Source organism: Pseudomonas sp. SZ57 (genome assembly GCF_009495975.1).
In the GTDB taxonomy this organism is placed as follows: domain Bacteria; phylum Pseudomonadota; class Gammaproteobacteria; order Pseudomonadales; family Pseudomonadaceae; genus Aquipseudomonas; species Aquipseudomonas syringae.
Window position 1 is genome coordinate 270330 of the sequence record NZ_WIBD01000003.1, and the last position, 57671, is coordinate 328000.

Sequence of the window (57671 nt, forward strand, 5' to 3'; positions counted from 1 at the left end):
CTGTTGTCCGGCTCGATCATTGCGCAGGTCATCAGCGCGCTGGCGGTGCCTTATCTGGCCACACGCGGCAAGGATCAGCGTCTGGCGATCATGCTGGTCATGTCGCTGACCCTGATCGGCCTGTTCGGCTGCCTGTACGCGCCGCTTGGCGGGCTGTGGGGCTGGGCGATCCTGCTGGGGATCGGGCAGGGTGGCACGTTCAGTCTGGCGCTGGCCTTGATCGTCCTGCGCTCGCGTGACTCACATGTCGCCGCCAACCTGTCGAGCATGGCACAAGGCGTCGGCTACACCATCGCCTCGACCGGCCCGTTTGCCGTGGGTGTGGTGCATGACCTGACCGGCAGCTGGAGCGCGATTGGCTGGATCTTCGCGGTTCTCGGGCTGGGCGCCATCATCGCGGGCATGGGCGCCGGTCGGGCGCTGCAGGTGCAGGTGAATAGCGAGAAGGTTTGAGGCCATCAACCCCTCGCCATTTTCCGCGGCGCCGCTTATCGTGCACGGATAATTCGCCAAGGAATGTGCACGCATGAACTATGAAGAACAAAGTCAGGCCAACAGCGCACTGATCACCCGCTTTTATGAGGCATTCGCGCAGCTGGATGCCGAGGCGATGAGTGCCTGCTACACCGATGACGTGCTGTTCAGCGACCCTGCCTTTGGTGAATTGCGCGGCGCTCAGGTCGGCGACATGTGGCGCATGCTGACTTCCCGGGCAAAGGATTTCTCGGTGGTCTTCGATCAGGTGCGAGCCGATGACCAGACTGGCAGTGCGCATTGGGTGGCGACGTATCTGTTCAGTCAGACCGGGCGCACGGTGGTGAACGATATTCAGGCGCGCTTCGTGTTCCGTGATGGCAAGATCTGCGAGCATCGTGATAATTTCGATATGTGGCGCTGGTCGCGTCAGGCCCTGGGTTTGAAGGGCCTGCTGCTTGGCTGGACGCCTTTGGTGCGCAACGCCGTCAGGGCTCAGGCGCTCAAGGGCCTGAAGACTTTTTCAGAGAATCGCCGTGCCTGAGGTCGCCAGCACCGCGAGTGTGCCGACTGCCGAACAGGTGGTCGGCAAACCCTGGTTTGTCTATCTGGTGCGCGCTGCCAACGGCTCGCTGTACTGTGGCATCAGTGATGATCCGCAGCGGCGGTTCGCTGCGCACCAGAGTGGCAAGGGCGCGCGCTTTTTCTCTTCGAGTCCGGCGATGGCACTGGTCTACGTCGAACAATGGCCCAGCAAGGGCGAGGCGTTGCGCCACGAGCGGCTGATCAAGAAGCTTAAAAAAAGCGCCAAAGAGGCGTTGGCTGCCAGCTACGTAAAGCCATCAATCCATGCGCGTGATGCCGTCCCATCAGTTTGAGGCTGTGTGCGGGCAGGGTGCTGCGGGTTAAGCTGTGTTTTTCCCACGTGCACAGAGGCTGAACATGTCCGAGTTGATCCTTCACCACTACCCCACGTCGCTGTTCGCCGAAAAAGCCCGTCTGATGTTGGGTTTCAAAGGCCTTGCATGGCGTTCGGTGACTATCCCTTCGATCATGCCCAAGCCTGACCTGACTGCATTGACGGGTGGCTACCGCAGGACTCCGGTATTGCAGGCCGGTGCGGACATTTACTGTGACACAGCACTGATGGCTCGGCGTCTGGAGCAGGAAAAAGCTTCGCCAGCGTTTTACCCGAAGGGGCAGGAATTTACGGTTGCCGGCCTGGCCGCCTGGGCCGATTCGGTGTTGTTCATGCATGCTGTGAGTCTGGTGTTTCAGCCAGAATCAATGGCTGTGCGCTTTGCCAAGGTGCCGCCAGACGCCGCCAAGGCGTTCGTGGCTGACCGTTCAACGCTGTTCAACGGCGGCACGGCGTCGCGCCCACCTGTAGAGCAGGTCAAACACCAATGGCCTACGCTGATGTCGCGTCTGGAACTGCAACTCTCGCACGGCGGTGACTTCCTGTTCGGCGTAGCGTCGATTGCCGATTTCTCGGTCGCCCATACGTTGTGGTTTCTCAAGCAGACGCCGGTCACCGCACCCTTTGTCGATGATTATCCGAGTGTCAGGGCCTGGCTCGATCGCGTTCTGGGTTTTGGTCATGGCACGTTCAGCGACCTGAGCTCGGCAGATGCCATCGAAATCGCCAGAAACGCCACACCTGCGCCGTTGCCCGCTGAAGCTCTCGTCGATCCAAACGGCTTCAAGGTGGGTGAAAAAGTCGCGGTTTCTGCAGTCGACTATGGCGTCGAAGCAGTTGAGGGCGAGCTGGTATTTACCGGCCGCGAAGAGCTGATCCTGCGCCGCGAGGACGAGCGTGCAGGCGTCGTGCACGTACATTTCCCGAGAATGGGCTATCGAATCGAGAAGCGCTGAGGTGCAACGATGCTCTGCGTCGCAAGGAGGACGCGGAGCATTGGCACAATAGTCTGGTGGGCTACTTCAATGCCGCCAGTATCTGATCCGGGTCAAACCCCCGGATCAGCGTGCCGTTGACGTCGATCAGCGGGATGCCTCTGCCGCCCAGCGCTTCATAGGCCTTGCGGCCTTCTTCCGACTTCTCGATGTCGAACTCCTGATACGCAATCCCCTTGCTGTCCAGAAAACGCCGGGTCTGCTTGCAGTAGCCGCACCAGTCAGTCGCGTACATCACCACTTTGGCCTGGCTGTAGCTCTGCGCGACGTCTGCCGGGGGCGGGTTGACGAAGTTTTCGATCCTGCCCCAATTCTGGTAAATCACGACCACCAGCATGATCAGGGCAAACTTCTTCAGGGTGCGCAGCAGCATGTCGGTTACCGTCGCTTCAACTGGTCGGTCAGTTGCGTCGGCAGCCCTTTGATGATCAGGGTGCCGGCGGTTTCGTCGTATTCGATCTTGTCGCCCAGCAGGTGCGCTTCAAAACTGATCGACAGGCCCTCGGCGCGGCCGGTGAAGCGGCGGAACTGGTTGAGGGTGCGCTTATCCGCCGGTATTTCCGGGGACAGGCCGTAGTCCTTGTTGCGAATGTGATCGTAGAAGGCGCGCGGACGCTCTTCGTCGATGAGTTCGGACAGCTCCTCCAGGCCCATCGGTTCGCCCATCTTGCTCTGACTGCTGGCGTAGTCGACCAGGGTCTTGGTCTTCTCGCGGGCCGATTCTTCCGGCAGGTCTTCGCTTTCAACGAAATCACTGAACGCCTTGAGCAGGGTACGGGTTTCGCCGGGGCCATCCACGCCTTCCTGGCAACCGATGAAGTCGCGGAAGTACTCGGAAACCTTCTTGCCGTTCTTGCCCTTGATGAACGAGATGTATTGCTTGGACTGCTTGTTGTTCTGCCACTCGGAAATATTGATCCGGGCGGCGAGGTGCAACTGGCCAAGGTCCAGGTGTCGGGACGGGGTCACGTCCAGCTCGGCATTCACTGCCACGCCTTCGCTGTGGTGCAGCAGGGCGATGGCCAGGTAGTCGGTCATGCCTTGCTGATAATGGGCGAACAGCACGTGGCCACCCACTGACAGATTGGATTCTTCCATGAGCTTTTGCAGGTGCTCGACTGCCACCCTCGAGAACGCCGTGAAGTCGCTGCCACCGTCGATATATTCTTTCAGCCAGCCGCTGAAAGGGTGCGCACCGGACTCGGGATGGAACAGGCCCCATGCCTTGCCCTGTTTGGCGTTGTAGCTTTCGTTGAGGTCGGCCAGCATGTTCTCGATGGCCTGGGACTCAGCGAGTTCGGAGTCGCGTGCATGGAGAACAGCGGGCGTACCGTCGGGTTTCTTCTCGATCAGGTGGACGATGCAGTGACGGATCGGCATGGGCTTCTCGGCTGAAAAAGGTGAAGAGCGTGCAGCTCGTTGCAAGACGCCCAGTGTAACGCACGCATGCGCCCGATGGCCCCGGACAGGCTGGTTTTCGCCAGCAGCGAGTGTTTGCTGGGTGTTTTTTGTGCAATTAACATTAAAACCTGACCAAAAGGATAGGTAGAGGCGGATATTTGCCCGGCTCTGTGCTAGTTTTGCCCGGTCTTGCGCACTTAGCGCGTCAAGCATGCAGTTAGCGCACACGTAGGTCGAACCATTGCCCGGTTTCAGTATCTACACTTTCGCGATTAATCGTGGCTGCTAGCGGGTGGCCAGGTTCGTTGCCTGGCCACGGGCCGACGTTGCGCTCTGCAATCCAAATGAATTTGATAGGGAAGGAACACCACCATGGCTCTTACTAAAGACCAATTGATCGCCGATATCGCTGAAGCTATCGACGCGCCAAAAACCACCGCGCGTAATGCTCTTGAGCAATTGGGCCAAATTGTTGCCGACCAATTGGAAAACGGCGTGGAAATCACTTTGCCAGGTATCGGCAAACTGAAAGTTGCAGAGCGTCCAGCTCGCACTGGCCGCAACCCTTCGACTGGCGCTGCCATCGAAATCGCTGCCAAGAAAGTTATCAAGTTCGTTCCAGCCAAAGTGCTGACCGACTCGATCAACAAGTAAGCAACCGCTTGCTGTGAAAAAGCCGTGCACCGGTTAACCGGGCACGGCTTTTTTTGTGGGCGTCTGATTAGACACCTCCCGCAAAGTCGAACGCAGAGCGTCCAGAACGGCCCTCCAGACGCCTATCGTTCCTCACGCTCCAGCGTGGGAATGCCTTGCGTGACGCTCCACGTCACAGATCTGTGCCGCACGGCATACTCAGAGAGGACGCAGAGCGTCCAGAACGGCATGCCGACGCGGAGCGTCGCACGATAATCGAGATTAAGGCCTGCCGACGTGGCGTCGCACGATAGTCGATGCGGCACGATAGCCCTATCCGTGGGGTGTGCGTTGTGCCTTGTCAAGGAAGGTCCAGGCCACAAAGCGGCTTTGTTTCTGGCCCTGGCCCATTTCCACTACCTTCACTTCAAGCACGCCGGCTTTTTTCAGGGCGCTCTGGATCGGCGGCAGGTTGGAGGCCTTGGACACCAGTGTGCTGAACCATGCCACCTGGCTCGGCAGCAAGGCGCTTTCCTGGATCAGTTGGGTCACGAAGCCGATCTCGCCGCCGTCGCACCACAACTCTTGTGACTGGCCGCCGAAATTGAGCACCGGCAGCTTGCGCTTGGGATCAGCCTTGCCCAGCGCGCGCCATTTGCGCTGGCTGCCACGCTGCGCTTCCTCCAGCGAGGCATGGAAGGGCGGGTTGCAGAGGCTGACGTGGAAGCGTTCGCTGCTGTCGAGCAGGCCCAGCAGGATCTGCTTGCGATTGCCCTGCTGGCGCACGCTGATGGCCTTGCTGAGGCCGTTGGCCTTCACAATGGTGGTGGCTGCGGCGATGGCGGTGCTGTCGATGTCCGAACCCACGAACTGCCAGCCATAGTCGCTATGCCCCAGCAACGGGTAGATGCAATTGGCGCCGGTGCCAATGTCCAGCGCCTTGATGGATGCGCCGCGGGGTATCACGCCTTCATTGTCTTCGGCCAGCAGGTCGGCAAGGAAGTGCAGGTAGTCCGCACGCCCCGGAATCGGCGGGCACAGGTAATCGGCCGGAATGTCCCAATGGGCGATGCCATAGAACGCTTTGAGCAGCGCGCGGTTGAACACCCGTACCGCCTGCGGATTGGCGAAGTCGATGCTTTCCTTGCCGTAAGGATTGAGGATCACGAACGCTGCCAGCTCTGGGCTGGATTTGATCAGCTTCGCAAAGTCGTACTGGCCCTGATGCCGATTGCGCGGGTGCAAGGTGGCCTTTTCACGCGGCGCAGCAGGTTTGGCTGGCCGCTGAGGCTTCTTGCGCGGTGGTTTGCGGGTATCGGTCATGGATTCGATTGTCAGCCGTGAGGTTGAGTTGCCTGGCTTATTCGCGAGCAAGCGCAGCGTCGCCTTTGGCGTAGTACGCGTTGCTCGCGAATAAGTCAGTACAGAAGTTCAGATAACAAAAAGCCAGCCCATGATCGGGCTGGCTTTTCTGGCCACCTTACAGGCTGGCGATGCGTGCGTGTTGCTCGGCCAGCTTGCCCAGCGCCTGTTCGGCTTCGGTCAGCTTGGCGCGTTCCTTGGCGATGACTTCAGGCGGTGCCTTGTCGACGAAGGCGGCGTTGGACAGCTTGCCGCCGACGCGTTGCACTTCGCCTTGCAGGCGCTGGATTTCCTTGTCCAGGCGCGCCAGCTCGGCCCCTTTGTCGATCAACCCGGCCATCGGCACCAGCACTTCCATGTCACCGACCAGCGCGGTGGCGGACAGCGGTGCTTCTGCGCCTTCGGTCAGTACGGTTATGGATTCGAGCTTGGCGAGCTTCTTGAGCAGGTAATCGTTTTCGCTCAAACGACGCTGATCTTCGGCGCTGACGTTCTTGAGGAACAGTTGCAGCGGCTTGCCCGGACCGATGTTCATCTCGCCACGGATGTTACGCACGGCGAGCATCAGGCCCTTGAGCCATTCGATATCGTCTTCGGCGGCCTGATCGATGCGTGCGTCATTGGCCACCGGCCAGGGTTGCAGCATGATGGTCTTGCCTTGCGCACCGGCCAGCGGCGCGAGGCGCTGCCAGATTTCTTCGGTGATGAACGGCATGAACGGGTGCGCAAGGCGCAACGCCACTTCCAGAACGCGAACCAGCGTGCGGCGTGTGCCGCGCTGACGCTCGACCGGCGCAGTTTCGTCCCACAGTACGGGTTTGGACAGCTCCAGATACCAGTCGCAATACTGGTTCCAGATGAACTCGTACAACGCCTGGGCGGCGAGGTCGAAGCGGAACTGGTCCAGCTGGCGGGTCACTTCGGCTTCGGTGCGTTGCAACTGCGAGATGATCCAGCGATCAGCCAGCGACAGTTCGACCGCTTCGCCGTTCTGACCGCAGTCTTCGCCCTTGTCCAGCACGTAGCGCGCTGCGTTCCAGATCTTGTTGCAGAAGTTGCGGTAGCCTTCGACGCGGCCCATGTCGAACTTGATGTCGCGACCGGTGGACGCCAGCGAGCAGAAGGTAAAGCGCAGGGCATCGGTGCCGTAGCTGGCGATGCCGTCGGCGAATTCCTGGCGGGTCTGCTTCTCGATCTTCTTCGCCAACTGCGGCTGCATCAGGCCACTGGTGCGTTTCTCTACCAGCGTTTCGAGGTCGATACCGTCGACGATGTCCAGCGGGTCAAGCACGTTGCCCTTGGACTTGGACATCTTCTGGCCCTGGCCATCGCGCACCAGACCATGCACATAGACAGTCTTGAACGGGACTTGCGGCGTGCCGTCCTCGTTCTTCACCAGGTGCATGGTGAGCATGATCATCCGCGCGACCCAGAAGAAAATGATGTCGAAGCCGGTGACCAGCACATCGGTGGAGTGGAAGGTTTCCAGTGCCTTGGTCTTTTCCGGCCAGCCGAGCGTGGAGAAGGTCCACAGGCCCGAGCTGAACCAGGTGTCCAGCACGTCGTTGTCCTGCTGCAGCGCGACTTCCGGCCCAAGGTTGTTCTTGGCGCGGACTTCGGCTTCGTCGCGGCCGACGTAAACCTTACCGGACTCGTCGTACCAGGCCGGAATGCGGTGGCCCCACCAGAGCTGACGGCTGATGCACCAGTCCTGGATGTCGCGCATCCACGAGAAGTACATGTTTTCGTATTGCTTGGGCACGAACGCGATGCGGCCGTCTTCGACAGCAGCAATCGCAGGCTCGGCCAGCGGCTTGGTGGAGACGTACCACTGATCGGTAAGCCACGGTTCGATGATGGTGCCGGAACGGTCGCCTTTCGGCACCTTCAGCGCGTGATCGTCAACGCTGACCAGCAACCCGGCGGCGTCGAACGCGGCAACGATCTGCTTGCGCGCTTCGAAGCGGTCCAGCCCGGCATAGGCGGCGGGCAGGCTGCCGTCGACGCTTTCGTTCAGCGTGCCGTCGAGGTTGAACACCTGAGCGGCGGGCAATACGTTGGCATTCTTGTCGAAAATGTTCAGCAGCGGCAGGTTGTGGCGTTTGCCGACTTCATAGTCGTTGAAATCGTGGGCCGGGGTGATTTTCACGCAGCCGGTGCCGAACTCGGGATCGCAGTAATCATCCGCGATGATCGGGATGCGGCGGCCTACCAAGGGCAATTCGACGAACTTGCCGATCAGCGCCTTGTAGCGCTCGTCCTGCGGGTTCACCGCAACGGCGGCATCACCGAGCATGGTTTCCGGACGGGTGGTGGCTACGATCAGGTAATCTAGACCTTCGGCGGTCTTTGCGCCGTCAGCCAGTGGATAACGCAGGTTCCACAGATGACCTTTCTCGTCGTGGTTCTCCACTTCGAGGTCGGAAATGGCGGTGTGCAGCTTGGTGTCCCAGTTGACCAGGCGCTTGCCACGGTAGATCAGGCCGTCTTCATGCAGACGCACGAAAGCTTCCTTTACCGCTTCGGACAGGCCGTCGTCCATGGTGAAGCGCTCGCGGCTCCAGTCGACGGACGAGCCCAGGCGGCGGATCTGGCGGCTGATGTTGCCGCCGGACTCGGCTTTCCATTCCCAGATCTTGTCCAGAAACTTCTCGCGGCCCAGTTCATGACGGCTTACGCCTTGCGCTTCGAGACGACGCTCGACCAGCATCTGCGTGGCGATACCCGCGTGGTCGGTGCCCGGTTGCCACAGCGTATTGCGGCCCTGCATGCGACGGAAACGGATCAGTGCATCCATGATCGCGTTATTGAAACCGTGGCCCATGTGCAGGCTGCCGGTGACGTTCGGCGGCGGGATCATGATGGTGTACGAGTCACCCACGCCTTGCGGAGCGAAGTAGTTCTCGGACTCCCAGGTCTGGTACCAGGAAGTTTCGATGGCGTGCGGCTGGTAAGTCTTGTCCATGCGCGGCGGGAACCTGTGGCATTGATTCGGAAACCGGTAAGTATAGACCTGACGGCCAGCGACAAGCCATAAGTGCCGGGCCACAACTGGCAGATCTGTCAGTAGGCGGCGAGTGTTCCGAGGGTCGGCTGGCGGCTCTGATACGCTCGCAGTTAGATACGCGCCGACAAAATATCCACTTACCCGAGGTGCAGGTCCCGAGTCAGAAAGTTCACTTCTGCTGCTGCGCCAATAACCGCTCCAGCCTTGCCTCCAGCCGGCGCTTGATCTCGTTTTCGATATGCGGGGCGAAGTCGTCGATCACGTCCTGCATGATCAATTGCGCGGCTGCGCGCAATTCGCTGTCCAGATGCAGCAGCGCATCAGGGTTGGGCAGCGCTTGCGGCTGGGCTGTCTGTTGCACCTGCGGGGCGGGCGCTGTATGGACATCAGGTGTCAGTGTCGGAATGTCGTCTTCGTCGAAGTCCTGTTGATACGCCGCGTCGGGGCGAGCGCCGACTACATCGAACAGCAGGGGAATCTGGCCTTCGGGACGAGCGGCGTCGTTCGACAGGGGGGAATGTGCGGGGTCATCGCCGAGCAGTTGGCGGATCGACTCGAGGTCGTTCAGCAAGTGCGCGGATTCAGCTTTTTTTGAAGTATCCATCGTGTCCTCAAAGGCGCTGCAGTCGGTGATCTTGCGGAGGATAGCCCTGTTCGCGGTAGGAACGGAAACTCTCGCGTGCGGCAAGACGTATGGCCGGGTCTTCGACAACGACTTCGGCCACGCGGGCGAAGCGTTTGAAGAAGGCCGGAATGCTCAGGTCGAGGTTGACCAGCAGGTCGCTGTGTTCGCCCGAGTCGTCGCCCAGGCCCAGCACCACGGCAGCATCGTGATCGCTCTCGGCGTCGCCATGGGGTAGAAACACTTCGCCTCTGAAACGCCAGAGCCGGGCATCGAGGTCCTCACGCTGCGCAGCATCGCTGCAATGCAGATAGACCTTGTGACCCAGGCGCCAGGCCTTTTCCGTGAGCTTGCAGGCAAAGTCCAGGCGGGCGGCAGGATCGGCGCTGGGCAGGATGTAGAAGTCGACTTGAGTCATGTGGGTTCCAGAACCGGAGGCGTATCGACTGTGCAGCCGATACGCCAGGGTCTCTTTTTATACGCCGGCGCGGTCGAGCAAGTATTGGGTCAGCAAAGGAACCGGACGCCCGGTGGCGCCTTTTTCCTTGCCGCCGCTCAACCATGCAGTGCCGGCGATGTCCAGGTGAGCCCAGTGGTAGGCCTTGGTGAAGCGCGACAGGAAGCAGGCCGCGGTGATGGTGCCGCCTTTCGGGCCGCCGATGTTGGCGATGTCGGCGAACGGGCTGTCGAGCTGCTCCTGGTACTCATCGAACAACGGCAGCTGCCAGGCACGGTCATCAGCCTGTTTGCCCGCGTCGAGCAACTGATTGATCAGCGCGTCGTTATTGCCCAGCAGACCGGAGGTATGGCCGCCCAGTGCAACGACGCAGGCGCCGGTCAGGGTTGCAATATCGATGACCGCCTGCGGCTTGAAACGCTCGGCGTAGGTCAGTGCATCGCACAGCACCAGACGGCCTTCGGCGTCGGTGTTGAGGATTTCGACGGTCTGGCCGCTCATGGTCGTGACGATGTCGCCCGGACGTGTCGCAGTGCCGCTCGGCATGTTTTCGGCACAGGCCAGAATGCATACCAGATTGATCGGCAGCTTCAATTCGAGGACCGCACGCAGGGTGCCGAATACGCTGGCTGCGCCGCACATGTCGAATTTCATCTCGTCCATGCCCGAGGCAGGCTTGATGCTGATGCCGCCGGTATCGAAGGTGATGCCTTTACCGACCAGCACGAACGGCTGGTCGCCTTTTTTGGCGCCCTGGTAGTTCATGACGATGAGGCGCGGCGGCTGGGCGCTGCCCTGTGCTACCGCGAGGAAAGAACCCATGCCCAGGTCGGCCAGTTTCTTCTCGTCGTGGACTTCCACTTTCAGGTTCTTGTGTGCCTTGCCCAGCGCCTTGGCTTCTTCGCCCAGGTAGGTCGGGTGGCAGATGTTCGGCGGCAGATTGCCGAGGTCGCGGGTCAGCGCCATGCCGGTGGCGATTGCCTGAGCATGAGTCGAAGCGCGTTCGACGTCGGCCGCCTTGATCTTGTCGGTCAGCAGGGTGATTTTCTTCAGGGCGCGAACGTCGGCTTTCTGGGTCTTGAAGCGGTCGAAGACGTATTCGCCGTCGGCCAGAGCTTCGACCAGCAGGCGAGCCATGCCATAGGTGTCGCGGTTTTTCACCGACAGGTCATCGAGCGCAATCGCTGCATCGGCGCCGCCCAGGCCCTTGAGGCAGGTGAGCGCTGCGCCGACGATTTTTTTCAACTGACGATCCGACAGCTCGTCTTCCTTGCCAGTGCCGACCAGCAGGACGCGCTCGGCCTTGATGTTGGGCAGATTGTGCAACAGCAGGCTCTGGCCGACCTTGCCGGCCAGATCGCCGCGCTTGAGAATCAGCGAAACGGCTCCGCCGCTGAGGATATCCACAGTCCTGGCAGCACCGGCCAATACACGGCTTTCACCGACGGTGACCACCAGCGTTGCGGTTTTCAAGGTTTCTGGGCTTACGCTTTTAACAACCAATTCCATGTGGGGTCCCCGAATAGACGATGAGAGTCGCAATATGAATGTCGTACGCGGCATGGCCTGAGTGTTTTCAGGGGCGATGCCTGCGCTAAGCCTTGCAGTTTGACCCCGCTGCACGACTGCTGACAACCCCGCAGAGCTGCCTGTCTGGCGTCTATGTGCGAACTATCCCCGGTGCGCAGTGACAGAAACACACAATCACAGGATAATGCCGCATATTTTTTGAGGCCCACGCCTTTTGTCGGCGTGAAGCTCTGGTTGCCGTGGCTCACAAATTTTCCCTGTTTGGCTGCCTGAGCCTGACAACTCTGGAGTGTCTGGTTTGATTGTCTTCCGTTATCTGTCCCGAGAAGTGCTGCTTACCTTGAGTGCGGTCAGCGCCGTACTGCTGGTCTTCATCATGAGCGGGCGCTTCATCAAGTACCTGGCGCAGGCCGCGTCCGGTGCGCTCGATCCTGGCGTGCTGTTCCTGATCATGGGCTTCCGCCTGCCGGGCTTCCTGCAGGTGATTCTGCCGCTGGGCCTGTTCCTCGGCATCCTCATGGCGTACGGACGCCTGTACCTGGAAAGCGAGATGACCGTGCTGGCCGCCACCGGCATGAGTCAGCAGCGTCTGCTGGCCATCACCATGGGGCCGGCCACGCTGGTTGGTCTGCTGGTCGCCTGGCTGAGCTTCAGCCTGGCTCCGCAGGGTGCTACGCAGTTTTCGCTGCTGATCAATCAGCAGGACGCCATGACCGAGTTCGACACGCTGGTGCCGGGCCGTTTTCAGGCGCTGCGCGACGGTACGCGTATCACCTATACCAAGGAGCTGTCGGAAGACCGCTCGCAACTGGCCGGTGTGTTCATCTCTGAAAAGCGCATGTCCAGCGACAAGAGCAAGGACAACGGCATCACCGTGCTGGTCGCAGAGAAGGGCCATCAGGAGGTACGCCCCAATGGCAGTCGCTTCCTGATCCTCGAGAACGGCTATCGCTATGACGGCAATCCGGGCGCGGCCGATTATCGCGTGATCAAGTACGACACCTATGGAGCGATGCTGCCCAAGCCGGAAATCAGTGAAGAAATCACCGACCGTGAAGCCATTCCGACCAGCGAGCTGATCGGCAACCCGGCCCCGCGTTCAGTGGCCGAGTTGCAGTGGCGTATTTCGCTGCCGCTGTCGGTGTTCATCGTGACCTTGATGGCCATTCCGCTGTCACGGGTCAATCCGCGCCAGGGCCGTTACCTGAAACTGCTGCCGGCGATCCTGCTGTATATGTCGTACCTGGCCATTCTGATTTCGGTGCGCAGTTCGCTGGAGAAAGGCAAGCTGCCACTTAGCCTGGGGATGTGGTGGGTGCATGCCATCTACCTGTCCATCGGCCTGCTGTTGTTCTATTGGGAGCCTCTGCGTCTGAAGATGGCGAGTCGTCGCAGCGTCACGGAGGTGACTCGTGGTCAAGCTTGATCGATACATTGGCAAAAGCGTCCTGCTGGCGATTCTCGCCGTTCTGGGCATCATTCTGGGGCTGGTCTCGCTGTTCGCGTTCATCGACGAGATGGGCGATATCAGCGACACCTACACACTGGCGGATGCCCTCAGCTACGTCATGCTGACGGCGCCACGTCGCGTCTACGACACCTTGCCGATGGCCGCCCTGATCGGTTGCCTGATCGGTCTGGGTACGCTGGCCAGCAGCAGCGAGCTGACCATCATGCGTGCGGCGGGCGTGTCCATCGGGCGCATCGTCTGGGCGGTCATGAAGCCCATGCTGGTGCTGATGATCGCGGGCGTGCTGGTCGGCGAGTACGTCGCTCCCTACGCCGAGAACCAGGCTCAGGCCGCGCGCTCGCTGGCTCAGGGCTCAGGTGATGCGCAGAGCGCCCGCCATGGTCTGTGGCACCGCCAGGGCGACGAGTTCATCCACATCAACACGGTTCAGCCCAATGGCCTGATGCTCGGTGTGACACGTTATCGTTTCGACGACCAGCGTCACATGCTGACCTCCAGCTTTGCCAAAGAGGCCAACTTCAAGACCGATTACTGGGAATTGAAGGACGTCGCTACCACGCACTTCAATGATGGCCGCACCGAGGTCATCAACACGCCGGTCGAGCGTTGGGATGTGGCGTTGAGCCCGCAGTTGCTGAGCACGGTAATCATGCCGCCCGAGTCGCTGTCCATCAGCGGCCTCTGGAGCTACGCGCATTACCTGGCTGATCAGGGCTTGAGCAATGGCCGCTACTGGCTGGCGTTCTGGACCAAGGTCCTGCAACCGGCGGTGACCGTCGCGTTGGTGCTGATGGCAATCTCGTTCATCTTCGGCCCGCTGCGCTCGGTTACGCTGGGGCAGCGCGTGTTCACCGGTGTAGTGGTGGGCTTTACCTTCCGCATCATTCAGGACCTGCTCGGCCCATCGAGCCTGCTGTTCGGCTTCCCGCCGTTGCTGGCAGTGCTGCTGCCTGCTGCAGCCTGTGCGCTGGCCGGGGTGCTTCTGTTGCGCCGTGCCGGGTAATGCACCAACCGGACTGAAAAAGCCGACCCATGGGTCGGCTTTTTCATGGGCGTTTGTGGACCCTGCAAACCCCGCATGCAAAAAAGCCTCTGGCATCGCTGCCAGAGGCTTTCTTGTAACTGCGTGGTGCGTCGTTCTCAGCCTTCGGCTTGAACTTCGTCAGCCTGCATGCCTTTCTGACCCTGCACTGCAACGAAGGTAACTTTCTGACCTTCTTTCAGGCTCTTGAAGCCGTTACCCTGAATGGCGCGGAAGTGTACGAACAGATCCGGCCCGCTCTCAGGAGTGATAAAACCAAAACCTTTTTCGTCGTTGAACCACTTGACGGTACCGCTCTGACGTTCAGCCATTTTCTTATTTCCTTGACGCTTGACTTGAATTGGTTACAGCCTCTTTCGCATGAAAGAGCACTGGGGCTGGTTGCAGGAAGTAAGAAACGTAGAACGGGTTGTAGCAAACCTAGAGCTACTGCCCAGGTCCAGATTCGGCGACCCATGCAAACACAGTTCGGAAACTCTACGCCAACTCTCGTTGCAAATACAACCCCCTTGCCTGGCGCCCTGTTTCCGGGGAGTTGGCCTTGCACGCGCAGTATTTGCACAGCGTGCACGGTGATTGATCCGTCATAACATTTTGCACTTTATAGGTGCATTTTTTGCATATATGACACGTTGCTTATGCGAATGAAACACTACGGGGTAACAGTGCTCCAGCAACACCGAAGTGTTGCTGTTTTTTTGACGCCGCTATTTAACCGCGGAAGTAACGTTGCGCAACGAAAGGCATTTTTGCAACGAGCATGGGGACTTTCTTGCCGCGCACCATTGCCCACACAGGTGTATCCAGCGCCGTGTAATCGTTATGCAGATAACCCATGGCCAGCGGGCCAGCCAGAGAGGGGCCAAAACCGCCGCTGCACACGGTACCGATGACTGCGCCCTGTTCATCGACGATCTCGGTACCCTCACGCACGGGTGTGCGCTCCTGGGGGAGTAGGCCGACTCGCTTTTTGCTGACGCCGTTCTGTTGCTGGGCAAAGATTCGCTCGGCGCCCGGAAAGCCGCCTGCACGCGCACCGTCGGCGCGACGCACTTTGGAAATGGCCCATAACAGGCTGGCCTCGATCGGCGAGGTCTGCGTGTCCATATCATGGCCGTACAGGCACAGACCGGCTTCCAGTCGCAGCGAATCACGTGCGCCCAGGCCGATCGGAGCCACTTCCGGCTCGTCCAGCAGGCGGCGTGCCAGCGCCTCAGCCTGTTCAGCAGGCACGGAAATTTCATAGCCGTCTTCGCCGGTATAGCCCGAGCGACTGACATAGCATTTGACGCCGAGCAGCGTGACGCTGGCGAACTGCATGAAGGTCATTTTGGCGACTTCCGGGGCCAGGCGTGCCAGTACGGTCACCGCGGCCGGCCCTTGCAGCGCCAGCAGGGCGCGTTCTTCAAACAGTGGTTCGATCTTGCAATGTCCGGCCAGGTGCTTGCACAGGTGCGCCAGATCCTGATCCTTGCAGGCCGCGTTGACCACCAGCATCAACTGGTCGTTGCCGAGATTGGCAACCATCAGGTCATCGAGAATGCCGCCGTTCTCGTCGGTGAACATCGCGTAACGCTGCATGCCGACCGGCAGGTCAATGATGTCTACCGGCACCAGGGCTTCCAGGGCCTTAGCGGCGTCTGCACCGGTGAGGCGAATCTGGCCCATGTGCGAAACATCGAACAGACCGGCCTGAGCGCGGGTGTGCAGGTGCTCTTTCATTACGCCAGCCGGGTATTGAACAGGCATGTCGTAACCGGCGAAGGGCACCATCTTCGCGCCGAGTTCGCGGTGCAGGGCGTGCAGGGGAGTGGTCAGCAGTGATTCTGTAGACATGTTCGATTCCTTGTTGAGCGGGCCGTGCCAATGGCACTGCCTGTGCGCGCAGCGCGATCAGGCAATGCCAGGCGGGGACTGTCACGCTTCCTGATAGTTCTCGATGGACGGGCAGGCGCAGACCAGGTTGCGGTCGCCGAAGACGTTGTCGACACGACCGACCGGAGGCCAGTACTTGTTCTCGATCAGCGAATCGACCGGGTACACCGCCTGTTCGCGGCTGTAAGGATGGCTCCACTGGCCGACGATTTCGGCAGCGGTATGCGGCGCGTTTTTCAGCGGGTTGTCGTCCTTGTCCAGGGTGCCGTTTTCAACCGCGCGAATTTCTTCGCGGATCTTGATCATGGCATCGCAGAAGCGGTCCAGCTCTTCTCTGGACTCGCTCTCGGTGGGCTCGATCATCAGCGTCCCGGCGACCGGGAACGACATGGTCGGGGCATGGAAGCCGAAGTCGATCAGGCGCTTGGCCACGTCGTCGACGCTGATGCCGCTGCTGTCCTTGATCGGGCGCAGGTCGAGGATGCATTCGTGGGCGACCAGGCCGTTGCTCCCGGTGTAGAGCACAGGGTAATGCTCCTCCAGACGGCGCGAGATGTAGTTGGCGTTGAGAATCGCCAGTTGCGAAGCGCGTTTGAGGCCTTCACCGCCCATCATGCGGATGTACATCCAGGTAATGGGCAGAATGCTGGCGCTGCCGAACGGTGCTGCGCAGACTGCGCCTTCCTTGCGCTCCATGCGGGCATGGCCGGGCATGAACGGGGCGAGATGGGACTTCACGCCGATCGGGCCAACGCCCGGGCCGCCACCGCCATGGGGGATGCAGAATGTCTTGTGCAGGTTGAGGTGCGACACGTCGCCGCCGAACTTGCCCGGTGCGCAGAGACCAACCATGGCGTTCATGTTTGCGCCATCGATGTACACCTGGCCACCGTTGTCATGAACGATGCCGCAGATTTCGCGAATGCCTTCTTCGAACACGCCGTGGGTCGACGGGTAAGTGATCATGATCGCCGCAAGCTGGTCACGATGCTGAACGGCCTTGGCGCGCAGGTCTTCGATGTCGACGTTGCCGCGCGCATCACACGCGGTCACCACGACGCGCATACCGGCCATGTTGGCAGTCGCCGGGTTGGTGCCGTGCGCCGAAGAAGGGATCAGGCAGATGTCGCGATGTTCGTCGCCACGGCTCTGGTGATAGGCGCGGATCGCCAGCAGCCCGGCGTATTCGCCCTGCGAACCGGCGTTCGGTTGCAGCGAGATCGCGTCGTAACCGGTGGCGGCACAGAGCATGGCCTCCAGCTCATCGGTCAGTTGCTGGTAGCCGGCGCTTTGCTCGGCCGGGGCAAAAGGGTGCAGGTTGCCGAATTCGGCCCAGGTCACCGGGATCATTTCGCTGGCAGCGTTGAGTTTCATGGTGCACGAGCCCAGCGGAATCATGGTGCGATCCAGCGCCAGGTCCTTGTCGGCCAGCTTGCGCAGGTAGCGCATCAGCTCGGTTTCCGAGTGATAGCGGTTGAACACGGGGTGGCTGAGGATTGCTGACTGACGCAGCAGCCCGGCCGGCAGGCGTGACTGTACGCTGTCTGCCAGTGCGGCGAAGTCCGGCAGGCTCTGGCCGTCGCTGGCGAAGATTGCCCACAGCGTTTCGACGGCCGACTGCGATGTGGTCTCGTCCAGGGACAGACCCAGACGCTGGTCATCGATTTCACGCAGGTTGATGTGCCTGGCGCGTGCGGCGGCATGCAGTGCAGCGGTTCTGCCGCCAGTGTGCAGGGTCAGGCTGTCGAAGAAAAATGCCTGCTCGGCCTTCAGGCCCAGCGTGTTCAGGCCTTCGGCCAGAATCGCGGTCAGGTGGTGAACGCGCTTGGCGATCTGTGTCAGGCCGCGCGGACCATGGTAGACCGCGTACATGCTGGCGATGTTGGCCAGCAGCACCTGCGCGGTGCAGATGTTGCTGGTGGCCTTCTCGCGACGAATATGCTGCTCGCGGGTCTGCATTGCCAGGCGCAGGGCTTGCTTGCCGTGACGGTCCACCGACACACCGACCAGACGGCCCGGCATGTCACGCTTGAACGCATCGCGGGTCGAGAAGTAGGCTGCATGCGGGCCACCGAAACCCAGCGGCACACCGAAGCGCTGGGCGCTACCGATCGCCACGTCGGCGCCGAATTCGCTTGGCGGGGTCAGCAGGGTTAGGGCCAGCAGGTCGGCAGCCACGGCGACCAGAGCGTTGGCCGCGTGGAAGCGCTCGATCAGTTCGCGGTAATCGAACACGTCGCCATTGCTGGCCGGGTATTGCAGCAGCGCGCCGAAGTAATCGCTGACATCGCCCAGCTCGTGCTCGTCTGCTACGACCACGGTGATGCCCAACGGCTCGGCGCGAGTGCGCAACACATCCAGGGTCTGCGGGTGGCAATGGCTGGATGCGAAAAACTGCTGGCTAGCCTTGTTTTTGCTCAAGCGTTTGCAAAAGGTCATTGCCTCGGCGGCTGCGGTGGCTTCGTCGAGCAGAGAGGCATTGGCAATCGGCAGGCCGGTAAGGTCGCTGATCAGTGTCTGGAAATTGAGCAGTGACTCCAGGCGGCCCTGGGAAATCTCTGGCTGGTAAGGGGTGTAAGCGGTGTACCAGGCCGGGTTTTCCAGCAGGTTGCGCAGGATCGGTGCTGGCGTGTGGGTGTTGTAGTAACCCTGGCCGATGTAGGTCTTGAACAGCTGATTCTTGCTGGCGATGGCCTTGATGGACGCCAGCGCATCGGCTTCGCTCTGCCCGGCAGGCAGGTTCAGAACGCTGGTGCCCTTGATGCTTTCCGGAATGACGCTTTCGCTCAGCGCATCGATGGAATCGAAACCCAGCGTTTGCAGCATGGCCTGCTCATCGGCCGCACGCGGGCCAATGTGCCGGGCAATGAATTCGTTGGCAGTGGTCAGTTCAATACGGTCAGTCATGGCGTGCTCCTCAGGCTTCGGCGTTGGCTTTGATCAGACGGTCGTAGGCGTCCTGATCCAGCAGGCCGTGAATGGCGTTGGCGTCTTGTGGGATGAAGCGAAAGAACCAGCCCGCACCGAGTGCATCTTCATTGACCAGCTCTGGCGTGGCGTCGAGGGCGGAATTGACCTCGACGACTTCACCGTCCAGCGGCATGTTGATGCTGCTGGCGGCTTTCACCGATTCCACCACCGATACTTCAGCGTGTTGAGTGTAGGCCTGTAATTCCGGGAGCTGCACGAAGACCACATCGCCCAGCGATTCCTGCGCGTAGGGCGTAATGCCGACCGTCACGCTGCCGTCGGTTTCGGCACGCAGCCATTCGTGGTCAACGGTGAATCGCAAATCGCTCATACAAACTCCTCGGAGAACAGGGCTCGCGCAGCACGCGAGCAATATGAGTTATGGCTTAGCAATTTAGCGGCCATGTTTTATTTTTATAATAAAATCAATGAGTTGAATAATTTTTGGCTGGGCCTGTCGATTTAGGGTGTAGCGAAATCGCTACAGTCTTCAGGCATTTGAAAATACCTGACTGATCAAGGCCTTGATACGCAGGGAGGGAGGTGTTTTGGAGCGAAATCGTTACAGTGGAGCGTTTTCGTTACGGCAGCGTTGAATGATTGCATCCAACCAGCATTGGCTATCACCGCTGAACACAGCGCTAGCGCGTCGGCAGTTAGCCGACGCGGCTTTCCGGTGAGCGTAAAAACGTCTCGAGCTCTTCAAGCGGTAATGGCTTGCTGATCAGATAGCCCTGAATTTGATCGCAATGGTTTTCACGAAGGAACGCCAGTTGCTCCGGGGTTTCCACACCCTCTGCAATCACCTGCAGGTCGAGGCTGTGAGCCAGCTCGATGATGGCTCTGGCGATGGCCGCGTCCTGCGGGTTGCTGGTCACTTCGCGAATGAACGCGATGTCGATTTTAAGCTTGTCGATAGGGAAGCGGCGCAGGTACGCCAGGCTTGAATAACCGGTGCCGAAATCGTCGATGGAAATACTCACGCGATTGGCCCGCAGTGCCCCCAGAGTGGCGATGGTGTGCGCGGTGTTTTCCATCAACGAACTTTCTGTCAGCTCGACCTCAAGCCACTGCGGCGCAACATTGTGTTTTTCCAGTGCCTGGCGGATGTCGGCGACCAGGCTGCTATTGGAAATCTGTTGCCCTGAAATGTTGACCGCGACCTGAAACGAGCCTAACCCGGAGCGTTGCCAGCGCGCGATCTGGGCGCAGACACTGTCGACGACCCAGTTGCCGACTTCACCGATCAGGCCGAGGCTTTCCAGTACGGGGACAAATACCGCAGGCGAAATGCCTGGATGGCCAGGGCGTGGCCAGCGCAACAGCGCCTCAAGCCCGCATATGCGGTCATTGTTCAGGTCCAGCTTGGGTTGGTAGACGATTTCGAAGGCCTGGCTGCGCACCGCTTCGCGCAGCGCGGTCTCAAGGTCCAGGCGTGCCGAAACGTCGGCGTTCATCTGCGGGGTATAGAACCGGTAGTTGTCCGGGCCGATCTTTCGGGCGCTGTTCATGGCGGTGTAGGCGTGTCTGATCAGCTCGCGCGAGTCTTCGCCGTCCTCCGGGTACAGGGCAATGCCGATGCTGGCGGTCATGACCAGGCTCTGACCTTCTATGTGGAAGGGCACTCGCAATGCATTGCGGATGCGATCGAGCGTCTTCCGGGTATCCGCCTGGCCGTCTCGCAGCATCAGAATCAGGGCGAACTGATCGCCGTCCACGCGGCCAAGGGTGTCACTGGCATTCAGGCAGCTGGACAGTCGGCGGCTGACTTCCAGCAGCACCTCATCACCCAGCACATGCCCCCAGGTTTCGTTGATGTTCTTGAAACCGTCGAGATTGACCGTCAATGCCGCCAGCTTCCAGCGGCTGATCGCCGCTTGGGTCATGCCCATTTGCAGGCTGGTAAAAAACAGATCCCGGTTGGGCAGGCCGGTCAGCGTGTCGTAGTGGGCCATGGTCAGCAGGCGCTGGTCGCTTTCCTTGCGCCGGGTGATGTCGCGCACGATACCGACGATGACCCAGTCCTCGCCGGTCCGGTAGGCCTGGCGATGGATTTCGACCTCGACATCCCGCCCGCTCTTGTCGCGAATCTGGGTTTCCAGGGGCTCACTGGGGCCTTTGCCGGCAATGATCCGGTCGTACACGACCTCAAGCTGCTCCATGGACGTTTCGCCCAGTTCGGCAGGCGTCTTGTGCGACAGTTCTTCTGCGGTGTAGCCCAGCAACTGGCAGGCCCGGCGGTTGAATTCGATCAGGCTCATGGTATTGCGGTTGATCAGAAAGATTGCGTCTTCGGAAGCGTCCATCACTGTGCGAAAACGCTCGAGATCGATGGTGCGCTGCTGCAATTGATCTTCGAGGATCAGGCTGTGGCTTTTCAGGTAGTCGCCGAACGCCTTGAGACGCAGCAGATTACGCACGCGCAGCCACAGTTCGGCGCTGTCCACAGGCTTGTTGAGGTATTCCTCGGCGCCCGCTTCCAGTCCTGAAAGACGCGAGCTTTGGTCGTCGAGTGCCGAGAGCATGATGATCGGTATATTGGCTGTGCCCTTTTTGGCCTTGAGCTGACTGGCGACCTCATAGCCGTCCATGCCCGGCATCATGATGTCCAGCAGGATCAGGTCGGGTGCCTGTCGTTTGATCATGGCCAGCGCCAGCTCGCCTGATTCCGCCGTCAGTGTCCGATAACCCTGGTTCTGCAAGAGTACCTCCAGCAGGTCCCGGACATGGACGTCGTCATCGATAATCAGGATGGTCGCGGCGCTCTGGGTCATATCGAATGCTCAGGTAATGGGCTGTTGAGGCAGATTTTTTTCCAGCAGTGTGTCGATGACCCGGTACAACTCCTTGTAGCGCAACGGCTTGATGACATAAGCGTTGCAGCCCGCCAGGCGGATCTTCTCCTTGTCTTCCTTCATGGCCATCGCGGTCAGTGCAATCACCGGGATCGCAGCTGTGCCGGCATCTTTCTTCAACAGCGATGTGGCGGTCAGGCCGTCCATCTCCGGCAGATGGATATCCATCAGGATCAGGTCGGGCTGACGCTCGCGAGCCAGTTTCAGACCGCTTTCGGCATCGACGGCCGACAGCACGGCGTGCCCGGCGCTGGTCAGCAACAGCTCTGCCAGACGCATGTTCGCCGCATTGTCTTCAATGATCAGGATCTGGGCCATCGCGCCTCCGCTGATTCAGTTGGGCGGACGGGCAGCCAGACCACGAAGCGTGCGCCGAGGTCCTTCACGCTGGCCACTGCGACGCAGCCGCCGTGCAGTTCGCTGAGCTGCTTGACCATCGCCAGACCCAGTCCGGTGCCTTCGAATTTGCGTGCCAGGCCGCTGTCGATCTGGCTGAACGCCTTGAACAGCTTGTTCATGTCGCTCTGGGCGATGCCGATTCCGGTGTCGCTGACACTCAGTTCGAGAAACTGCTCACAGTCACCGGGCGGAAGCGCAAACCCGTAGGTCGGCCAGTCACCGTCGATAAGACCTGCCTGGGACGCCGGCACCAGACGCACCGCCAGCGTTACCCAGCCACCGGGCTCGCTGAATTTCACGGCGTTGGCCAGCAGGTTGTAGACGATCTGTTTGGTCTTGCGCCGATCGAGCTCAAGCTCACCGAATTCGGCCTCTGTTTCCAGCTTCAACTGAATGTGTTGCAGGGCGGCTTGCTCGCGCACGATCAGCAGGCTGTTGCTCAGCAGTTCGTCCAGATCGACCGACTCGAGCTCCAGCGTCATCATGCCGGCCTCGACCTTGGACAGGTCGAGGATGTCATTGATCAGCGACAGCAGGTGCTGGCCGCTGTTAAAGATATCGCCTATGTAGCGTCGCTGGGCATCGGTCATGTCGCCGACCATGCCGTCCTTGAGTGCCTCGGAGAAGCCGATCACGGCGTTCAGCGGCGTGCGCAGCTCGTGGGACATGGTGGCAAGAAACTCGGACTTCATGTGGCTGGCGTGTTCCAGCTCGATATTCTTTTCTTCCAGCGTCCGCTCGAAACGCTTGCGCTCGGTTACATCGCGGGCTGCGGCGAAGACCCCCTTGAGCTTGCGGTCACGGTCATGAAAGGTCGCAGCGTTGTAGGACACCACGGTTTCAGTGCCGTCATAGGCGCGCACGGTGAGTTCGTAGTCACTGACCTTGTGCTCGCTGAGCACGCGCTTGATCGCGGCATCGGCACTCGCCGGGTCAGTGAAGAAATTCTTGCAGGGCGCACCGATCAACTCATCGCGGGTGCGTCCGGTCAGGGCCATCATCTGCTTGTTGACGTCGGAAATGATGCCTTGCGGATCAGTCATCATCAGTGCATCGATGTTCGATTCGATCAGCGAACGGGTATAGAACTGTTGGTCCCGCAAGCGCTGATCGAGCAAGGCCTGAGCCTCTTCTTCCTGCTTGCGCGCCGTGTTGTCGGTGCCGATCAGCAGATAACCGATGATGGTTTCGGCGCTGTCGCGCAGTGACGTGACCGAGACCATGGCCGACAAGCGGCTGCCGTCCTTGCGGATGTAGGTCAGTTCGTAAATGTCTTCGATGCCGCGCGAAGCCTTGAACACCAGCGCCTCGAAGCCAGGCGTGATGGGCGTGTTGAGTTCATGGCTGAGGGCTGCCGCGCGGATGATGAGTTCGGCAGGGTCAGAGATGTCCGCAGGTGTGATTTTGTCGACCACGTCCTCGGAGTGATAACCGAGCATGCGTTCGGCGCCGACATTGAATATCTGGATAACGCCGTGTTCGTCGGTTGCGATGCTTGAGAAGTAAGCGCTGTTGAAAATTGCATCCTGCAGTGCGCCGGTCTTGAGGAGGATTTTCTGACGGCGAGATTCGACGATTTTTTCAGCGCGAGACTGAGCGTCGACAAGCGGGCGGTCCACTGGCGAGGTTGGCATATGACTTCCCGGTACTACCTGACCTTTTTGCCATTACGGCCGTAATCACACTACGGACATCCATTCAAATGGATGATAAGAGGTTCATGGACGATACCAGATCGTTATCGGCAAACTAGTTATTAAATGAACCCTTTCGGAATATATTTTCGATAAACGACTTCAATCGACTAACGCTTGCCTGGAATTCCATATTTTCGCAGGCGATGAGCGATGGCGGTGTGCGAAGTATGCAGGCGATTGGCCAGTTGGCGGGTGGAAGGATAGTCCGCGTAAAGCTTTTCCAGCAGATTCCGCTCGAAGGCTTCGACGGCATGTTCGAGGCTGTCGATCGAGCTGTCGTTCTGACGCGCCACTGCGGTGCCCGCGATATCCAGGTCGCCTATATCCACTTGAGTGTGTTCGCAGATGGCGGCCGCGCGAAAAATCACGTTTTGCAATTGCCGCACATTGCCTGGCCAGCGGTTGCCGAGCAGGGCAGGGTAGGTGCCGGGTGCAAGCCTGCAGACCGGGCGCTGAATTTGTGCACACGCCTGCTCCATGAAGTATCGGGCCAGCAACAGAATGTCCTGACCGCGCTCGCGCAACGGCGGAACCTCCAGATTGAGGACATTGAGGCGGTAGAACAGGTCTTCGCGGAAGGTGCCTTCGCTGACCATCTTTTCCAGGTCGCGGTGGGTGGCGCTGAGAATGCGCACATTGACCCGTACTTCGCGATCGCCACCGACGCGGCGGAAGCTGCCATCGTTTAGGAAACGCAGCAGTTTGGCCTGCAGATAGGGTGACATTTCGCCGATTTCATCGAGGAATACGGTGCCTTGGTTGGCCAGTTCCATCAGCCCCGGTTTGCCGCCGCGTTGCGCTCCGGTAAAGGCCCCCGGGGCATAGCCGAACAGTTCGCTTTCGGCGAGGTTTTCCGGCAGTGCTGCGCAGTTCAGGGCCAGGAACGGTTCGCCGTGGCGGGCGCTGCTGGCGTGACAGGCACGGGCGACCAACTCTTTGCCAGTGCCGGTTTCGCCCTGTATCAGCAGTGGGGCGTCCAGCGCCGCCACCCGCTGCGCCCGCGCCTTGAGGGTGCGGATGGCGGCCGAGTCGCCGAGCAGGGCGTCGAAACCTTCTGCGTGATCATGGTGCAATGCCGACAGGCGTTCGCCGATTCGGCTGGGCAGGTACAGGGTAATCAGCGCGCCGGCTTCGGTGATTGGCGTGGCATCCAGCAGCAGCGCTTCACCGTTCAGGGTGATCTCGCGCAGCGGCAGGCGAAAGCCGTTTTCCAGCAATGCGACGTGCAGGCTGGGGTCGCTGAACAGCTCACCGATGGACTCGCCCGCAGGCTCCCGGCCAATCAGCGCGATGAGTGCCGGGTTGGCCAGCAGCACATGTCCGGCGCTGTCGAGTGCCAGCACCGGGTCGGTCATGGCGGCGAGCAACGCGTCCAGCTGCAGGTGGCGCCGCTGACCCGGAAGGATATCGACCACGGTGATCGCTTCTACACCGCGGACCCGAAACAGCGCGTCCTTGAGCTCTTCGAGCATTTGCGGGCTGAGGGTCGGCGCATCGATGTACACGTTGGGCGGCACCATCTCCACCGCATCCAGATTCAGATTGCGCCCACCCAGAATCGCCAGCACTTCCTGGGTGATACCGACGCGGTCGATGAAGCTGACATGGATGCGCATGAGGCGTTGACGGTTCGCGGATGAGAAGGCGGCAAGTATGCCTTGTGGCGGCAGGTTTGGTGAAATCCGCTGGTGTACGTCCGAGCCTCGTTCCTCACGCTCCTGCACACACCTTTCGTTCCTCACGCTCCAGCGTGGGAATGCTCTTTGTGACGCTCTGCGTCATGGATTTACGCCATTCCGCTCATTCTGGAGAGGACGCAGAGCGTCCAGAACGGCATACCCACGCAGAGCATGGGCACAATGGTGTTCTTGCGCGCACCTATCGTTCCTCACGCTCCAGCGTGGGAATGCCGTTCGTGACGCTCCGCGTCATGGATTCGCGCCGCCCCGCCCACTCAGGAGAGGACGCAGAGCGTCCAGAACGGCATACCCACGCAGAGCATGGGCACGATGGTGTTTTCCGATGCCTCATTCTTCCCGCTACTGCACGATAGTGTTCTTGCGCGCGCCTATCGTTCCTCACGCTCCAGCGTGGGAATGCCGTTCGTGACGCTCCGCGTCATGGATTCGCGCCGCCCCGCCCACTCAGGAGAGGACGCAGAGCGTCCAGTACGGCGTGATCACGATGGCGTTCTCCGGCCTCGACAGCGCTGGCTTACTCCAGATGCTCCTGCTTCACCGGGTCGCCTGACTTGGCTTGGAGTTTGTCGCGAATGTCCTTGAACATTAGGTCGTAGTCCTCGTGCTTGGCGATGGGCAGTGCGGCCGAGTTGGGCAAGCCGTGCCTTATTGCGATGCGACTCGCGTCGTGCGCGAAGTTGAAGGCGAGGTCACGGGGCAACTGGAATTGCTCTTCGAACGGCTTGCCATTGATTGCGCCCTGCATGGTGAAATGCATGGACGTGCCTTGCTTGGGGTCTTCCTCCACGTTGTAGCGCAAGTGGATGTCATAGCTGATATCCGACGGTTGAAGCGCCACGTGGGTGAGGTGCAGATGGCCTGGCTCGTACATGAAGTGACTCCATCAAGGGGTGAGTGTGCTCAGTCAGACACTGACCGCGACAGGACGGTTCAGCTTTGCGCAGGGTGCCGCGCGCCGCATGCCTGCGCTCAACGGTCGATCTTGTCCGGTTCCGGCCTCGACCAGATCCATAGATTGCCCAGCGCCATCCCCGTGAGTGCAAGGTACAGCCACCAGGCATGGCCGATGAGGCTCAGCATCACCACGGCACAGACAAGCATGCTGAGGGTGGCGCTGATCTTGGCCTTGCGGGCGACCAGTCGGCCGTTACGCCAGTTGTACAGTATTGGCCCGAACACGCGGTGGTTTTCCAGCCAGGCGTTCAGCCGCGGCGAACTGCGTGTTGCCGCCCAGGCGGCCAGCAGAATGAACTCGGTGGTTGGCAGGCCGGGAACGAAGATCGCAACAATGCCTATGCCCAACGCGGTATAGGCGAGGATGCCGTATAAAAGGCGTGAAAGTCTTGAGCCGGGTGGTTTGTACGTCATGGTCTCTACAGGCAGGTTCGGGGAGCCCGGCCAGCTTAACAGCACCGGGCGCTTTTTCATGCCTGTGCCAGTTCTGTGACGGGAGCATGGGCGTAGGCGTGCTGCAGCAACACGTTGAAACGCTCGAATGCGGCGATGGCGCCGCGATCGAGCTCTGCTTCCTGTTCGGCGCTCAGTGGCAGTTCATCAAGCGTCCGGACAAAGGCTTTCCAGCCGGCAGCCCGGCCCCCGGCAGGTTCACCCAAATGTCGCGCGCCGAAGCTGTCGCTCAGGTTCAAGGCTTGGGCACGTTTGATCAGGAATGCTGCACCGAGCTTGGAACCCTCGGAGACGAACAGCCAGCCGAGCGCTTCTGCGCTGCTCGGTTTTTGCACTGCACCCGCCACTGGCAGGGGAAGGTCGATGTTCAGATCGGCAAGGTCTGCCCTGACCTGTTCGGCCCGGCAGCGTGCCGGCAGGTCGCCGATGATCGCCTGAAGCGCAGGGTCGCCGTACAGGTGTTGCAGTTCTGCCTGAAACAGGTACTGGGCAACTACGAAGCGCGAATAGCTGGCCAGGGTGTCAAACGGCGCATGGGCCTTGACCGCCTTGTCGAGCTGTTCGTGCGGCGCGTGGGTAATCTGGCTCAGGCGTTGCGAACGCAGAGTCGGTCGGTTCTGATCAAGGGGCATCGTAGTCTTCCTTGTTGAAAAAGGGCTTGTTGAATAGACGAATAGCCAGGCCTGAAAGCGTAAAAAAGCCTGCCGTTCGATGATTCAACGGCGGGCTTTCAGAGGCGCTCGGGCTCAGATGTCCCACACCACGTTGACGCTGAAATTGCGTCCCGGCTGGGTCAGGCGATCGAGGTTGGCGGGTGCGGTTACGCCGGCTTCTCCCACGCCGTCGTAGCCGCGCACATCGTCCCAGCGCCAGTATTTTTTATCGGTCAGGTTGTACAGGCCTGCGTTGACGGTCACGTCATCACTGACCTTGTAGTAGCCGGTCAGGTCCAGAATGCCGAAGCCCGGTGTTCTGAACTGACTGGAGGTGCCATCCGGCGTGTGGAAGTTGCTGTCATCCACTCGGTTCTTGCGCTTGACCAGGGTCCAGCTCAACAGACCGCCATAGTGATCGCGGTCATAACCCAACCCCACGACTCCGGTCAGCGGGTTGACGCTGTTGAGCGGCTCGCCCGTGTCGTCGTTGCGGCCGTGCAGATAGGCGACGGAGGCCTGGCTGTAGAGGCCGTTCGGCGCACCCAGGCTGTCGAGGTTCAGACGGCCTTTGAGTTCGGCGCCTTTGAGGGTGGCGTGCCGGATGTTGTTGGACTGGAACGTGAGTTCGCTGTAGCCGGGTGTGATGGCGTCCTCGTTGATGAAGTCGCGGTACTTGTTGTAGAACACCGCGATGTCGAACGAGCCGGATTCGAAGCGACCGCGCAGCCCGGTTTCGTAACTTTTGCTCGTTTCGGGCTTCAGGTTCGGATTGGGCTCGACCACGTACCCGGCCGTCGGGTTTTCGAAGCGTCCGTAAAGTGACTTGGCCGAAGGCGTGCGGAAGCCCTCGGCATACTGGCCGTACCACGTGTAGGCATCGCTGAGTGCGTAAGTCACGCCCAGCTTGGGCGACAGGCGATGCCAGGTTCGCGTTTCATCGTTCGCCTGGCTTGGGTCGGTCAGGCTGACCGACCTGAGGAATTGCGAGGTGAATGTCGGATCAAGCCGGGTGTGGTCGTAACGCACACCGGGCAGGAAGGTCCAGTCATTCCAGCTGATCTGATCCTGCGCGAACAACGCGTAGCTGGTGATGGTCGGGTCGGGGAAATCACTCGTTGCGGCCAGCCGGTCGCTCGGACTGTCTGCACCGACGGCGCGGCAGGAGCCGAAGACTCGCGCACAAGTGCCGCTGCCGCTGCGCAATCCGGTGACTTTCTGGCGCTTGATCGTTGTGCCGTAGGTCAGCACGTGGTCGGTGCTGGCAACGGAGAATGCCTTGTCCAGCTGGGCATCGAACACCCACTGCTTTTCCTGATACTGCGTGTCGCGTTCACGAATGACATCGCGGGAGAACGGAAAGTAACGTTCCCGAGTGCTCTGATCGGTTTTCGCGATCTGATAGTTCAGGCTCCACTTGACGTTGTCGACCAGCAGGCTGTCGAGGGCGAAGCTGTTTTCGATCCCGAAGCGCTCGCGGGTGATGGTGTCGTTACCCTCGCGCGACTGATACATCCCCAGACCGCTGCCGTTGGCGAATGGCCCGCCGACTGCGCTTTTCAGATTGCTGTCGCGGTCGTCCTTGTACTTTTCATAGGCCAGCGCCAGACGCGAACCGTCGCCGTAGTTCCAGCCCAGTTTGCCCAGCACGTTGGTGCTGCGCGCATCCTCAGGGTTGGCTTGCGTACGGCTCAAACCGGTACCGGCGGTGCTGCCATAGGATTCGGTTTCATGGCCATTGCGCTGGCTGAGGTGCAGCAAGCCGTCGAATTCGCCCTGACGGCCTGCGACCGTGGCCGAGTTGAGCCAGCTTTGGTCTGCCGAGCTGTAGCCGGTTTTCAAACGTGCGCCGACATCCTTGCCGGGCTTGATGATGTCATCCGGGTCCAGTGTGTAGTAACTGACCACGCCACCAATGGCGCTGCTGCCGTAGAGGGCCGAAGCGGGACCGCGGAGGATTTCCACGCGCTTGACGATCTCCGGGTCGACATAGTTGCGGTGAGTTTGCGCATAAGGGCCGGTAAAAAAGCTGTCGGGCACCTCGACGCCGTCGACCTGAGTCAGGATCCGGTTGCCGTCGATACCGCGAATGTTATAGCCGGTTGTGCCCGCACGCTGGCCTGCGCCGCCCACCGTAACCCCCGGCTCGTAGCGCACCAGATCGCGGATCGTGTTGATGTTGTCGCGGTCCAGTTCCTCACGGGTATGTACGCTGACAGTGCTCGGCACTGAGGTGACATCCTGGGCCTGGCGTGTGGCGCTGACAGTGATCTGATCCAGCGCCATGACGCCAGCGGTGGGGGCGCGCTTTTCCAGCACGACGCTGTTATTGCCCAGATTGCGGTAGCTCAGCGAGCTGCCGGAAAGCATGCTGTCCAGCGCCTGCGCGGCGCTCAGTTCACCGCTGGCCCCCGGGGAGATGACGTTTTGGGCCAGGCCCGCCGACATGCCCACCTGCCAGCCGGTCACGCGGCTGAACTCGTTCAGCGCCGACACCAGAGGTTGCTGACTGATCGAGAACGGGTAGGTGCCCGCCGGGCGGGCCGCATGTGTACTTTCACTGGCAGCACTGGCGTTTGCCACTTGCAGACTGGCGCCCAGTACCGCAATCGTCAGGAGAGAAAGCGTAAGCCTTGCGCGTTGTCGGGCGACAGGCGTGAACGTGGATGACATCGGTAGCGCTCCCTGGGGTGTTGCTCGTCATAGTGTTTACAAGCTGCTTCAAAATGAGAATCAGTTGCATTGGCTATGACTAGACGAACGGGCAGTCGCTATCGAGTAAAAAAACTTTCCTTCAGTTGAGAATCACCAGCGCGGGCATTTCATGAAGGCTTGCCGACGTGATCTGCGCCAGCGAACGCACCACGTCGAGCGGGTTGTCCAGGCGGTAGTTGCCGGTGACGGCAACACGGTCCAGTTGTGCATTGGTGCTGACGATCCAGCCTGGATAGTAACGGCGCAGCTCAGCCAGTACGTCGCTCAGCGGGGATTTGTCGAAGATCAGTCGGCCCTGCACCCAGGCCAGGTCCCGGACCGGGTCAAGCTTTTCGCGCTGCCCAAACCCGTCAGGCCCCACGCGAACGCTGTCTCCAGCGCCCAGACTGAGGCTGGAGTCACCATGGGTGGCATGCACGTCGACAGCGCCGCGTTGCACGTGTACCTGCGCGACACCGTTCAGATAGCGCACCGAAAACGCGGTGCTGTTGGCGCTCATGCGTACCGGACCGGCTTCGATTTCCAATGGCAGCCCTGGCTTCGGCGTGACGTCGAAGAAGGCTTCCCCCTGATACAAGCGGGCAGAGCGCTGTTTTTCCCCGACCTGACTGGAGAACGCCGAATCAGTATTGAGCAGCACCTTCGAGCCGTCCGTCAGTTCCAGGCGCTGGCGTTCACCGACGACCGTCAGATGATCGGCCTGCAGGCGCAAGGGCAGATTGCTGAAGCTGAACAGCCCCAACAGCAGCACCGCTGCAGTGGCCAGAGGTTTCCAGTGGGGACGGGCACGCTGCCATGCCGAGCGCTTGCGCGGTGGTGCGATGTTTTCGGCTGCGTGCCGAACCGGCTGCGAGCTCCAGAGCGTCCGGGCTTTCTCGAATGCGCGGGCATGTTCAGGGTCGGCATTCAGCCATTCCTGAAAACGCGCCTGGTGTGCATCGTCTGCGCCTTCCAGTTCGATCAGCCAGGTCAGGGCCTGATCCATTGCAGCGTTGCTCAACACGTCCTGCGCGATCGCGTGCGGGCGTTCTGTTTTCGGGGCCACGATGTTCCTCGGCAATCCTGAAACTGTATCGATATGAGTCTGGCAGCGTGCGGCAGGGTTCAGGGCGGGTCAAGCCTGGAAAGAACGCCTACGCAGATCGCCATGATCAGTTTCAATTCTTTTTGTACGGTACTGGCAGAGACCTGCAAATGCTCGGCAATTTCCAGATAACTGCGGCCATCGAGACGGCTGAGGGTAAAGATTTTCTGCTGGCGCGGGCTCAGCGTGCTCAGACTGGCGCTCAGGTTTTCCAGCAGGCGCTTGGCATGTGCAGCATCTTCGGGCGAGCCCAGCTGGGCCACGACATTTTCGAGCCGTGCAGGCGGCACGTCTTCGAGCATGGTCCGGCCGTGGATGCGCCGCGCACGCAAATGATCCAGCGCCAGGTTGCGAGCGGTCTGGAAAACGAAGGGTTCAAGATGAGCGACCGGATGTTCGGTCAATGCACGGCTGACGCGCAGCCAGGTTTCCTGAAGCAGGTCTTCAGCAGCGCTTTGATTGCCAACCATGCGTTGTAGAGTGCGTAACAGAACCGGGCGCTGGGCCAGAAACACGTTGTTGAAGTCTGAGTGCGACACGGAGGAGACCGACCGGAGATTCGAGCAAATGATAATGCTTCTCATCTTCAGGGCGGGTCAAGCCTGGATCTGTAAATATTTGTCCGCCAGACGCTTGCTAAAGATCGGACGCACACGCCCGAAGCTGCATGCCCACGCAGTGCATGGGCATGAGAGCAGGTGCTTGGCTGGACTGTCCTTTACTGCGCGTTATGCAGTGCCAGGCAGTTGTCGAGCATGCGATTGGAGAACGCCCATTCGTTGTCGTACCACGACAGTACCTTGAGCAGCTTGCCGCTGACCTTGGTGTGGTTGGCATCGAAGATCGACGACAGCGGGTTGTGGTTGAAGTCGTGGGAGACCAGCGGCAGCGTGTTGTAGCCGAGCACTTTGGAGTGCTGACTGGCTTCTTTCATCAGCGCGTTGACTTCATCGACGGTGGTTTCGCGCTTCAGGGTCACGGTCAGGTCGACCAGCGAAACGTTGATGACCGGTACACGCACAGCCATGCCGGTAAGTTTGCCTGCCAGTTCCGGCAGCACCAGACCTACCGCTTCGGCAGCGCCGGTCTTGCTCGGGATCATCGATTGCGTGGCCGAGCGGGCGCGGTACGGATCGGTGTGATAGACATCGATCAGGTTCTGGTCGTTGGTGTAGGCATGAATGGTGGTCATCAGGCCGTTTTCGATACCCAATTCGCGATGCAGCACTTGAGCGACCGGGGCCAGGCAGTTGGTGGTGCACGAGGCGCTGGAGATGATCTGGTGCGATTGGCGCAGCGTGTCGTGGTTGACACCATAGACGATGGTGGCATCGGCACCGCTGGCTGGCGCGGAGATAATCACCTTGCGGGCGCCGGCGGTGAGGTGCGCAGCAGCCTTGTCGCGGCTGGTGAACAGGCCGGTGCATTCGAACACCACATCGATGTCCTGCGCTTTCCACGGCAGCTCGGCCGGGTTGCGAATGGCACTGACCGAAATACGGTCACCATTGACGGTCAGGCTGTCCTTGTCACACTCGACCGTGCCGCTGAAAGGGCCGTGTACGGTGTCGAAGCGCAGCAGGTGTGCGTTCATTTCGCTGTCGCCAAGATCGTTGATGGCGACGACCTGCAGGTCCTGACGGTAGCCTTGGGTATACAGTGCGCGTAGGACGTTGCGGCCGATTCGGCCAAAACCGTTGATTGCGATACGAAGAGTCATACAGCCGTCCTTCTGAATTTGTTGTTGGAATTACAAGATTATTCTCATAGAAATAGAAAACAAGCCTTTTTAGTGGCAATATTTTGTTTTATCTACAACTACAAGCCTGAAAGGCACTCCCAGTTGATCGAGATCAGGGTTTTGCTCCCTGGCAGTCACTGCTCGAAAACCGGAGCCGTCTTTACGGGTGACCTTAGACGTTAGCCTGGAGTTCATCACATGCATCCCCGCGTCCTTGAAGTAACCGAGCGTCTCATCGCCCGCAGTCGCGATACCCGTCAGCGCTACCTTCAATTGATTCGCGGCGCAGCGAGCGATGGCCCGATGCGCGGCAAGCTCCAATGCGCCAACTTTGCCCACGGCGTCGCTGCCTGCGGCCCGGAAGACAAGCAAAGCCTGCGTCTGATGAACGCCGCCAACGTGGCCATCGTCTCTTCCTACAACGAGATGCTCTCGGCGCATCAGCCCTACGAACACTTCCCAAACCAGATCAAACAGGCTTTACGTGACATTGGTTCGGTCGGTCAGTTTGCTGGCGGTGTGCCGGCCATGTGCGATGGCGTGACCCAGGGCGAGCCGGGCATGGAGCTGGCCATTGCCAGCCGTGAAGTGATTGCCATGTCTACCGCGGTTGCCCTGTCGCACAACATGTTCGACGCCGCGATGATGCTGGGCATCTGCGACAAGATCGTGCCCGGTCTGATGATGGGCGCGTTGCGGTTCGGTCATCTGCCGACCATTTTCGTGCCCGGCGGGCCGATGGTTTCAGGCATCTCCAACAAGGAAAAAGCCGACGTACGGCAGCGGTATGCGGAAGGCAAGGCCACCCGTGAAGAGTTGCTCGACTCGGAAATGAAGTCGTATCACGGTCCGGGAACCTGCACCTTCTACGGCACCGCCAACACCAACCAGCTGGTGATGGAAGTGATGGGTATGCACCTTCCGGGTGCTTCGTTCGTCAATCCCTACACACCCTTGCGTGATGCACTGACCGTCGAAGCGGCTCGCCAGGTGACGCGTCTGACCATGCAGAGCGGCAGCTTCATGCCGATCGGCGAGATCGTCGACGAGCGCTCGCTGGTCAATTCCATCGTTGCGCTGCACGCGACAGGCGGCTCGACCAACCACACCCTGCACATGCCGGCCATTGCCCAGGCCGCGGGCATTCAGCTGACCTGGCAGGACATGGCCGATCTGTCGGAAGTGGTACCGACCCTCAGTCACGTCTACCCCAACGGCAAAGCCGATATCAACCACTTCCAGGCGGCAGGCGGCATGTCGTTCCTGATTCGCGAGCTGCTGGCTGCCGGTCTGCTGCACGAAAACGTCAACACCGTGGCCGGTTATGGCCTCAGCCGCTACACCAAAGAGCCGTTTCTGGAAGACGGCAAACTAGTCTGGCGTGAAGGGCCGCTAGAAAGCCTCGATGAAAACATCCTGCGCCCGGTTGCCCGTCCGTTCTCGCCGGAAGGTGGTCTGCGGGTCATGGAAGGCAACCTGGGCCGTGGCGTGATGAAAGTGTCCGCTGTGGCTCCGGAACATCAGATCGTCGAAGCGCCGGCCAAGGTGTTCCAGGATCAGAAAGAGCTGGCCGATGCCTTCAAGGCGGGCGAGCTGGAGTGCGATTTCGTCGCCGTGATGCGCTTCCAGGGGCCGCGCTGCAATGGCATGCCCGAGCTGCACAAGATGACGCCGTTTCTGGGTGTCCTTCAGGATCGCGGGTTCAAGGTTGCGCTGGTCACCGATGGACGCATGTCGGGCGCCTCGGGCAAGATCCCGGCGGCGATTCATGTCTGCCCGGAGGCGTTCGATGGTGGCCCATTGGCTCTTGTGCGTGATGGCGATGTGATTCGTGTGGATGGTGTAAAAGGCACGTTACAAGTTCTGGTCGAAGCGTCAGAATTGGCCGCCAGAGAACCGGCCATCAACCAGATCGACAACAGTGTCGGCTGCGGTCGCGAGCTTTTTGGATTCATGCGCATGGCCTTCAGCTCCGCAGAGCAAGGCGCCAGCGCCTTTACCTCTAGTCTGGAGACGCTTAAGTGAAGTTGGCCCTGGTCGGTGATATAGGCGGTACCAATGCACGTTTTGCCATTTGGGAAGACGACACGCTGCATTCTGTCCGGGTATTCCCGACCATTGACTACGCGGGCCCGGAGAAGGCCATCGAAGTCTATCTGCAGGACCTGGAGCTGCAGCGCGGCGATATCGGTCATGTATGCCTGGCGGTGGCCGGGCCGGTGGATGGCGATTTTTTCCAGTTCACCAACAGCCACTGGCAATTGAGCCGCAAGGCCTTCTGCGCCGATCTGCAGGTCGATGAATTGCTGCTGATCAACGACTTCACCGCCATGGCGCTGGGCATGACCCGGCTCAAGGACGATGAATACCTGACGGTCTGCCACGGTGTCGGCAAGCCTGATCGGCCGCGCGTGGTGGTGGGGCCGGGGACCGGGCTGGGCGTCGGTACGCTGATCAAACTCGAAGGCAATCGCTGGATGGCGCTGCCGGGTGAGGGCGGTCATGCCGATCTGCCCATCGGCACCGCACGTGAGGCGCTGCTGTGGACGCGGCTGATGGCCGAGCACGAGCATGTCAGCGCCGAAGTCGTGCTCAGCGGTGCCGGCTTGCTGTTGCTGTATCAGGTCAGTTGCGCCCTGGACGACATCGAACCGGTGCTCAAATCGCCTGCGGCAATCACCACCGCTGCCCTCTCGGGTGACCCGGTAGCGGCGGCGGTGCTTGAGCAATTCTGCGTGTTTCTCGGCAGAGTGGTCGGCAACCATGTGCTGGCCCTGGGCAGCCTCGGCGGGGTTTATATCGTCGGTGGCGTGGTGCCGCGCTTCACTGAGTTCTTCATCAACAGCGGCTTCAAGCGCGCCATGGCCGAGAAGGGCGTCATGAGCGACTATTTCAACGGCCTGCCGGTGTGGCTGGTCACGGCTGAATATCCGGGCCTCATGGGTTCAGGCGTGGCTCTGCAACAGGCGTTTGCTGCGCAGATCTGAGCGATATGGCATAACAACAAGAATTTACAGCCAGACAAGGACGCTTCAACTTGAGCCCAGTCAGTAAATCGATCCTGTTGGTGGATGACGATCAGGAAATTCGCGAGTTGCTGGAGACCTACCTGAGCCGCGCCGGTTTTCAGGTGCGCACAGTGGGCGATGGCGCGGATTTCCGTCGAGCGTTCAACGACGAACCAAGCGATCTGCTGATCCTGGACGTCATGCTGCCCGATGAAGACGGTTTCAGTCTGTGTCGCTGGATCCGCCAGCACCCGCGTCAGCCGCATGTGCCGATCATCATGTTGACCGCCAGTTCGGACGAAGCCGACCGGGTCATCGGTCTGGAACTGGGGGCTGATGATTACCTTGGCAAGCCGTTCAGCCCGCGCGAGCTTCAGGCCCGCATCAAGGCGCTGTTGCGACGTGCCCAGTTCGGTCAGGAGCGTCCGGGTGGCGACGTGATCCTGTTTGATGAGTGGCGACTCGATATGGTCAGCCATCGGCTGTTTCACAATGACGGCGAAGAGGTGATTCTGTCCGGCGCCGACTTCGCACTGCTCAAACTGTTTCTCGACAACCCCCAGCAGATTCTCGACCGCGACACCATCGGCAATGCCACGCGTGGGCGTGAGTTGATGCCGCTGGAGCGCATCGTCGACATGGCGGTCAGTCGCCTGCGTCAGCGTCTGCGCGACACCGGCAAGTCACCGCGTCTGATCCGCACCATTCGCGGCAGTGGTTACCTGCTGGCCGCAAACGTCAACTCGCAAGCGGGCAACGGCTATTAAACCGACAGGGGCAGGCACGAAGAGAACCGGCCTGCCGCTGCCGCGCTCGTTGCTGGGGCGCATGTTGCTGCTGACCTTGCTGGCAGTTCTTTTAGCGCAGGCGCTGTCCAGCGTGATCTGGCTGTCACAGTTGCGTGCCACGCAGATGGAAGGCCTGGTGACCAGTGCGCGCAGTCTGGCGTACTCGATGGCGGCCAGTGTCAGCTACTTTCGCTCATTGCCGCTGGCTTACCGGCCCATGGTGCTCGACCAGTTACGCAGTATGGGTGGCACACGGTTCGTGGTGTCACTCAACGATCACCCGCTGGACATGCAGATCATGCAGCCCACCCCTCGCAAGCAGGCGGTGCTGGACGTGGTGGGCGAGGTGCTGCGCCAGCGACTGGGCAATGGTCCGGACATCACCGTATGGTTCGCGCGGCCCGAAGAACTGCGGATCTTCAACAGCGGCCTGAAGCTCGACGAGCTGCCGCGTTCGTGGGCGCATTACGCGCTGACACTCGAGCCGGTGAACCCGCCGGTGCTGGTCACGCAAATCGAAATGGCGCCGGGCGAGTGGTTCTACATTGCCTCGCTGCTGCCCGAACCCTACACCTCGCTGGAGGAGCAGGAGTTGCCTCTTCAGCAGGTCTCGTTCATTGTCCTGACCAGCGCATTTCTGCTGTTGTTCATCGGCTTGCTGGTGCACTGGCAGAGCCGCCCGCTCAAGCGTCTGGCGCGGGCCGCACGGGACATGTCGCTGGGCGCGGACGTCGAACCTGTGGTCGAGGGCGGCGGCAGCGAAGTCATCGAGGTCAGCCGGGCGTTCAATGCCATGCGCACCCGGATCAGTCGCTACCTGACCGAGCGGGGGCAGTTGTTCAGTGCCATTTCCCATGATTTGCGTACGCCCATCACCCGTTTGCGCTTGCGGGTCGAGCTGCTCGAGGACGAGCAACTGCAACGCAAATTCAGTCGTGATCTGGATGAACTGGAGCTGCTGGTCAAAGGCGCGCTGCAGTGCGTCAAGGACACTGATATTCATGAAAACATCGAGCCGGTAGACCTCAACGCGCTGCTTGAGTGTCTGGTCGAACCCTGGCTGCTTGCTGACGGCAATGGGCGGGTCACGCAGCAGGGTGAGGCTCAGGCTGCCTATTCAGGCAAACCGCTGGCGCTCAAGCGCTGCATCGGCAACCTGATCGATAACGCGCTCAAATACGGTGATCGCGCGCATCTGAAAGTCGAGGACGATGCCCAGGCGTTCGTACTGCATGTCGATGACGAAGGTCCTGGCGTTCCCGAGCAGCGTCTCGAACACGTTTTCGAACCGCATTTCCGTCTGGCAGGCAATCAGCAGCAGGGCTACGGTCTCGGCCTGGGCATCGCTCGCAACATTGCCCACAGTCATGGCGGCGAAGTCAGCCTGCAGAACCTGCGTGACGGAGGGTTGCGGGTAACGTTGTACCTGCCGAGAACTGTGGAATGACGCGCTGCACAGTGGCTTTGGCTAGCGATTGCACCGGGATTCCAATTGTCACCATCCTGTGACAATCACGCGTCCCTTCGTTACTGTCGGCGCGTCAGGCTTGGTTAGACTCCCACGAAGCGCAAGCACCAGACTTGCTCATGCATAACAACAAGAAAGGTCAATTCGATGAATTCCATGTCACGTCTCGCTGTTGTCATCTCTCTCGCTTCGTTGTTCCCTCTGAGCGCTAACGCCGCTGAATCCAAAGGCACCGTAGAAGTCGTGCACTGGTGGACGTCGGGTGGCGAAAAGGCTGCAGTCGATGTTCTGAAAGCTCAGGTTGAAAAGGACGGCTTTACCTGGAAGGACGGCGCCGTTGCAGGCGGCGGTGGCTCCACGGCCATGACCGTGCTCAAGAGCCGTGCGGTTGCCGGAAATCCTCCCGGTGTGGCCCAGATCAAAGGCCCGGATATTCAGGAATGGGCCTCTACCGGCCTGCTCGATACCGATGCGCTGAAAGAGGTCGCCAAGTCCGAGAAGTGGGACTCCCTGCTGGACAAGAAAGTCTCCGACACCGTGAAGTACGACGGTGATTACGTAGCAGTACCGGTGAACATTCACCGCGTCAACTGGCTGTGGATCAACCCTGAAGTCTTCAAGAAAGCCGGTATCGACAAGGCGCCTACAACGCTCGAAGAGTTTTACGCGGCAGGCGACAAGCTGAAAAAAGCCGGCTTCATCCCACTCGCCCACGGTGGCCAGCCTTGGCAGGACAGCACCGTCTTTGAAGCTGTCGTGCTCTCGGTGATGGGGGCTGACGGCTACAAGAAAGCTCTGGTCGATCTGGACAACGGCGCGTTGACCGGCCCAGAAATGGTCAAGTCGCTCACCGAACTCAAGAAAGTCGCGACCTACATGGATGCCGATGGCAAGGGCCAGGACTGGAACCTGGAAGCTGGCAAGGTCATCAATGGCAAGGCCGGCATGCAGATCATGGGCGACTGGGCCAAGAGTGAATGGACCGCAGCCAAAAAGGTCGCTGGCAAGGATTACCAGTGCGTAGCCTTCCCGGGCACCGAAAAAGCCTTTACCTACAACATCGACTCGCTGGCGGTGTTCAAGCAGAAAGACAAGGGCACGACTGCCGCACAGCAGGATCTGGCCAAGGTCGCCATGGGCGAGGACTTCCAGAAGGTCTTCAGCATCAACAAGGGTTCGATCCCGGTTCGTGAAGACATGCTGTCCGACATGAGCAAATACGGTTTCGACTCGTGTGCGCAAACCGCTGCGAAGGACTTCCTGGCTGATTCGAAAACCGGTGGTCTTCAGCCAAGCATGGCGCACAACATGGCAACTACGCTGGCAGTGCAGGGCGCGTTCTTCGATGTGGTGACCAACTACATCAATGACCCGAAAGCTGATCCGGCCGAAACAGCCAAAAAGCTGGGCGCTGCGATCAAGTCTGCCAAGTAATTCGTTCTGAACCGCCTTTAACCGTCGTCCGCAGTGTTGAAATCCCTGGTTGATTTCACCTGCGGCTGCGGCCTGGATTCGATACACCGCATGGGATACTCCCGATGAGCTCTGTCGCTGCGAACAGCAAAGCCTCGCCAATGGATGCGCTGCAACGCTGGCTACCAAAACTGGTGCTGGCCCCCAGCATGTTCATCGTGCTGGTGGGTTTCTATGGCTATATCCTCTGGACATTCGCACTGTCGTTCACCAACTCGACGTTCCTGCCTTCCTATAAATGGGTCGGTCTGGCGCAATACGCGCGTCTCATGGACAACGATCGCTGGTGGGTGGCAAGCAAGAACCTTGCGGTCTTTGGCGGGATGTTCATTGCAATCAGCCTGGTGATCGGGGTCCTGCTGGCCGTCCTGCTGGACCAGCGGATTCGTCGCGAGGGCATGATTCGTACTATCTACCTGTACCCGATGGCGCTGTCGATGATCGTCACCGGTACTGCCTGGAAATGGCTGCTCAACCCGGGTCTGGGTCTGGACAAGATGCTGCGTGACTGGGGCTGGGAAGGTTTCCGTTTCGACTGGCTGATTGACCAGGACCGCGTTGTGTACTGCCTGGTCATCGCCGCGGTATGGCAGTCCTCCGGCTTCGTCATGGCGTTGTTTCTGGCAGGTCTGCGTGGCGTCGATCAGTCGATCATTCGCGCGGCCCAGATGGATGGCGCGAGTTTGCCGATGATCTACTGGCGCGTCGTGCTGCCAAGCCTGCGTCCGGTGTTCTTCAGTGCCGTGATGATTCTCGCGCACATTGCGATCAAGAGTTTCGACCTGGTAGCCGCGATGACCGCCGGTGGCCCCGGTTACTCATCCGACCTGCCGGCGATGTTCATGTATTCGTTCACCTTTAGCCGCGGCCAGATGGGCATGGGTTCTGCCAGTGCGATTCTGATGCTCGGCGCGATCCTGGCGATTCTGGTGCCGTATCTGTATTCCGAGCTGAGGACCAAACGCCATGACTAGTCATGTTGGCAAACCGGGCATCAGCTTCAGTCGTGTTCTGATTTACGCCGTGCTGATGCTGGCCTGTCTGATTTATCTGGTGCCGTTGGTAGTGATGCTGTTCACCAGCTTCAAGACACCCGAAGATATCGGCACCGGCAACCTGTTGAGCTGGCCGAGCGTAGTGACTGCAATCGGCTGGATAAAAGCCTGGGACCTGGTCGATGGTTATTTCTGGAACTCGATAAAAATCACTGTTCCGGCCGTGATCATCTCCACCGCAATCGGCGCGCTCAATGGCTATGTGCTGTCGATGTGGCGCTTCAAGGGCTCGCAGCTGTTCTTCGGTCTGTTGCTGTTCGGTTGCTTTCTGCCGTTTCAGACCGTCCTGCTGCCGGCATCCTTCACACTGGGCAAGATGGGCCTAGCCAACACGACCACCGGGCTGGTGTTTGTTCACGTGGTCTACGGACTGGCATTTACCACGCTATTCTTCCGTAACTACTACGTCAGCATTCCCGATGCGCTGGTCAAGGCTGCACGATTGGACGGTGCCGGCTTCTTCACCATCTTCGGGCGCATCATTCTACCGATGTCCACGCCTATCGTGATGGTTTGCCTGATCTGGCAGTTCACCCAGATCTGGAACGATTTCCTGTTCGGCGTTGTGTTCTCCAGCGGCGATTCTCAGCCGATCACTGTGGCTCTGAACAATCTGGTCAACACCAGCACAGGTGCCAAGGAATACAACGTTGACATGGCGGCGGCGATGATTGCCGGCCTGCCGACACTGCTGGTCTACGTACTGGCTGGCAAGTATTTCCTGCGTGGGCTCACGGCCGGCGCGGTCAAGGGGTAATCATGGCGACTCTCGAATTACGCAACGTCAACAAGACCTACGGCAGCAATCTGCCGGACACACTCAAGAACATCGACCTGTCGATCAAGGATGGCGAGTTCCTGATCCTGGTCGGTCCATCGGGCTGCGGTAAATCCACGCTGATGAACTGCATTGCCGGTCTGGAAAGCATCAGTGGCGGTGAGATTCTGATCGACGGCCAGGACGTCAGCGGCACCAGCCCCAAGGATCGCGACATTGCCATGGTCTTTCAGTCCTACGCCCTGTATCCGACCATGAGCGTGCGTGAAAACATCGCCTTCGGGCTGAAGATCCGCAAGATGCCGCAGGCCGACATCGACGCTGAAGTGGCTCGCGTTGCCAAGCTGTTGCAGATCGAGCACCTGCTCAATCGCAAGCCGGGTCAGATGTCCGGTGGCCAGCAGCAGCGTGTCGCGATGGGCCGTGCCCTGGCACGTCGACCGAAGATCTACCTGTTCGATGAGCCACTGTCCAACCTCGACGCCAAGTTGCGCGTCGAGATGCGTACCGAAATGAAGCTGATGCATCAGCGCCTCAAAACCACCACCGTCTATGTGACCCACGATCAGATCGAGGCCATGACGCTGGGTGACAAGGTCGCGGTGATGAAGGACGGTATCGTCCAGCAGTTCGGTACGCCCAAGCAGATCTACACCGATCCGGCCAACCTGTTCGTCGCCAGTTTCATCGGTTCGCCGCCGATGAACTTCATCCCGCTGCGCCTGCAACGCAAGGATGGCCAGTTGATCGCTGCGCTCGACAGTGGCCAGGCACGTTGCGAACTGCCCGTGGGCGTGTCCGATGCAGGCCTTGAAGATCGAGAAATCATTCTCGGTATTCGCCCTGAACAGATTATGCTGGCCGGCGCTGAATCGACCGGGCTGCCGACCATTCGTGCCGAGGTCCAGGTGACCGAGCCGACCGGTCCGGATACGCTGGTGTTCGTCACGCTCAACCAGAGCAAGGTCTGCTGTCGCCTTGCCCCGGATGTCGCGCCACAGGTGGGCGAGAGCCTTACCCTGCAGTTCGATCCTGCCAGAGTGCTGATTTTCGATGCTCAGAGCGGTGAGCGTCTTGGCGTGCTGGGAGCGCGGCAGGCGGCCGAACGGGAAAACAATGTGTCACCGGTCGAGCCGCAAGTGATAAATTGATTCAGCAACGAGCATCGCTGGCTGGCCGTTGGCTGCCAAAACGCACGGCCGACCAGCGAACACAGGGCAGTGAATGAAGCAACACGTTTACCAAAGCTAATAACAATAAAACGAGGATTGATGGGATGAAGAAGATCAACAAAGGTAAATCGCTTTCCCGGCTCCAGTTGGTATGCAAGCTGTCGGCGTTGGGTGCGATGGGTCTGGCAGGCAGCGTTCACGCCGCCGAGCCATTTGCCGCAGATTCACCCTGGATGACGGGTGACTGGGGTGGCAAGCGCACCGAGTTGCTGGACAAGGGTTACGACTTCTCGCTGGAATACGTTTCCGAGATGGCCAGCAACCTCAAGGGCGGCTACAACGACGACACCACCGGTCGTTACAGCGACCAGTTCGCGCTGGGCATGAAAGTCGATTTGCAGAAAGTTCTCGGCTGGCAAGACGCAGAGTTCAAGCTGGCAATCACCGAACGTAGCGGTCGCAACATTTCCAATGACCGTATCGGCGATCCTCGCGCCGGTACACTCAGCTCCTCCCAGGAAGTCTGGGGCCGTGGTCAGACCTGGCGCCTGACGCAGATGTGGATCAAGCAGAAGTACTTCGACGGCGCGCTGGACGTCAAGGCCGGCCGTTTCGGTCCGGGCGAAGACTTCAACAGCTTCCCGTGCGACTTCCAGAACCTGTCGTTCTGCGGCTCGCAGGTCGGTAACTACGTAAGCACCTGGTACAACTGGCCGATCAGCCAGTGGGCGTTGCGCATCAAGTACAACATCACGCCTGAAGTCTATGCACAGGTCGGTGTGTACGAGCAGAACCCGTCCAACCTTGAAACAGGCAACGGCTTCAAGCTCAGTGGCAGTGGCACCGAAGGCATGATTCTGCCGGTCGAGCTGGTCTGGACTCCATCCTTCAACTCGTTGCCCGGTGAGTACCGCGTCGGTTACTACAAGAGCACGCCGAACGCCAATGACGTCTATGAAGACGTGAACGGTCAGCCGCAGGCTTTGACTGGCGCAGCGTTCAAGTCGCACAGCAGTAAGCATGGCTGGTGGGTCGTGGCTCAGCAACAGCTCACCACTCATGACGGCGATGCGTCGCGTGGTCTCAGCATCTTTGCCAACGCCACCGTGCATGACAAGGCGACCAACTTCGTCGACAACTACCAGCAGATCGGTTTCACGTACAAAGGTCCGTTCAACTCGCGTCCGAAAGATGACATCGGTATCGGTATCGCCCGTATCCACGTCAACGACGATGTGCAGGATCGCGTGCGTCTGGCCAACCAGATCAGCGGTATCAATGACTACGACAACCCTGGCTACCTGCCGGTCCAGAGCACTGAGTACAACTCTGAAATCTACTACGGCTTCCATGTCACCAACTGGCTGACCGTGCGTCCCAACCTGCAGTACATCAAGCATCCTGGTGGCGTAGATCAGGTTGATGATGCGCTGGTAGCGGGCATCAAGATCCAGTCGAAGTTCTGATTATTGACTGACGCGTAACGCGATCAAGGGTCGTGTGTGCTTTGCGGGCAGCCTGGCTGCCCGTTTTTTTTGGCTTGATCCTTTTATTTTTCAGGGACGCGATTGGCGATGACCACTCACGACGCGCAACTGCCTGAACATCCATTGCAACGCTTCTTCCGATCCCGACGTGCCAGACCGACTTTCGAGTGGGAGCGCCATCAGCTGCGCGATGTACTGGTCATCGACCACCCGCAATGTCAGGCCGTGTTCAGTCGCCAGGGCGCGCAATTGCTGCATTTCCAGCCGCAGGGCCAGAAACCCTGGCTATGGTGTGCCGCGCAGTGGCCGCAGGTGGGTGCCATTCGTGGAGGCGTGCCGGTCTGTTGGCCGTGGTATGGCCGGCATCCCGGCGAGAGCGGCTGGCCGGCGCACGGCTGGGGGCGTTTGCTGGACTGGAAACTGATCGACAGCAATGAGTGTGAAGAGGGTGTAAGCCTGCACTGGCGCCTGCAACTGTGGGACTGGCAGGTCGATCTGCATGCCGAACTGGGGCAGGGCATGGAACTGCGTCTGAGCACGCGTCACGAGGATAGCGAACCGTGTCACTTCAGCCATGCGCTGCACGCGTATTGGCGGATCGGCGATGTGGCTGAAGTCGCACTGGAGGGACTCGACGGCGCACAGGGTTATGACGAACTCAGCCGGCAGGCGTGTCAGCAACAAGGCGAACTGCGCGTGGCAGGCGCCTGCCAACGCGTATTCGAACACGCCGGCGCCGTACAGCTCCAGGATCCGATCTGGCAGCGCAGGCTCAACATCGACACCGGCGACAGCACCAACACCGTCGTCTGGCACCCCGGCAGCCGACCGCTCCTCGGCGTATGCGGCAGCGAGACCGCAGGCTTCGTCCGCGTCGAAGCCGCCTCAGGCTCCGGCGACACCTTCAGTCTAAGGCCCGGAGAGCAGGTGCAGCTCAAACTGCAAGCCAGCCTGGCAGGGTGAGTTGCAGATGACGCAGAGCGTCTGCACGCTAGTCAAACCCCGATGGCACAGACGACGCAGAGTGCGACGTAAGTGACGGCTGAGTCCTGGCGCTGACCCGGGTGAACTCGGCATGGATGCCGAGTTAGCTGCACCGGGCCATGGATGGCCCGTTGCAGCGACCCCCGGATCAGTGACAGGGCGAAGGAACCCGACGAAGTCGGGCCGGAAACGGAGCCAGGGGCTTTGGTCACTTTGGCCCCTTCAAAGTGACTCGCCGAGGGGCGAAAAGGTGACCTGAGCCGAACCCCAATCCACCTGAAAAAGAAAAACCGCCGTGTGACGCAGAGCGTCACGAACTGCATTCCCACGCGGAGCGTGAGGAACGATAGTCATCAGGCTCCGGGCCGGACCCCAACCCCAATTCACCTGATGTCGCAGAACAGTCAACGACACCCATTCAGCCCTGATCCTCGATCGGGTAACGGCTGTCATTCAGACTTTCCTTGATCTTGCGCAAATGCGGCTGAAAATCGACGCCGCGGCGCAACGTCATACCCGTGGCCAGCACATCGAGCACCGTCAACTGAATGATCCGCGACGTCATCGGCATATAAATATCCGTGTCTTCCGGCAGAGGAATGTTCAGACTCACCGTACTGGCCTGGGCCAGCGGCGAACCGGCTGCCGTCAGCCCCAGCACCGACGCGCCGTTGGCCCGCGCGATACGCGCCACCTCCACCAGCTCACGGGTACGCCCCGTATACGAAATGATTACAAACAACTCGCCGGTATGCGCCACCGACGCAATCATCCTCTGCATCAGCACATCGGCATGCGCCGTCACCGCCAGATTGAAACGGAAGAATTTATGCTGCGCATCCAGAGCCACCGGCGCCGAAGCACCCAGCCCGAAAAAATGGATCTGCCGCGCCTGGATGAGCATGTCCACAGACTTGCTGATCAAGGCCGGGTCCAGTTGCTGGCAGGCGCTGTCCAGTGACGCGATGGCACTGCCGAAAATCTTCTGGGTATAGGCCTCCGGATTATCATCCGCTTCCACCGCACGGCTGACATAAGCCGCGCCGCTGGCCAGGCTCTGGGCCAGTTGCAGCTTCAATTCCGGATAGCCGCTGACACTGAACGAACGGCAGAAGCGATTGACCGTCGGCTCGCTGACCTTGGCGGCCTGGGCAAGCGCTGCAATGCTCAGCCGCGTGGCCATCTGCGGGTTGAGCAGGATGACCTCGGCCACTTTACGTTCGGCCTTGTTCAGCTCGTCGAGTCGGCCCTGGATTTGCTCCAGGAGGTTTCTTACGCGGTCCATTCAAAGTCCTTGTCGGGGCTGATTTACCAACGGTTTTGTCTCGGGCTTTTATTAGCCCTTTAGCCTGTAGCAAAGGTGGCCTATCGTACTGAGGGCCTGTGTTGATCACCACTGGAATATGCTTTCAGGCAGAATGTTGTGGTTATTACTACATATGGCCTTGAGTAACGCCTTTAAAAAAGGTATTTGTAGCCTAACTTGATAAAAGAACCAACATTATGCCCTTGATTACGGTTGAACCGTGCACATTTGCCCTGTTTGGTGCCCTGGGGGACCTGGCGGTACGCAAGCTGTTCCCGGCTCTTTATCAGCTTGATCGCGCTGGACTGCTGCATGAAGACACGAAAATTCTTGCCCTGGCGCGTGAGCCAGGCGACGAAGAGTCGCATCTGGCGTACATCAAAAAATCCATGCGCCGCTTCATTCCCGAGACGGAACTGGAGCCGGACAACCTGGGCCGCTTTCTGGCGCGCCTCAGCTATCTGCATGTCGACTTCCTCAAGGCCGAGGACTACGTCGCCCTTGCCGAGCGCGTCGGCAATGCCGAAACCCTGATCGCCTATTTCGCCACACCGGCCTCGGTCTACGGCGCTATCTGCGAGAACCTGGCGTCGGTCAACCTCGCCGAGCGCACGCGTGCCGTACTGGAAAAACCCATCGGCCACGACCTGGCCTCTTCGCGCCGGGTCAATGACGCCGTCGCGCAGTTTTTCCCGGAAAACCGCGTTTATCGCATCGACCACTATCTGGGCAAGGACACGGTACAGAACCTCATCGCTCTGCGCTTCGCTAACAGCCTGTTCGAAACCCAATGGAACCAGAACCATATTTCCCACGTAGAGATCACGGTGGCCGAGAAGGTCGGCATCGAGGGCCGTTGGGGCTACTTCGATCAGGCCGGCCAGTTGCGTGACATGATCCAGAACCACCTGCTGCAGCTGCTCTGCCTGATTGCCATGGACCCGCCAAGCGACCTGTCGGCCGACAGTATCCGTGACGAGAAGGTCAAGGTGCTCAAGGCATTGGCACCGTTCACCCCGGAGCGTCTGGCGACCCAGGTGGTGCGCGGCCAGTACACCTCTGGCTACAGCGAAGGCAAGGCGGTGCCTGGCTATCTGGAGGAAGAAAACTCCAATACCCAGAGCGATACCGAAACCTTCGTCGCGTTGCGTGCCGACATCCGCAACTGGCGCTGGTCGGGTACGCCGTTCTATCTGCGCACCGGTAAACGCATGCCGCAGAAGCTGTCGCAGATCGTGATCCATTTCAAAGAGCCGCCGCACTACATCTTCGCGCCTGAACAGCGTTTGCAGATCAGCAACCGCCTGATCATCCGCCTGCAGCCTGACGAAGGCATTTCCTTGCAGGTGATGACCAAGGATCAGGGCCTGGACAAGGGCATGCAGCTGCGCAGCGGTCCCTTGCAACTGAATTTTTCCGACACCTACCGCAGCGCTCGTGTCCCCGACGCTTATGAGCGGTTGTTGCTGGAAGTCATGCGTGGCAATCAGAACCTGTTTGTCCGCAAAGATGAGATCGAGTACGCCTGGCAATGGTGCGATCAGTTGATCGCTGGCTGGAAGAAGGCGGGCGACGCGCCCAAGCCTTACCCGGCTGGAACCTGGGGGCCGATGAGCTCCATTGCCCTGATTACTCGCGACGGGAGATCCTGGTATGGCGACATGTGACCTCAAGCTGCCGGCAGGGCTGGTAGCACACGATTTCGACACAGCGCAACAACTGGCCGATGCACTGGCTGCAAATGTCGCCGAGCGCCTGAAACAGGCGATCAGCCAGAACGGTCTGGCGACGCTGGTGGTGTCCGGTGGACGCAGCCCGGTCGCCTTCTTCCAGCGTCTGGCGGCACAGCCGCTGGAGTGGTCGAAGGTCGTGATCAGTCTGGCGGACGAGCGCTTCGTGCCGACCGAACACGCCGACAGCAATGCCGGCCTGCTGCAGCGCCACTTGCTGCAGGGGCCTGTGGCGAAGGCGAAGTTTCTCGGCCTGTACAGCGTGGCGGGCAGTGTCGAGGAAGCCGCACAGGCTGCCGATCAGGCACTGGCCGAGCTGCCACCCATCGATGTACTGATTCTGGGCATGGGCGACGACGGGCATACCGCATCGCTGTTCCCCAACAGCCCGAATCTGAGCGAAGCCCTTGACCTGCAAGGCGAGCGCCGCTGCCTGCCCATGCTCGCACCGAGCGTGCCGCACCAGCGCCTGACCCTGACCCGCCGCCTGCTGGCGTCGGCACGTTCGCCGATTCTGTCGGTGTCCGGTCAGGCCAAACTCGACACCCTGCGCACCGCGCTGGCAGGCGATGACCTCGCCGAGATGCCGGTACGTGCCTTTCTCAACCCGTCTCTCGAGATTTACTGGTGCCCATAAGCTCCGATAAGCCCCACAAACAAAGGAACCGTCGCCATGACACAGAATGAAAATAATCAGCCGCTGACCAGCATGGCGAACAAGATTGCCCAGATCGACGAACTCTGCGCCAAGGCGAAGATTCTGCCGGTGATCACCATCGCCCGTGACCAGGACGTACTGCCGCTGGCCGATGCACTGGCCGCTGGCGGCATGACTGCGCTGGAAGTGACCCTGCGCTCGGCGTTCGGTTTGAGCGCCATTCGTATCCTGCGTGAACAGCGCCCCGAGTTATGTGTGGGCGCAGGGACCATCCTGGACCGCAAGATGCTGGCTGACGCTGAGGCGGCCGGTTCGCAGTTCATCGTCACCCCCGGCAGCACGCAAGACCTGCTGCAAGCTGCGGTCGACAGCCCCTTGCCGCTGTTACCGGGTATCAGCAGTGCCTCGGAAATCATGATCGGTTACGCCATGGGCTATCGCCGCTTCAAGCTGTTTCCGGCTGAGATCAGTGGTGGTGTGGCAGCGATCAAAGCCCTGGGCGGGCCGTTCAACGAGGTGCGTTTCTGCCCAACGGGTGGCGTCAACGAGCAGAACCTCAAGAGTTACATGGCCCTGCCCAACGTCATGTGCGTGGGCGGCACCTGGATGATCGATAACGCCTGGGTCAAGAATGGCGACTGGGGGCGTATCCAGGAAGCGACTGCGCAGGCAATGGCGCTGTTTGACTGATTTTCAGGATTTCGGAGTCAGCCCCTGCGGCTGATTCCGACAAGGAAGTTGTTGTTGGTTGTATGGCTTTTCGGTGCTCCCTGGTCCGGAGCACCGTTTTTTTTTCTCTCCGGACCGTCTCTTCGTTTACCCCTTGTCCTTGAACGACTGACGTGGACGCGTGCGCAGCGGGTCCAATAGCGCGCCAAGGCCGTTGTGATCGATTTCCTGCATCAGCGCCAACAGACCGCCCAGCTCTCCTTTGGGAAAGCCTTCCCGGGCAAACCAGTTCAGATAATGCCCCGGTAAATCAGCGATCAGCCGACCCTTGTATTTGCCGAACGGCATTTCTTGTGTCACCAGCAGCTTGAGTTTTTCCGGATTCATCCGCGATACGCCTGTGTTTCTGTTTCGGTCAGTACGATACGTGCATTCTGCATGCAGGCCAAACCGCCGATCATGCAGAAGTCACGAACGGTTAAATGTGAAAATTTCGTAAGGTATTGATATTAAACAATTATTTTCATATCAGAAACTGGCACGGTGTCTGCAATTACCTATACATCGAACACTTTCGTATCAACCTGCCATTAGGAAATTATCAAATGACTGATATCAACAAAGAAACGATCTCTATCCTGAATGACCTGATCGAAACCAGCAAAGACGGTGAAGAAGGTTTTCGTACCAGCGCAGAACACGCAAAAAGCGCCCAGGTAAAATCGTTCCTTGCAAACCGCTCTACTGAAGTAGCTGCAGCCGTCCGTGAACTGCAAACTCAAGTAACCGCACTGGGTGGCAAGCCTGAAGATTCTTCCAGCGTATCTGGCGCACTGCACCGCGCATGGGTCAACCTGAAGTCGATGGTTACTTCGGACGACGACAAGGCCGTTCTGGAAGAAGTTGAAAAAGGCGAAGACGTTGCCAAGAAGGCTTATCGCGAAGCGCTGGAAAAAGCCCATGCCAAGAACGTTTCCCCTAACGTTATTGCGCTGATTGAAAAGCAGCAGGCTGGCGTTCTTGCCAACCACGACAAGGTAAAAGCACTGCGTGACGCAGCACGTGCAGCCCACGCCGCATCGTAACTCGATACGTCAGCGGTACACGAAAAAACGCCAGCCAGTCTGGCGTTTTTTTATGCCCGAACGCAGCCGGTCAGACCTGGTCTGTCACCTTTCTGGCAACCGAGCTGCGGTACTCGACCCGGTTACGCCCATTGTCCTTGGCCTGATACAGCGCCTTGTCGGCCACGCCGAAAAATGCCTCCAGTTTGTCTCCCTGGCGAACGACATCCGAAGCGACCCCGATGCTCACGGTGATGGGATGTTCGGCATTCCTGAACAGCGGCAGTGACTCCGCGGCCTTGCGGATTTTTTCCGCGATCAGCATGGCGCCCGGCAAATCTGTTTCCGGCAGCACCACCACGAACTCTTCGCCGCCATAGCGCGCAATCCGGTCGCCCGGACGGCGGATGCAATATGAGATGGTCTGCGCAATCAGACGCAGCGCCTCGTCCCCGCCCTGATGGCCATGACGCTCATTGAATGCCTTGAAATGGTCTACATCGATCATCAGCAATGACAGCTGCTTGCCAGAGCGTTGCGCTCGCGCCCATTCGGTTTCCATGGCTTCATCGAGCTGGCGGCGGTTATCGAGTCCGGTCAGCCCATCTGTCGCGGCCAGGCTGGCCAGTGCATCTTCGGCACGGTGGCGTCTTCGCAGTTCGCGACACAGCAGCCAGGTCAGCCACAGAATGCCCAGGCACAAAACGCTGGTGGCCGAGCCGACCAGCCAGGCATTGCGCCGCCAGACGGCATACACCTCATCCTCGGACTGCCCGATGACGACGATCAGCGGCAGGTTGCCGACTCGGGAGAAGGTATACAGCCGACGAGCGTTCAACTGCGTCGACATCGCCGCAAAGCTGCCATCGCCTTCCTTAAGGATGCGCTGAAAGTTGGGGCTGTTGCCGTAATCCTTGCCGATCAATTCCTGGCCTTCCATTTCCGGGTAACGAACGATCAGAATGCCCGAGGTATTGATCAGGTTGATGCTGCTTTCACTGCCCAGGTTCTGGCTCATGAACAGGTGCTTGAAATACACCAGGCGCATCTCCGCGCTCACGATCCCCATGAACTCGCCATTGGGGCCTGATAGGCGACGGCTGAAACTGATGCACCAATCCTTGTAGCCCCAGCGAGTCTTGTACGGCGCGCTGACATGTAGCGTCAAAGAGCGGTCTGTTGCATGGTCCTTGAAATAGGCGCGGTCAGCGAAGTTGTCATGTCGAGGGGTGACAGACAAAGAATCAGCCACTATTTTGCCGCGGTTATCGAGTAGTACCAGGTCGCCCTTGTAAGAGGCGGCAGTGGCGCGATCGAACAGAACAAGTTGGCGCAGCTCAGGTGACAATTGCTGGAGGTCCGGACGCTGCCAGGCGTTGATCATGCCCTGTAGGGAAGAGTCGTAAAGTTCGGCGTTACGCATGACGTCGGCATCGATCAACCGAACGATATTGGACGCTGCACGTGCCGCTGTCTGTGCCGCGTCGTCGCGCTCCTGGGCCAGTAAAGACGCGACAATCGCCAGAATGGCGAGCATTGAAACCGAGCTGCCAATAATCAATATCAGCTCCGGACGGGTCCATTTGAGCCGGGCTTGCCGAGAAAACGCAAACACCATCATCGGTTGTTCTACCTGCAGACGAATGATTCTTGATAATCGGTTAATAAAATTATCAGTTAGGTGGGGAACTTATTGATGCGTGTATAACACGCTCCTTATAGCCTCATATGAAGGGAATGTGAATAAAGCAAGTGTATTTAAAATGCTGCGAACAGGCGCACATTGAGGGCCGTGAAAATGGTCAGTGTAGTCAGTATTTTCAGGTGTCAACGAGGCAACTGGATGCCGAAGGTATTGGCGCCCTTGGCGCTGTTCACGAACACGGTGCCGCCATGCATCAAGGCAATCGCCTTGACGATGGCCAGCCCCAGGCCGTGATTGGCGCCGCTGTTACTGCGTGAGGCATCCACCCGATAAAAGCGCTCGAACAGTCTGGGTAAATGTTCCTGAGCGATTTGTACGCCCGGATTGGTCACGCTGACAGTGACATGGGCATCGCGGGATTCGATGTTGACTTCAATGACTTCGCCAGCGCGAGTGTGCTGAACGGCGTTATGCAACAGATTGATCAGCGCGCGGCGCAAGTGGGGTTTTTCAATCGGCGCTCTGGCGTCGCCGTTGACGCGGACTTGCACGAGCGCGTCTTCCAGAATGAAGTCCAGGTAATCCAGCGTCGTAGCGACTTCTTCAGCCAGTGAGGTGCAGGTCTGTGCCTTGACCTTGGTGCCCTGATCGGCGCTGGCCAGAAACAGCATGTCGTTGATGATCGAGCGCAGGCGCTCCAGCTCTTCGAGGTTCGACTGCAACACCTCGAAATAATGCTCGGCAGAGCGGCCGCGGGTCAGCGCCACCTGGGTCTGACCGATCAGGTTGGTCAGCGGTGAACGAAGCTCGTGCGCCACATCCGCATTGAACGACTCCAGCCTCGAGTAGGCTTGCTCCACGCGTTCCAGCGTGGAGTTGAACGAGGCGACGAATTGTTCGAGTTCCGGCGGCAGCGGCGACAGCTGCAAGCGTCCGGACAGCCGCGGCGGGGCGAGCTTCTGGACTTCCTGCGAGAGGCTGGTCAGCGGTCGCAGGCCGATTCGCGCGGCCCAGTAGCCCAGCGCCGACGCCAGCAGAATGCCCAGCGTGGCGAGGCTGATCAAGGCGACCAGCAGCGAGTGCTGCGTGTGCCAGAACGTCTCGGTGTCGATGGCGGTCAGAAAGCGCAGTGCCGGACGCTGTTCCTTGGCGGGAAACTCGCTGACCAGCACTTTGAACGAAAACGGGTGATCCGCCAGTTTCAGGTCGTGCATGCCCAGCGGCCCCTGCGCAAAACGGCGAATGTCAGCGCCAGGGTTGCCGAACTCGTAGAGCGGATTGTCACTCACCACCCAGAAGCGCAGGCGCTTGTCCTCTTCACTGAGCAAGGTGAGCTTGTTCTTGATCTTGCCCCAGTGCTCCGGGTTGCCGAAACGATTGACTGCCGATTCCAGCACGCTGTAGCGCGCGTCCACTTCCGCGCGGGGCAGCAGGTCGAGGCTCTTGTCGACCTGCAGGTACAAGGCCCAGCCGATCAGCAGGAAGACCACCAGTGCCACCAGCGCGAACAGTCCGCTCAGGCGCAGTGCAATCGAATCAACCCGCACTGCGGTTCTCCAGCACATAGCCCATGCCGCGAATGGTGTGCAGCAGCTTGTGTTCGTGAGGGCCATCGAGCTTGGCCCGCAAGCGCTTGATCGCGACTTCGACCACATTGGTATCGCTGTCGAAGTTGATGTCCCAGACCATCTCGGCGATGGACGTCTTGGAGAGAATGTCGCCCTGACGCCGGGCCAGCACGCTGAGCAGCGAAAACTCCTTGGCGGTCAGGTCCAGGCGCAGTCCGGCGCGGGTCGCCTTGCGGCTGATCAGGTCTATCCACAGGTCGGCGATGGTGATCTGCACCGGTTCGTGGCCACCGCTGCGCCGGGTCAGGGCCTGCAGGCGGGCGACCAGTTCCAGAAAGGAAAACGGTTTGCCCAGGTAATCATCCGCGCCTTCGCGCAGGCCGCGAATGCGGTCGTCGACCTGCTCGCGCGCGGTCAGCATGATCACGGGCGTCTGTTTGCGTGCGCGCAACGCACGCAATACACCAAAACCATCCAGACCCGGCAGCATCACGTCGAGAATCACGATCGCATGGTCATTCTCCAGCGCCAGGTGCAGGCCCTCGATCCCGTCGCGCGCCACGTCCACGGCATAGCCCTGTTCGGTCAGGCCGCGACGCAGGTAATCGGCGGTTTTTTCTTCGTCTTCGATAATCAGCACGCGCATCGGGCGACTCTCACTTGTGCAGGGCCAGCGCCGGTGCGTCGGGCGCCGGGTGACGTCGATGAAACAGCCGCTCCAGTTGCAGATAAATGACCGGCGTGGTGAACAACGTGAGCATCTGGCTCACCAGCAGGCCGCCGACCACGGCAATGCCCAGCGGCTGACGCAACTCGGAACCGACGCCGAAACCGAGCATCAGCGGCAGCGCGCCGAGCAGCGCGGCGAGGGTGGTCATGATAATCGGTCGGAAGCGGGTGATGCAGGCCTCATAAATGGCTTCGTGGGGCGTGAGGCCCTGCTCGCGCTGTGCCTGCAGGGCAAAGTCCACCAGCAGAATACCGTTCTTTTTGACGATACCGATCAGCAGCACCACGCCGATCAAAGCCATGATCGAGAAGTCCTGGCCCATCATCCACAGCAGCAACAGTGCGCCGATACCTGCCGAGGGCAGGGTGGAGATGATGGTCAGCGGGTGCACGAAGCTTTCATAGAGCACACCCAGAATGATGTACACCGCCACCAGCGCCGCAAGGATCAGCCAGGGCTGGTTGGCCAGCGAACTCTGGAACGCCTGCGCTGCGCCCTGGAAGCTGCCGATGATCGAGGCGGGCATGCCGATTTCGTTCTTGGCCTGATCGAGCATGCGCACAGCATCGCCCAAGGCGACCCCGGGTGCCAGGTTGAATGACAGGTTCGCCGCCGGGAACATCCCGTCATGGCTGATCGATAATGGGCCCATGCGCGGCGCACTGACTTTGGCCAGCGCCGACAGCGGCACCATTTCGCTGGTCAGTGGTGAGCGCAGGTAGAAGTACGCCAGGCTTTCAGCCTTGCCGCGCTGCTGGGCGTCCAGTTCAAGGATTACCTTGTACTGGTTGACTTCCGTCTGATACTCGCTGATCTGCCGCTGGCCAAACGCGTCGTACAGCGCCTGGTCGACATCGGCGGTGGTCAGGCCGAAGCGCGCAGCAGCACTGCGGTCGATGTCGATGTGCGTGACGCTGCCGCCCAGTTGCAAGTCGTTGGACATGTCACGAAACGCCGGGTTGCTGCGCAGTTTTTCAGTCAGCCGTTGCGTCCAGGTGTTGAGCAATTCGCCGTCGTTGCTCTTGAGCACGTACTGGTACTGACTGCGGCTCGGCCCGGAACTGAGGTTGATGTCCTGGCCAGCGCGCAGATACAGAACGATGCCCGGGACTTTGGCCAGTTTGGGGCGCAGGCGGTCGATGAACTCACTGACCGACACATCGCGTTCGGCGCGTGGCTTGAGCGAGATCCAGAAGCGGCCGTTGGCGATGGTCTGGTTGCTGCCCGAAACACCGACCGAATGCGAGAACGCCAGCACCGCAGGGTCCGCGCCGACGATCTTTGCCAGCTCCAGGTGTTTTTCCACCATGTCCGGGTAGGAGATGTCGGCAGCCGCCTCGGTGGTCCCGAGTGCAAAAGCGGTGTCCTGAACCGGAAAGAAGCCTTTGGGTATGAGGATGTAACCGACCACTGCCAGCGCCAGGGTCAGGCCGAACACGCCAAGCATCAGCCGCTGATGGGCCAGGGCCTTGCGCAAGCCACGCTCGTAGGAGGCGAGCAGGCGTTCACCGAACCCCGGTTTCTGATGCGGGTGATGGGTAGGCGCGCGCATGAACAGGGCGGCCAGGGTCGGCGCGAGGGTCAGGGACACGACCACCGAAATAAGAATGGTCGCGGTTGCGGTCAGTGCGAACTCCTTGAACAGCCTCCCGACCACGCCGCCCATGAATAGCAGCGGAATGAACGCCGCCACCAGCGAGAAGCTGATCGACACCACGGTAAAGCCGATTTCCCCGGAGCCCTTTATCGCGGCTTCACGCATGCCCTGGCCGGCTTCGAGGTGACGGTGGATGTTCTCGACCACCACGATGGCGTCGTCCACCACGAAACCGACCGCGACCACGATGGCCACCAGTGTCAGGTTGTTCAGGCTGAAGCCGAACAGGTACATCATCGCAAAGCTGGCAATCAGTGAGACCCCGAGTACCGCACTGACGATCAGGGTGGCTGACAGTTGGCGCAGGAACAGCGCCATGACCGCGACCACCAGCAGCACCGCGATCATCAGGGTCAGTTCCACTTCATGCAGCGAGGCACGGATGGTACGCGTCCGGTCATTGAGTACCGAGACATCGACACTGGCCGGGAGCATTTCCTGCAGGCGTGGCAGTTCACGCTGGATACGGTCCACGGTGTCGACAATGTTGGCGCCCGGCTGGCGGAAGATGGCGATGTTGACGCCTTGCTGATCGCCGGACCACGCCTTGACGTAGGCGTTTTCCGAGCCCGCGACCACCCGGGCCACATCTTTGAGCTGGACGGGTGCGCCGTTCTTGTAGGAAACAATCAGTTGCGCGTAGTCCTGCGGCTTGAACAACTGGTCGTTGGAGGACAGGGTCGAGATACTGTCCTTGCCGTACAGGGCGCCCTTGGCCAGGTTCAGGCTGGTCTGCTGCACCGCCAAGCGAATGTCCGCCAGGGTCAGCCCCAGCGCGGCGAGTTTCTCGGGGGCGGCCTGGACACGAATCGCCGGACGCTGCTGACCGGTGATGTATACCTGGCCCACCCCTTCGATCTGGCTGAGCTGGCGCGCCAGAATGGTTTCGGTGACGTCGCTCAGCTCGGTGCCGGGGATCAGGCTGGAACTCACGCTGAGAATCAGCACCGGGCTGTCGGCCGGGTTGACCTTGCGCCACGTCGGCAGACTGGGCAGGTCGGCCGGCAGGCGTCCGGCTGCGGTATTGATGGCGGCCTGGACTTCCTGGGCCGCAATGTCGATGCTTTTGTTGAGCGTGAACTGCAGCGTCAGGTTGGTGGAGCCCAGTGCGCTGCTGGAGGTCATCTGGGTCATGCCCGGTATCGCGCTGAACTGCACTTCCAGTGGCGTGGCAACCGAAGACGCCATGGTCTCGGGGCTGGCGCCGGGGAGCTGTGCGGTGACCTGAATGGTCGGGAATTCCGCTTCCGGCAACGGCGCGATCGGCAGCCGCGGAAACGCTATGACCCCCAGCAGGACCAGTGCGAAGGTCAACAACAAGGTGGCCACCGGGTGGTCGATGCACCACGCCGACACCGAGCCCCGGCCGTTCATCGTGCGGGCTCCACTTGCGCGCTGGCGACATCCGCAGCAGGCGCGGTG

General features: G+C 60.0%; 50 protein-coding genes (2 of these 50 cut by a window edge). 21 read left to right on the forward strand and 29 right to left on the reverse strand.

Going from position 1 to position 57671, the window contains the following annotated elements; translation table 11 throughout:
• The 4 genes from GE543_RS04875 to GE543_RS04890 form a co-directional block, all read left to right on the forward strand.
• Positions 1-453 carry the end of a CynX/NimT family MFS transporter gene (locus tag GE543_RS04875; RefSeq protein ID WP_046269548.1) on the forward strand. 777 nt of this gene lie to the left of the window's left edge, so only the last 453 of its 1230 coding nucleotides appear in the window; the start codon falls outside the window, past its left edge; its stop codon occupies positions 451-453.
• Positions 454-526: 73 nt separating this feature from the next.
• Positions 527-1018, forward strand: coding sequence for a nuclear transport factor 2 family protein (locus GE543_RS04880; protein WP_153220922.1), 492 nt, complete (start codon positions 527-529; stop codon positions 1016-1018).
• Positions 1011-1352, forward strand: a complete 342-nt coding sequence (locus tag GE543_RS04885) for a GIY-YIG nuclease family protein (protein WP_371927092.1) — start codon at positions 1011-1013, stop codon at positions 1350-1352. Before GE543_RS04880 ends, GE543_RS04885 begins: the two co-directional genes overlap by 8 nt.
• A 64-nt stretch (positions 1353-1416) precedes the next feature.
• Entirely contained in the window at positions 1417-2349 is a 933-nt protein-coding gene (locus GE543_RS04890; RefSeq protein WP_153220923.1) for a glutathione S-transferase family protein, read from the forward strand.
• A gap of 61 nt (positions 2350-2410) precedes the next feature.
• Here GE543_RS04890 and GE543_RS04895 read toward each other — a convergent pair whose 3' ends face one another.
• Together GE543_RS04895 and yejK are read right to left on the reverse strand one after the other, a co-directional pair.
• Positions 2411-2761, reverse strand: coding sequence for a glutaredoxin family protein (locus tag GE543_RS04895; protein ID WP_003408919.1), 351 nt, complete (start codon positions 2759-2761; stop codon positions 2411-2413).
• A gap of 5 nt (positions 2762-2766) precedes the next feature.
• Positions 2767-3768, reverse strand: coding sequence for a nucleoid-associated protein YejK (gene yejK, locus GE543_RS04900; RefSeq protein WP_003408920.1), 1002 nt, complete (start codon positions 3766-3768; stop codon positions 2767-2769).
• 393 nt (positions 3769-4161) lie between these two features.
• On the opposite strand from yejK, the gene GE543_RS04905 reads away from it, so the two are divergent.
• On the forward strand, positions 4162-4443 hold the full coding sequence (locus tag GE543_RS04905; protein ID WP_002552279.1) for an HU family DNA-binding protein: 282 nt from the start codon (positions 4162-4164) through the stop codon (positions 4441-4443).
• A gap of 312 nt (positions 4444-4755) precedes the next feature.
• On the opposite strand, the gene rlmF is transcribed toward GE543_RS04905, so the two are convergent.
• The 5 genes from rlmF to GE543_RS04935 all read right to left on the reverse strand — a co-directional run bounded on the left by rlmF (position 4756) and on the right by GE543_RS04935 (position 11379).
• The gene (gene rlmF, locus GE543_RS04915) at positions 4756-5745 is read right to left on the reverse strand and encodes a 23S rRNA (adenine(1618)-N(6))-methyltransferase RlmF (protein ID WP_153220924.1); all 990 of its coding nucleotides are present in this window, start codon (positions 5743-5745) and stop codon (positions 4756-4758) included.
• Positions 5746-5902: 157 nt separating this feature from the next.
• The gene (locus GE543_RS04920; protein ID WP_153220925.1) at positions 5903-8749 is read right to left on the reverse strand and encodes a valine--tRNA ligase; all 2847 of its coding nucleotides are present in this window, start codon (positions 8747-8749) and stop codon (positions 5903-5905) included.
• Positions 8750-8960: 211 nt separating this feature from the next.
• Complete coding sequence (locus tag GE543_RS04925; RefSeq protein WP_153220926.1) at positions 8961-9395, reverse strand: DNA polymerase III subunit chi; 435 nt, start codon at positions 9393-9395, stop codon at positions 8961-8963.
• A gap of 7 nt (positions 9396-9402) precedes the next feature.
• A complete protein-coding gene (locus GE543_RS04930) occupies positions 9403-9831 on the reverse strand; it encodes a DNA polymerase III subunit chi (RefSeq protein WP_002552284.1) in 429 nt (142 codons plus the stop codon).
• A gap of 57 nt (positions 9832-9888) precedes the next feature.
• On the reverse strand, positions 9889-11379 hold the full coding sequence (locus GE543_RS04935) for a leucyl aminopeptidase (protein WP_153220927.1): 1491 nt from the start codon (positions 11377-11379) through the stop codon (positions 9889-9891).
• Between the two features lie 319 nt (positions 11380-11698).
• On the opposite strand from GE543_RS04935, the gene lptF reads away from it, so the two are divergent.
• Positions 11699-12826 carry an LPS export ABC transporter permease LptF gene (gene lptF / locus GE543_RS04940; RefSeq protein WP_003316899.1) on the forward strand — a complete coding sequence of 376 codons (1128 nt, stop codon included), beginning with the start codon at positions 11699-11701 and terminating at the stop codon, positions 12824-12826.
• Positions 12813-13874, forward strand: a complete 1062-nt coding sequence (gene lptG, locus GE543_RS04945; protein ID WP_003415235.1) for an LPS export ABC transporter permease LptG — start codon at positions 12813-12815, stop codon at positions 13872-13874. Before lptF ends, lptG begins: the two co-directional genes overlap by 14 nt.
• A 137-nt stretch (positions 13875-14011) precedes the next feature.
• Here lptG and GE543_RS04950 read toward each other — a convergent pair whose 3' ends face one another.
• The 15 genes from GE543_RS04950 to gap all read right to left on the reverse strand — a co-directional run bounded on the left by GE543_RS04950 (position 14012) and on the right by gap (position 32988).
• Positions 14012-14224 carry a cold-shock protein gene (locus GE543_RS04950; protein WP_003365337.1) on the reverse strand — a complete coding sequence of 71 codons (213 nt, stop codon included), beginning with the start codon at positions 14222-14224 and terminating at the stop codon, positions 14012-14014.
• Between the two features lie 400 nt (positions 14225-14624).
• A complete protein-coding gene (gcvT, locus tag GE543_RS04955) occupies positions 14625-15749 on the reverse strand; it encodes a glycine cleavage system aminomethyltransferase GcvT (protein WP_103689195.1) in 1125 nt (374 codons plus the stop codon).
• A gap of 81 nt (positions 15750-15830) precedes the next feature.
• Complete coding sequence (gene gcvP / locus GE543_RS04960) at positions 15831-18695, reverse strand: aminomethyl-transferring glycine dehydrogenase (protein ID WP_153220928.1); 2865 nt, start codon at positions 18693-18695, stop codon at positions 15831-15833.
• Positions 18696-18705: 10 nt separating this feature from the next.
• The gene (gene gcvH, locus GE543_RS04965) at positions 18706-19089 is read right to left on the reverse strand and encodes a glycine cleavage system protein GcvH (protein ID WP_003316893.1); all 384 of its coding nucleotides are present in this window, start codon (positions 19087-19089) and stop codon (positions 18706-18708) included.
• A 325-nt stretch (positions 19090-19414) separates the two neighbouring features.
• Complete coding sequence (locus GE543_RS04970) at positions 19415-21532, reverse strand: bifunctional diguanylate cyclase/phosphodiesterase (protein ID WP_046236833.1); 2118 nt, start codon at positions 21530-21532, stop codon at positions 19415-19417.
• A gap of 9 nt (positions 21533-21541) precedes the next feature.
• Positions 21542-21931, reverse strand: a complete 390-nt coding sequence (locus tag GE543_RS04975; protein WP_003314036.1) for a response regulator — start codon at positions 21929-21931, stop codon at positions 21542-21544.
• Entirely contained in the window at positions 21916-23646 is a 1731-nt protein-coding gene (locus tag GE543_RS04980; RefSeq protein ID WP_046269514.1) for a PAS domain-containing sensor histidine kinase, read from the reverse strand. Before GE543_RS04980 ends, GE543_RS04975 begins: the two co-directional genes overlap by 16 nt.
• A gap of 170 nt (positions 23647-23816) precedes the next feature.
• Positions 23817-25325, reverse strand: a complete 1509-nt coding sequence (locus GE543_RS04985) for a sigma-54-dependent transcriptional regulator (protein ID WP_003408932.1) — start codon at positions 25323-25325, stop codon at positions 23817-23819.
• A gap of 598 nt (positions 25326-25923) precedes the next feature.
• Positions 25924-26280: a DUF5064 family protein gene (locus GE543_RS04995; protein ID WP_153220929.1), complete on the reverse strand. Its 357-nt coding sequence runs from the start codon at positions 26278-26280 to the stop codon at positions 25924-25926.
• A gap of 98 nt (positions 26281-26378) precedes the next feature.
• Positions 26379-26837, reverse strand: coding sequence for a YbaN family protein (locus GE543_RS05000; protein WP_003341801.1), 459 nt, complete (start codon positions 26835-26837; stop codon positions 26379-26381).
• Positions 26834-27448, reverse strand: coding sequence for a biliverdin-producing heme oxygenase (locus GE543_RS05005; protein WP_153220930.1), 615 nt, complete (start codon positions 27446-27448; stop codon positions 26834-26836). Before GE543_RS05005 ends, GE543_RS05000 begins: the two co-directional genes overlap by 4 nt.
• Before the next feature lie 114 nt (positions 27449-27562).
• Positions 27563-30142, reverse strand: a complete 2580-nt coding sequence (locus tag GE543_RS05010; protein ID WP_153220931.1) for a TonB-dependent receptor — start codon at positions 30140-30142, stop codon at positions 27563-27565.
• 121 nt (positions 30143-30263) lie between these two features.
• Complete coding sequence (locus GE543_RS05015; RefSeq protein ID WP_371927093.1) at positions 30264-31229, reverse strand: FecR domain-containing protein; 966 nt, start codon at positions 31227-31229, stop codon at positions 30264-30266.
• Positions 31230-31288: 59 nt separating this feature from the next.
• The gene (locus tag GE543_RS05020; protein ID WP_046271728.1) at positions 31289-31807 is read right to left on the reverse strand and encodes an RNA polymerase sigma factor; all 519 of its coding nucleotides are present in this window, start codon (positions 31805-31807) and stop codon (positions 31289-31291) included.
• Positions 31808-31986: 179 nt separating this feature from the next.
• Complete coding sequence (gene gap / locus GE543_RS05025; RefSeq protein ID WP_003408944.1) at positions 31987-32988, reverse strand: type I glyceraldehyde-3-phosphate dehydrogenase; 1002 nt, start codon at positions 32986-32988, stop codon at positions 31987-31989.
• A gap of 219 nt (positions 32989-33207) precedes the next feature.
• Here gap and edd point away from each other — a divergent pair, with 219 nt between their 5' ends.
• The 10 genes from edd to GE543_RS05080 all read left to right on the forward strand — a co-directional run bounded on the left by edd (position 33208) and on the right by GE543_RS05080 (position 45201).
• Positions 33208-35034, forward strand: coding sequence for a phosphogluconate dehydratase (edd, locus tag GE543_RS05030; RefSeq protein ID WP_003415262.1), 1827 nt, complete (start codon positions 33208-33210; stop codon positions 35032-35034).
• On the forward strand, positions 35031-35996 hold the full coding sequence (locus tag GE543_RS05035; protein WP_003415265.1) for a glucokinase: 966 nt from the start codon (positions 35031-35033) through the stop codon (positions 35994-35996). The genes edd and GE543_RS05035 overlap by 4 nt, the downstream gene beginning before the upstream one ends.
• A 50-nt stretch (positions 35997-36046) precedes the next feature.
• Positions 36047-36784: a response regulator gene (locus GE543_RS05040; RefSeq protein ID WP_046271730.1), complete on the forward strand. Its 738-nt coding sequence runs from the start codon at positions 36047-36049 to the stop codon at positions 36782-36784.
• Between the two features lie 61 nt (positions 36785-36845).
• A complete protein-coding gene (locus GE543_RS05045; protein ID WP_003433594.1) occupies positions 36846-38252 on the forward strand; it encodes an ATP-binding protein in 1407 nt (468 codons plus the stop codon).
• A gap of 168 nt (positions 38253-38420) precedes the next feature.
• On the forward strand, positions 38421-39707 hold the full coding sequence (locus GE543_RS05050; protein ID WP_003365304.1) for an ABC transporter substrate-binding protein: 1287 nt from the start codon (positions 38421-38423) through the stop codon (positions 39705-39707).
• Positions 39708-39811: 104 nt separating this feature from the next.
• Positions 39812-40720: a carbohydrate ABC transporter permease gene (locus tag GE543_RS05055; RefSeq protein WP_003314048.1), complete on the forward strand. Its 909-nt coding sequence runs from the start codon at positions 39812-39814 to the stop codon at positions 40718-40720.
• Positions 40713-41558 (forward strand): carbohydrate ABC transporter permease, encoded by an 846-nt coding sequence (locus GE543_RS05060; protein WP_003433593.1) that lies wholly within the window; start codon positions 40713-40715, stop codon positions 41556-41558. The genes GE543_RS05055 and GE543_RS05060 overlap by 8 nt, the downstream gene beginning before the upstream one ends.
• A 2-nt stretch (positions 41559-41560) precedes the next feature.
• Complete coding sequence (locus GE543_RS05065) at positions 41561-42730, forward strand: ABC transporter ATP-binding protein (RefSeq protein ID WP_011266834.1); 1170 nt, start codon at positions 41561-41563, stop codon at positions 42728-42730.
• Positions 42731-42855: 125 nt separating this feature from the next.
• The gene (locus tag GE543_RS05070) at positions 42856-44217 is read left to right on the forward strand and encodes a carbohydrate porin (RefSeq protein WP_003408960.1); all 1362 of its coding nucleotides are present in this window, start codon (positions 42856-42858) and stop codon (positions 44215-44217) included.
• 108 nt (positions 44218-44325) lie between these two features.
• On the forward strand, positions 44326-45201 hold the full coding sequence (locus GE543_RS05080) for a D-hexose-6-phosphate mutarotase (protein WP_153220932.1): 876 nt from the start codon (positions 44326-44328) through the stop codon (positions 45199-45201).
• 439 nt (positions 45202-45640) lie between these two features.
• Here the strand turns inward: GE543_RS05080 and GE543_RS05090 are convergent, their stop codons facing one another.
• A complete protein-coding gene (locus tag GE543_RS05090) occupies positions 45641-46507 on the reverse strand; it encodes a MurR/RpiR family transcriptional regulator (RefSeq protein ID WP_002552324.1) in 867 nt (288 codons plus the stop codon).
• Positions 46508-46725: 218 nt separating this feature from the next.
• On the opposite strand from GE543_RS05090, the gene zwf reads away from it, so the two are divergent.
• The 3 genes from zwf to GE543_RS05105 are packed head-to-tail and all read left to right on the forward strand — an operon-like array spanning position 46726 to position 49606.
• Complete coding sequence (gene zwf, locus GE543_RS05095) at positions 46726-48195, forward strand: glucose-6-phosphate dehydrogenase (RefSeq protein WP_153220933.1); 1470 nt, start codon at positions 46726-46728, stop codon at positions 48193-48195.
• Positions 48182-48895, forward strand: a complete 714-nt coding sequence (gene pgl, locus GE543_RS05100; RefSeq protein ID WP_153220934.1) for a 6-phosphogluconolactonase — start codon at positions 48182-48184, stop codon at positions 48893-48895. The genes zwf and pgl overlap by 14 nt, the downstream gene beginning before the upstream one ends.
• 36 nt (positions 48896-48931) lie before the next feature.
• Positions 48932-49606 carry a bifunctional 4-hydroxy-2-oxoglutarate aldolase/2-dehydro-3-deoxy-phosphogluconate aldolase gene (locus GE543_RS05105; RefSeq protein ID WP_003408967.1) on the forward strand — a complete coding sequence of 225 codons (675 nt, stop codon included), beginning with the start codon at positions 48932-48934 and terminating at the stop codon, positions 49604-49606.
• A 126-nt stretch (positions 49607-49732) separates the two neighbouring features.
• On the opposite strand, the gene GE543_RS05110 is transcribed toward GE543_RS05105, so the two are convergent.
• On the reverse strand, positions 49733-49972 hold the full coding sequence (locus GE543_RS05110) for a DUF3820 family protein (protein ID WP_003341842.1): 240 nt from the start codon (positions 49970-49972) through the stop codon (positions 49733-49735).
• A 218-nt stretch (positions 49973-50190) separates the two neighbouring features.
• Between GE543_RS05110 and GE543_RS05115 the strand changes: the two genes are divergently transcribed.
• Complete coding sequence (locus tag GE543_RS05115; RefSeq protein WP_153220935.1) at positions 50191-50670, forward strand: PA2169 family four-helix-bundle protein; 480 nt, start codon at positions 50191-50193, stop codon at positions 50668-50670.
• Positions 50671-50740: 70 nt separating this feature from the next.
• On the opposite strand, the gene GE543_RS05120 is transcribed toward GE543_RS05115, so the two are convergent.
• The 5 genes from GE543_RS05120 to GE543_RS05140 form a co-directional block, all read right to left on the reverse strand.
• A complete protein-coding gene (locus tag GE543_RS05120; RefSeq protein ID WP_153220936.1) occupies positions 50741-52270 on the reverse strand; it encodes a sensor domain-containing diguanylate cyclase in 1530 nt (509 codons plus the stop codon).
• Between the two features lie 206 nt (positions 52271-52476).
• On the reverse strand, positions 52477-53841 hold the full coding sequence (locus tag GE543_RS05125; RefSeq protein ID WP_371927095.1) for a heavy metal sensor histidine kinase: 1365 nt from the start codon (positions 53839-53841) through the stop codon (positions 52477-52479).
• On the reverse strand, positions 53831-54508 hold the full coding sequence (locus GE543_RS05130) for a heavy metal response regulator transcription factor (protein ID WP_003314062.1): 678 nt from the start codon (positions 54506-54508) through the stop codon (positions 53831-53833). Before GE543_RS05130 ends, GE543_RS05125 begins: the two co-directional genes overlap by 11 nt.
• Positions 54509-54518: 10 nt before the next feature.
• On the reverse strand, positions 54519-57623 hold the full coding sequence (locus tag GE543_RS05135) for a multidrug efflux RND transporter permease subunit (RefSeq protein WP_153220938.1): 3105 nt from the start codon (positions 57621-57623) through the stop codon (positions 54519-54521).
• Positions 57620-57671: the 3' end of an efflux RND transporter periplasmic adaptor subunit gene (locus GE543_RS05140; protein ID WP_153220939.1), read on the reverse strand. It continues 1115 nt past the right edge of the window; only the last 52 of its 1167 coding nucleotides appear in the window; its start codon lies off the right edge, out of view; its stop codon occupies positions 57620-57622. The genes GE543_RS05135 and GE543_RS05140 overlap by 4 nt, the downstream gene beginning before the upstream one ends.

What these genes read in the sequence shown, in the direction of transcription:
- GE543_RS04880 (WP_153220922.1), top strand. Translation starts at nt 527, where the DNA reads ATGAACTATGAAGAACAAAGTCAGGCCAACAGCGCACTGATCACCCGC.
- GE543_RS04890 (WP_153220923.1), top strand. Translation starts at nt 1,417, where the DNA reads ATGTCCGAGTTGATCCTTCACCACTACCCCACGTCGCTGTTCGCCGAA.
- GE543_RS04895 (WP_003408919.1), bottom strand. Translation starts at nt 2,761, where the DNA reads ATGCTGCTGCGCACCCTGAAGAAGTTTGCCCTGATCATGCTGGTGGTC.
- yejK (WP_003408920.1), bottom strand. Translation starts at nt 3,768, where the DNA reads ATGCCGATCCGTCACTGCATCGTCCACCTGATCGAGAAGAAACCCGAC.
- GE543_RS04905 (WP_002552279.1), top strand. Translation starts at nt 4,162, where the DNA reads ATGGCTCTTACTAAAGACCAATTGATCGCCGATATCGCTGAAGCTATC.
- rlmF (WP_153220924.1), bottom strand. Translation starts at nt 5,745, where the DNA reads ATGACCGATACCCGCAAACCACCGCGCAAGAAGCCTCAGCGGCCAGCC.
- GE543_RS04920 (WP_153220925.1), bottom strand. Translation starts at nt 8,749, where the DNA reads ATGGACAAGACTTACCAGCCGCACGCCATCGAAACTTCCTGGTACCAG.
- GE543_RS04925 (WP_153220926.1), bottom strand. Translation starts at nt 9,395, where the DNA reads ATGGATACTTCAAAAAAAGCTGAATCCGCGCACTTGCTGAACGACCTC.
- GE543_RS04930 (WP_002552284.1), bottom strand. Translation starts at nt 9,831, where the DNA reads ATGACTCAAGTCGACTTCTACATCCTGCCCAGCGCCGATCCTGCCGCC.
- GE543_RS04935 (WP_153220927.1), bottom strand. Translation starts at nt 11,379, where the DNA reads ATGGAATTGGTTGTTAAAAGCGTAAGCCCAGAAACCTTGAAAACCGCA.
- GE543_RS04950 (WP_003365337.1), bottom strand. Translation starts at nt 14,224, where the DNA reads ATGGCTGAACGTCAGAGCGGTACCGTCAAGTGGTTCAACGACGAAAAA.
- gcvT (WP_103689195.1), bottom strand. Translation starts at nt 15,749, where the DNA reads ATGTCTACAGAATCACTGCTGACCACTCCCCTGCACGCCCTGCACCGC.
- gcvP (WP_153220928.1), bottom strand. Translation starts at nt 18,695, where the DNA reads ATGACTGACCGTATTGAACTGACCACTGCCAACGAATTCATTGCCCGG.
- gcvH (WP_003316893.1), bottom strand. Translation starts at nt 19,089, where the DNA reads ATGAGCGATTTGCGATTCACCGTTGACCACGAATGGCTGCGTGCCGAA.
- GE543_RS04970 (WP_046236833.1), bottom strand. Translation starts at nt 21,532, where the DNA reads ATGACCCAGAGCGCCGCGACCATCCTGATTATCGATGACGACGTCCAT.
- GE543_RS04975 (WP_003314036.1), bottom strand. Translation starts at nt 21,931, where the DNA reads ATGGCCCAGATCCTGATCATTGAAGACAATGCGGCGAACATGCGTCTG.
- GE543_RS04980 (WP_046269514.1), bottom strand. Translation starts at nt 23,646, where the DNA reads ATGCCAACCTCGCCAGTGGACCGCCCGCTTGTCGACGCTCAGTCTCGC.
- GE543_RS04985 (WP_003408932.1), bottom strand. Translation starts at nt 25,325, where the DNA reads ATGCGCATCCATGTCAGCTTCATCGACCGCGTCGGTATCACCCAGGAA.
- GE543_RS04995 (WP_153220929.1), bottom strand. Translation starts at nt 26,280, where the DNA reads ATGTACGAGCCAGGCCATCTGCACCTCACCCACGTGGCGCTTCAACCG.
- GE543_RS05000 (WP_003341801.1), bottom strand. Translation starts at nt 26,837, where the DNA reads ATGAAAAAGCGCCCGGTGCTGTTAAGCTGGCCGGGCTCCCCGAACCTG.
- GE543_RS05005 (WP_153220930.1), bottom strand. Translation starts at nt 27,448, where the DNA reads ATGCCCCTTGATCAGAACCGACCGACTCTGCGTTCGCAACGCCTGAGC.
- GE543_RS05010 (WP_153220931.1), bottom strand. Translation starts at nt 30,142, where the DNA reads ATGTCATCCACGTTCACGCCTGTCGCCCGACAACGCGCAAGGCTTACG.
- gap (WP_003408944.1), bottom strand. Translation starts at nt 32,988, where the DNA reads ATGACTCTTCGTATCGCAATCAACGGTTTTGGCCGAATCGGCCGCAAC.
- edd (WP_003415262.1), top strand. Translation starts at nt 33,208, where the DNA reads ATGCATCCCCGCGTCCTTGAAGTAACCGAGCGTCTCATCGCCCGCAGT.
- GE543_RS05045 (WP_003433594.1), top strand. Translation starts at nt 36,846, where the DNA reads ATGTTGCTGCTGACCTTGCTGGCAGTTCTTTTAGCGCAGGCGCTGTCC.
- GE543_RS05050 (WP_003365304.1), top strand. Translation starts at nt 38,421, where the DNA reads ATGAATTCCATGTCACGTCTCGCTGTTGTCATCTCTCTCGCTTCGTTG.
- GE543_RS05055 (WP_003314048.1), top strand. Translation starts at nt 39,812, where the DNA reads ATGAGCTCTGTCGCTGCGAACAGCAAAGCCTCGCCAATGGATGCGCTG.
- GE543_RS05060 (WP_003433593.1), top strand. Translation starts at nt 40,713, where the DNA reads ATGACTAGTCATGTTGGCAAACCGGGCATCAGCTTCAGTCGTGTTCTG.
- GE543_RS05065 (WP_011266834.1), top strand. Translation starts at nt 41,561, where the DNA reads ATGGCGACTCTCGAATTACGCAACGTCAACAAGACCTACGGCAGCAAT.
- GE543_RS05070 (WP_003408960.1), top strand. Translation starts at nt 42,856, where the DNA reads ATGAAGAAGATCAACAAAGGTAAATCGCTTTCCCGGCTCCAGTTGGTA.
- GE543_RS05080 (WP_153220932.1), top strand. Translation starts at nt 44,326, where the DNA reads ATGACCACTCACGACGCGCAACTGCCTGAACATCCATTGCAACGCTTC.
- GE543_RS05090 (WP_002552324.1), bottom strand. Translation starts at nt 46,507, where the DNA reads ATGGACCGCGTAAGAAACCTCCTGGAGCAAATCCAGGGCCGACTCGAC.
- zwf (WP_153220933.1), top strand. Translation starts at nt 46,726, where the DNA reads ATGCCCTTGATTACGGTTGAACCGTGCACATTTGCCCTGTTTGGTGCC.
- pgl (WP_153220934.1), top strand. Translation starts at nt 48,182, where the DNA reads ATGGCGACATGTGACCTCAAGCTGCCGGCAGGGCTGGTAGCACACGAT.
- GE543_RS05105 (WP_003408967.1), top strand. Translation starts at nt 48,932, where the DNA reads ATGACACAGAATGAAAATAATCAGCCGCTGACCAGCATGGCGAACAAG.
- GE543_RS05110 (WP_003341842.1), bottom strand. Translation starts at nt 49,972, where the DNA reads ATGAATCCGGAAAAACTCAAGCTGCTGGTGACACAAGAAATGCCGTTC.
- GE543_RS05115 (WP_153220935.1), top strand. Translation starts at nt 50,191, where the DNA reads ATGACTGATATCAACAAAGAAACGATCTCTATCCTGAATGACCTGATC.
- GE543_RS05120 (WP_153220936.1), bottom strand. Translation starts at nt 52,270, where the DNA reads ATGATGGTGTTTGCGTTTTCTCGGCAAGCCCGGCTCAAATGGACCCGT.
- GE543_RS05130 (WP_003314062.1), bottom strand. Translation starts at nt 54,508, where the DNA reads ATGCGCGTGCTGATTATCGAAGACGAAGAAAAAACCGCCGATTACCTG.
- GE543_RS05135 (WP_153220938.1), bottom strand. Translation starts at nt 57,623, where the DNA reads ATGAACGGCCGGGGCTCGGTGTCGGCGTGGTGCATCGACCACCCGGTG.